The sequence below is a fragment of the Vagococcus zengguangii genome, assembly GCF_005145005.1.
Taxonomy (GTDB): domain Bacteria; phylum Bacillota; class Bacilli; order Lactobacillales; family Vagococcaceae; genus Vagococcus_A; species Vagococcus_A zengguangii.
On sequence record NZ_CP039712.1, the window covers coordinates 155,001 to 212,671 of the forward strand.

Genomic DNA, 57,671 nt, shown 5'->3' on the forward strand with positions numbered 1-57,671 from the left:
GGGGTTTCCCCCTGTGAGAGTAGGACGTCGCCACGCAAGTTAAAGCTAATTCCAATTGGAATTAGCTTTTTTTTGTTTTAATAAATTTGAACGTTTTTGGAGGACTATATAAAAATAAAGATTGTTTTTGGTCTTTTGTGGTTGAAATTGGTTGATTTTGATTGTGGACAGTGGTATATTATGAATAAGGAGTGATGGAAGTGCTTACAGAAGAAAGACATCAGTTAATTATGGATATTTTAGAAAGTCAGAATGTGGCGAAGGTTTTGGATCTTGTCACAGCAACTAATTCTTCTGAAACAACAATTCGGCGTGATTTACAGTTATTAGAGGAGGAAGGATATTTAAAACGTGTTCATGGTGGTGCGAAAATTATTAGAGAAGTAACACCTGAATTATCTTTAACAATTAAAGAAAATATCCATATGGAAGAAAAGAAACAAATTGCTAAATGGGTAGGAGAGTTAATTAAAGATAACGAAGTAATTTTTATTGATTCTGGTACGGCGACGTATCAAGTTTTACCATATTTAAAAGATAAAAAAATTAGGGCAGTGACCAATTCAGTTATTCATGCACAGTATTTAAGTTCGATTGACATTCCAACTATCGTTTTGGGTGGACAATTAAAAATGAATACGGGGGCAATTGTAGGAAATGAAACTTTGAAACAACTTGAGAAATATCATTTTAGTAAAGCTTTAGTCGGTGTTAATGCGATTCATCACCAATACGGCTTAACGACCCCCGAAGAAGAAGAAGCATTGGTTAAGCAAGCTATTATAGAACATGCTGAAGAAACGTTTATCTTAGCCGATCATAGCAAATTTGAAACAATAAATTTTGTGAAGTTTGGCGAATTAACCGATGGAAAAATTATTACGGACTATTTACCAGCTAAGTTCCATTCATTATATAAAGAAGAAATCCAAATTGTGGAGGTGACGCCTAAATGATTTATACAGTAACATTAAATCCATCGATTGATTATGTATTTAAAGTAGAACGATTTGAAGAAGGTTGTTTGAATCATATTTTTGATGAAGAAGCTTTACCAGGTGGCAAAGGTTTAAATGTTTCACGCATTATGAAAGAGTTGGGAACGACGTCTACTAATCTTGGGTTTTTAGGTGGGTTTACTGGCTCATTCATTGAAGATAAGTTAGAGGAGTATCAAATTGCTCATGATTTTGTGAGAATTGCTCATTCAACGAGAATTAATTTAAAAATGAAATCAGCTACTGAAACAGAATTAAATGGAATGGGTCCGACAATAACCTCTCAAGAACGCCAACAATTCATGGAGAATATTAATAAAATTGAAGCAGGAGATGTTGTTATATTATCAGGAAGTATTCCACACTCATTGTCAGAGAATTTCTATGAAGATATCGTTTCAATTGTTGAAGCGAAGGGTGCGTCGTTTGTAGTAGATACGAGTGGTGAAAAACTGTGGAAATTATTAGCTAAGAAGCCATTGTTAGTTAAGCCTAATCGTGACGAATTAGCTTTATTATTTAATCGTAAAATTAACTCATTAACAGAAATTATTGAATGCGGACAAGCTTTATTAACTAAAGGAGCACAACATGTCATTGTCTCGCTAGGAGGAGAGGGTTCCGTTTATATTGGACAAACAGGTATTTATAAGGCAAGACCAATAAAGGGACAGTTGGTTAATTCGGTTGGCGCAGGGGATTCTATGGTTGCAGGTTTTATTGACACCTTAATCAAAACACAGAACCCACTTGACGCTTACAGAGTAGCTGTTGCATGTGGCACGTCAACGGCCTTTACGCAAGATTTAGCTAATTTATCACAAATTAATGAAGTGCTACCGTCTGTTTCTATTAAACAAGTAAAGGAGTAGGAAAATGGGAATTAAAAATTTAATGAAAAAAGATTTAATGATTTTCTCTTTAGAAGGTAAAGAAAAAGCAGCTGTTTTAGACGAAATGGCTGCCAAGATTGTCGAATGTGGTTATGGAAGTCATCAAGCAGAAATTTTACAGGGATTATTAGACCGAGAAGCACAAATATCAACGGGAATTGGCGATGGTATAGCCATGCCTCATGTCAAGTCCATTAATATTAATGAGCCCGTAGTTTTATTTGCAAAAAGTGAAAGCGGTGTCGATTTTGCGGCCTTAGATAATCAACCAGTTCAGTTGTTTTTCTTAATTGCTGTACCAGAAACATCTGATAATACGCATTTAGAAACAATTTCTGCTTTATCTAGAGTATTGAATAATCCAGAAGTGATAAGTGAATTAAAACAAGTTAAGGCACCAGAGCAAGTCTTGAACATTTTTGATACGCAGATAGCGGCACAAAAACAATCTCAAAATGTTACGATTGCAGAAGATGCGCCTTTTATTGTCGCAGTGACAGCTTGTCCAACAGGAATAGCGCATACTTATATGGCAGAAGATGCTTTAATTAAAAAAGCAGCTGAGCTAGGGGTTGAGATTAAAGTCGAAACAAATGGTTCAAAAGGTGTGGGGAACCAATTAACAGCTGAAGATATAGAACGTGCTAAAGGTGTTATTGTGGCAGCTGATACAAATGTTGCGATGAATCGTTTTGCAGGTAAACCGTTATTGAATCGTAAAGTTACGGATGCCATTCGCCAACCTGAAACGCTAATTAAACAGATTGTTAACAATGAAGCAACGGTTTATCACGCTAAACAAACAACTGAAAATGAGGAAGTTTCGGTTTCTTCAGCAGGTTCAAATCTTTATAAGCATTTAATGAGTGGTGTCACGCATATGTTGCCATTTGTTATTGGTGGTGGAATTGCAATTGCGATTGCCTTCTTAATTGACCAAATGATTGGTGTGCCAAAAAGTGAGTTAGGTCAATTAGGTAGCTATAATCAACTAGCTGCTTACTTCAAACAAATTGGTGATGCTGCATTTGGCTTCATGTTGCCTGTACTAGCTGGGTTTATTGCACGTAGTATTGCAGACCGTCCGGGATTAGTAGCTGGTTTTGTAGCAGGAGCAATTGCCTCAACAGGTGGCGCTGGTTTCCTTGGTGCTTTGATAGGTGGTTTCCTAGCTGGCTACATTGTTAATTTCTTGAAAAAAATATTTGCGAATGTTCCACAGTCATTCAATGGAATTGTCACGATTCTATTCTACCCAGTATTAGGCGTTATTATTACAGGTGCCTTAATGTTAGTCGTTAATGTACCAATGTCAATCATTAACAATGGTTTGAATAATTTCTTAAATGGGTTATCTGGAACGAATGCTGCGTTATTAGGGGCTTTAGTTGGTGGCATGATGGCAATCGACTTGGGTGGTCCAATTAACAAAGCGGCTTATGTTTTTGGAACAGGGACACTAGCAGCGACAGTTGCAAGTGGTGGTAGTGTGGTCATGGCAGCTGTTATGGCAGGTGGGATGGTTCCGCCATTGGCTATTTTCTTTGCTACTTTATTATTCAAAAATAAATTTGTCAAAGATGAAAGAAGTGCTGGCTTAACTAACTTAGTCATGGGCTTGTCTTTTATTACAGAAGGCGCTATTCCTTTTGCAGCGGCGAATCCTTTAAAAATTTTACCAGGTTTCTTTGTCGGTTCAGCTTTGTCAGGGGCTTTAGTTAGTTTGATGGATATTAAATTAATGGCTCCACATGGTGGTATTTTCGTGATTTTCTTAGTGAATAAACCATTATTATATATTCTGTTTATTTTACTAGGTTCATTAGTTAGTGCAGTATTAGTCGGAATGTTACGCTCAAAAGTTTCTGAGTAATATCAAAGCGTCAATTAATAAAAAATCAGTGCCAGTGAGAGGTGTTATACTAAATCTCACTGGCACTTTTTTATCTATTTGTTGAATAAACTAGCCTGGGCGACAGCCAGGCGAGCAGCTGGGATCCGGTAGGCTGAGCATGACACATAGTCAATCCCGATTTGGTGGAAGAAATTAATGGAATGTGGGTCGCCACCGACTTCACCACATACACCAATCGTTAAATCTGGTTTAATAGATCGAGCCTTTTTAACTGCTAATTTAATTAATTGACCGACGCCTTCTTGATCGAGTGTTTGAAATGGATCACTCGTCATAATATGTTTTTCTTGATAGCTAGTGATAAACTTTCCGATATCATCTCGAGAAAAGCCGTAGGTCATCTGAGTCAAATCATTCGTGCCGAAGCTAAAAAAGTCCGCTTCATTTGCCAGTTGATCAGCAATTAGACATGCCCGTGGTAATTCTATCATCGTACCTAATTCATAAGGAATGGGATCAATCTGATGTGTTTCAAAAATTTGATCAATGGTTGCTGTTAGAAAAGTTTTGATTTCTAAAAGTTCCGCTTTTTCAGAAATGAGTGGTATCATGATTTCTGGTTGAATGATGATACCTTCTTGGGATAACTGTAAGACACTATTAAAAAGCGCGGTCACTTGCATTTGATAAATTAAAGGTTGCGTTATGCCTAAGCGACAACCACGATGACCTAACATCGGGTTAGTTTCCTGCAGATGCGCAATATGTTGTGCTACTTCTTCAGGGTGACGTTTTAATTGTTGTGAGAGGCTCTTAATTTCACCTGGACTGTGTGGTAAAAATTCATGCATCGGCGGATCCAAAAGACGTACAACCATCGGCTTATCTTGAATTATTTTAAACATTTGGTAAAAATCTGCTTGTTGGAATTGAAGTAAGCGACTAAGAGCCGTCTCTATCTCGTTATCATCTTGTGACAAAATAAGACGACGCATTTCTAATAAACGTTCTTCACCGAAAAACATGTGCTCAGTTCGTGCTAAACCAATGCCGGTTGCACCAAAATCAAGTGCAATGGCTAATTCTTGTGGGGTTTCAGCATTTCCCCTAACTTTCAAATGAGCAACCTCATCAGCCCAGGTTAATAATTGTTGTAAGGATTGATTATTTTCTTCAAAAACAGTTGGTAATTCGCCAACATAGAGACGCCCGCTACTACCATCCACTGATAAAATATCGCCTTCGGTTAATGTGATATCCCCACATTGTATTTCTTTGAGGTCTTCATTGACAATTAAAGCTTCGCAGCCTGCTACACAACAAGTTCCCATTCCTCTAGCAACCACCGCAGCATGAGATGTCATCCCACCGCGACTCGTCACAATCGCTTCGCTAACAATCATCCCTTCGATGTCTTCAGGTGAAGTTTCTTGGCGAACAAGAATGACGTTAATTCCTTGATTGGCTAGGCCTTTGGCTTTTTCAGCGGTAAAGACGATAGTTCCTGTAGCTGCCCCCGGACTTGCTGGTAATCCTTCTGCTAAAATTGGCGTCTCTTTTAACGCTTGTGTTTCAAAGACCGGATGAATTAGTTGTTCAATCAAACTAGGCGTAATTCGAAGAAGAGCCTCTTCTTTACTAATCATTCCTTCGCTCACTAGGTCTAAGACAATTTGAACTGCAGCTTTAGCCGTGCGCTTGCCATTTCGTGTTTGAAGAATAAAGAGCCTTCCTTGTTCAATGGTGAATTCAATATCTTGCATATCAAGATAGTACTGTTCTAGTTGTTCAGCGTATTGAACAAACGCTTGATAAGCTTCAGGTAACTGTTCAGCTAGCGCGTCAATCGGTAGTGGTGTACGAATACCTGCCACAACATCTTCCCCTTGAGCATTAAGTAAAAACTCCCCAAATAATTGTTTTTCCCCAGTAGAAGGATTGCGAGTGAAGACCACACCTGTTCCGCTTTTATCACCACTATTTCCAAAGACCATCGCCTGTATATTAACGGCAGTACCTAGGTTGTCTGGAATGTCATTAAGTTTGCGATACACATCAGCTCGTGGATTTAACCAAGACTTAAAGACAGCTTGCGTTGCTTCAAAAAGTTGCTCTATCGGATCTTGTGGGAAACTAACATGGTGATTTCTATAAATGTCTTGGTAGGATTTTATCACCTCTATGTGTTCATCTTGGTTAAAGTCTATAGCTGTTTTACTTAACTTTTTTTCTTGGGCAGTCAATTGCTGATTAAATTTATCTTTTGGAATACCATACACAACATCCCCATACATTTGCAGTAGGCGACGATAACAATCGTAGGCAAATGCTAGATTGGTGACCTTAGCAAAAACTTGAACACGTTCGTCATTGAGACCTAGATTTAGAATGGTATCCATCATCCCTGGCATTGAGAAAGCAGCCCCACTACGAACAGAGACAAGTAATAGATTGGTAGACGCCGTAAATGACTTAGCTGTTTCTTGCTCTAGTGTTTTAACCGCTTTCAAAATTTCTGTTTTTAATTCGTTTTCAAAAAATTGTTCATCAGCTAAGTAGTTCATACAACATTCAGTCGTAATTGTGAAGCCTTGGGGGACAGGTAAGTTTAAGCTAGTCATTTCAGCTAAATTTGCCCCTTTGCCACCTAATAATTCTTTGCCTTGACCTTTACCTTCTGTAAATGCATAAATCATTTTTTTCATCGTTAGCCTCCATTTTTGGTTTAAATATGTGACATATTGTGTTTAATAATCATCATATATGAGGTTTATATGTTTGTCAATTGATTAAACGTGCGAATATTATCTTGGAAAGACCCTTTAATATGTGTATAATAAAAGCGTAGACATAAATTCGAAGTGACGAAACAGTGAGTATCGTCTGTATTTTTGGAGGATAACAATGAAATTAAGTGAACGACAAGAACAAATTATTCAAGTGGTTAAAGAGCAACAACCAGTAAGTGGAGAAAAAATATCAGAATTACTAGATGTTTCTAGGGCAACGTTGCGTTCAGATTTGTCTTTTTTAACGCTAGCGGGCATTTTGGAAGCCACGCCTAAAGTCGGATACACCTATACCGGTTCAGATTTGGAGGCTTTCTTTTTTTTCAAGACATTTGAAACAACTGTGGGTGAGATTATGATTCCACCCCTGATGATTTCGCTTGAAACATCGATACGAGACGCAATTACTACTTTGTTCATGTACGATGTGGGTTCGTTGTATGTCATCGATGAAGCACAACATTTAGTTGGGGTATTATCACGCAAAGACTTATTACGTGCCTCATTAAATACGAATATTGATGTGACCCCAGTAGCTCTATGTATGACACGTACTCCTCATATCAAAACATGTACGACAGACATGGATATTCTAGAAGCAGCTAGTATTATACAAGATTTTGAAGTGGATTCTTTACCCGTTGTGGATGAACAAAATGCAAAAAAAGTCATCGGAAAAATTACCAAGTCACGTTTATTAAGTTTCATTACCCAGCAAGCTAGAGCTGCCGAAATAAATAGATAGGGGAGTAATTAAATGAAAAATAAGGTCAATGTTTACACAATCTCAGATTCATTAGGCGAAACATCACAAAAGTTATTAGCCGCCGTTAGTGCGCAATATCCTACACTAGATTTTGATAATAGTTATCGTTTTCCTTTTGTTAATCAGGAAGAAGAATTGTTAGCGATTCTAAGAGATGCACTAAAAGATGAAGCGATTGTTATTAGTACGCTAGTAAATGCTGAGCTAGCCGACAAAGCTGAAGTGTTTAGTAAAAAAACAGGCCTACAATATTTAGATTTAATGGCGCCATTTTTTGATATAATTCAACACAAGACAGGTGAACAGCCGATTGAACAACCTGGATTAGTTCATAAGTTAGATCGCACCTACTTTAACAAAATCGAGGCGATTGAGTTTGCTGTAAAATATGATGACGGTAAACACCCTCAAGGTTTAGTCGCTGCAGACGTGGTTATTTTAGGCGTTTCCCGAACTTCTAAAACACCAGTCAGCATGTACCTTGCTAACAAAGGCTATAAAGTCGCAAATTTTCCTTTAATTCCAGAAGTTCCTATCCCTCAAACGCTAGCAAAAGTTAATCCTAATCGAATCATCGGATTAGTTTCAGAAGCTGAAAACCTATCTAAAGTGAGAAGCAGTCGCTTAGACTCTTTAGGCTTGAATGGTGAAACTAGTTATACGAATTTAACTAAGATTTATGAAGAATTAGATTACTCTAAAAAAATATTCGCACAATACGGCGCACATATGATTGATATGACCAATAAATCAGTAGAGGAAACGGCCTATGAAATCGAAGCGTATTTAAAAAGTGTGGAATAACAATAAAAAATGGAAAGTCGAAATAGCTTACGTTATCACGGGGGTTCATGTGAGGTGAGTATTCGGCTTTTTTTGTTGAGTCATCAACTATCCGTTGTCATTCTTTGATTCTTTTGAAAATTACTTGTATAATAAGAATGATTTTTAGATGACATTTAATAAATGTATCGTCTATATAGATGAGAATGGAGAATAAATAGATGAGTCAAAATTTTTGGGCAGATTTACCGAAGCCTTTTTTTGTTTTAGCACCAATGGAAGATGTGACGGATGTAGTGTTTCGTCATGTGGTAAAAGAAGCTGGCGCGCCAGATGTCTTTTTTACGGAATTTACCAATTCAGATAGCTATTGTCATCCTGATGGCAAAGAAAGTGTCCGTGGGCGTTTAGTTTTTGAAGAAGATGAACAGCCAATGGTGGCGCATATTTGGGGAGATAAACCAGAATTTTTCCGTGAAATGAGTATCGGTATGGCGGAGATGGGCTTTAAAGGGATTGATATTAACATGGGATGCCCCGTGCCAAATGTTGCGGATCGTGGGAAAGGCAGCGGATTGATTTTACGTCCGGAAGTGGCAGCAGAATTAATCGAAGCGGCTAAAGCTGGAGGCTTACCTGTGAGTGTTAAAACGCGTGTGGGCTTTACCGAGTTAGATGAGATGACAGACTGGATAACACACATTCTAAAACAAGATATTGCGAATTTATCCATTCATTTACGTACACGTGAAGAGATGAGTAAAGTACCAGCGCATTGGGATTTGATTCCTGAAGTGCTAGCAATTCGTGACAAAATTGCACCCCAAACTAAGATCACGATTAATGGTGATATTTTAGATCGTCAGATGGGCTTAGAACTAGCGAAAAAATATGATGTGGATGGCATCATGATTGGCCGTGGAATTTTTAAAAATCCTTACGCCTTTGAAAAAGAACCTCGAGAGCACAGTTCAGAAGAGCTACTAGGCTTGTTGCGTTTGCAACTTGATTTGCAAGACAAATATGCTAAACAAGTACCACGTTCGATTGTTGGTTTACACCGTTTCTTCAAGATTTATGTTAAAGGTTTCCCAGGGGCAAGCGACTTGCGTGCGAAACTGATGAACACGAAGTCAACGGATGAGGTGAGAGCTTTGTTGGATGAGTTTTTTGACGGGAAGCATCGTCCGGAAGTATCACAAGAAGCTAAATTGTTATAGTTTGTTGATGATTTGTTGTTATATAGTAAAACGTCAACCCTTAAGTAACTTACTTAAAGGTTGACGTTTTTGCTTTATTTTAAGAGGTTTGTTTATTTAATAAACTTAAGGTGGCTAATATTTAAAAATTGTTGAACGGCTTTGATAGTTGCACCTTGTAATGTTGCGTTGTTTTGGAGTGGACTATTAATGATTTCAAGTTCAGAACGTTGTAAAGTATTTAAATCATTAATTAACCATTCAAGCATAGCTGGATTTTTTTGATAAACAGAGCTATTAATAACGATGACTTCTGGATCGTAAACAGAAATCAGGTTGTTAACACCGATACTTAAATAGTGACTATTGTTTTTCAGTGCTACAATCACGTCAGGATGGTGTTCTTGGTAAAGCTGTGTCACCAAATCGCTATTCATAGTCGCATTAGCTGTGGCTTGTTTGATTTCCTCATAAAGGGTTACGTGAGATGCATATTGTTCCAAGCATCCTTTGTTACCACAAGGACATGGTTTACCGTCCGGGAAAAGTACACTGTGGCCGATTTCACCAGCGCGACCATGTGGCCCTGTTTGTAGCACGCCATTTTCCACAATTCCTGCTCCGATACCGTCATGGATGCTGATACAAATTAAATTGCGAGAGTCTGAAGTGAAAGCATATTCGCCGAGTGCTGCTAAATTGGCTTCGTTCTCGATGAAGACAGGGCAATCAACTAATTCTTCTAAGATATTAGCCATGCTCCCTTGATCTAAGTCATAGTTGGGCGTATAGATAATTTCTTCGTTCAAGACGACGCCATGTATAGCGGCAGTTAAGCCTACGATACCATGATAAGTAGTAGGGACATTAAGTAGTAGTTGTTCAATACAATTGGCTAATTCAGTCTTAATTGTTTGTTGATTAATCTTGATATTTTTTTCTTCGAATGAGGTAATAGTTTCTGCGTCTAAATATGTAAGCTTCCCATTTAAATAATTGGTTCCAACATCGATACCAATTACTAGAGCTGCTTTAGGATTAAACATCAACATAATCGGTTTACGACCACCAACATTACTAGAATCACCGATACCTGTTTCTATAATTAACTCTTCTTCTATTAGTTTTTTCGTGATAGATGAAACACTTGCTTTGTTAAGTCTCGTGACAGTTGCCAATTCGGCTCGAGAAATTGGTTGATGTTCAATGATAGTTTGTAGAATCACTGCTTCATTCCGTTCACGAATAGTATATTTACTATTAATCATTTACAAAACCCCTTTTATTTTATGAAAGCGCTTGACTTTTGTTTACTTTCGCGTTATTCTTGTCTCGTAAGTTAGTTTATCATACAAACAAACTAAAAACAAATAAAACGGAGGATTTATAATGAAATATTTTGAGAATTTAGAAGCTATCAAATATGAAGGACCTACAACAGAAAATCTTTTTGCGTTCCGTCACTATAACCCAGAGGAAGTAGTAATGGGTAAAACCATGAAAGAACATTTACGTTTTGCGGTAGCATATTGGCACACAATGACTCAAGATGGAACAGATCCATTTGGCCAACCAACTAACATTAGAAATTGGAATGGCTCAACACCAATGGAAACAGCCAAAAATCGTGTCGAAGCATTCTTTGAAATTCTAGAAAAATTAGGTATTGAATACTTCTGTTTTCACGATATTGATATTGCGCCAGAAGGTGACTCATTAGAAGAGTTCTTTGCTAACATCGATGAAATTACTGATTTAATTAAAGAAAAAATGGATCAAACAGGTATTAAACTATTATGGAACACAGCGAATATGTTCTCTCAACCTCACTTTAATAATGGTGCGGCTTCATCAAACAGCGCAGAAGTGTATGCGGTTGCAGCAGCGCAAGTTAAAAAAGGTTTAGATATTTCTAAAAAATTAAACGGTCAAAACTATGTGTTCTGGGGTGGTCGAGAAGGTTACGAATCATTACTAAACACTGATATGGCATTTGAACAAGACAACATTGCTCGTCTATTCAGAATGGCAATCGCTTACGGTGAGAAAATTGGTCACAAACCACAATTCTTAATCGAACCTAAACCAAAAGAGCCTTCAAAACATCAATATGATTTTGATGCAGCAACAACTATGGCGTTCATTCAAAAATACGGCTTAGAAGGCGACTTCAAGTTAAATTTAGAAGCCAACCACGCAACGCTAGCTGGACATACATTCGAACACGAATTAAATGTGGCACGCAGCTATGACGCGCTAGGTTCAATCGATGCTAACCAAGGGGACTTATTATTAGGCTGGGATACTGATGAATTCCCAACAAACATCTACGACACAGCCTTTACAATGTATGAAATTTTAGAAAATGGTGGCATCGCTCCAGGCGGTATTAACTTTGATGCGAAAGTTCGTCGTTCATCATTTGAAATGGAAGACCTAATTTTAGCGCATATTGCTGGTATGGATACGTATGCTCGCGGATTGAAAATAGCAGCGAAATTAAAAGAAGATGGCTACTTAGATAAATTAAAAGAAGCTCGTTATGCTTCATTTAAAGGTGACTTAGGTCAACGCATCTTAGCAGACGAAGAAGATTTAGAAACATTAAGCGAATACGCATTAACACATGACACGCCAGCATTAGAATCAAGCCATTTAGAGATGGTGAAATCTAGACTTAATGATTATTTAGTTTAAGATCATGTTAGGCTAGATTAGATGGAAATCACATTTAATCTGGCCTTATTTTTTGGAGGAGGAACGTAATGTATATTCAAAATCCAGTATTAAAAGGATTTAATCCTGACCCATCAATTGTTAGAAAAGATGATACTTATTATATTGCAACATCAACATTTGAATGGTACCCAGGTGTACAAATTCATCAATCAACAGATTTAGTAAATTGGGAATTAGTTACCCATCCACTTGCTGATTTATCACGTTTGAACATGATTGGTAACCCTGATTCCGGTGGTGTTTGGGCACCAGACTTATCTTATGCAGATGGTCAATTTTGGCTAGTTTATTCGGATGTAAAAGTTGTAGAGGGAGCATTCAAAGATTGCACGAACTATTTAATTACAGCTGAAGAAATTACGGGTCCGTGGAGTGCCCCGATTAAACTTAACGGCTTAGGTTTTGATGCTTCATTGTTCCATGATACTGACGGACGTAAGTATCTATTACAAATGGAATGGGATCATCGTGAATATCATCATCAGTTTAATGGGATTAAGTGTACTGAATATTCAGTAGAGGAAGAACGGTTATTACCGGAAACGGCTAAAATCATCTGGAAAGGTACAGATGTTAAATTAGTTGAAGCACCTCATCTGTATAAATTATTTGGTCAGTATTATCTATTTTGTGCCGAAGGTGGTACAACTTATGCCCATCAAGAAGTTGTCGCACGTTCAAGTGAGCTTTATGGCGAATACGAAACACAACCAGAAACGTTCTTAACAGCTTATGATGATTCTAGTAATTACTTACAAAAATGTGGACATGGTTCATTAGTTGATACGCCAGAAGGTGAGTGGTATTTTGCTCATTTAACAGGACGTCCTTGGCAAGAGCCAAATGTTTCAACACGTGAAACAAGAGGTTGGTGTACGTTAGGTCGTGAAACAGCGATTCAAAAAGTGGAATGGACAGAAGATAAATGGCCAGTTATAGTCGGTGGTAGACAAGGTAGTCAATTTGTGGAAGTTAATCATGAAGTAATCGTTCAAGACAACTCATTAAATAACGTTCGTGATGGATTTGACGAAGAAGGATTATCGATTCATTTTAACACGTTACGCCAACCGTTTAGTTCTGCAATTGGTTATTTAGAAAATAGTCAGTTATGTCTGATTGGTAAAGGTTCCTTTGAGAATTTACATGAATGCTCGCTAGTTGCAAGAAGATGGCAACATTTTGAGTTTACAGCAACGACGAAAGTCAGCTATCATCCAGACACTTTCCAACAAATGGCAGGTCTAACAAACTATTATAATAGTAAACATTGGTCAATGATTCATATTACATGGAATGAAATCAATGGACGTGTAATTGAAATTTCGGAGAACAATGCAGGTCGTTATCAAAGTTATTTGAAAGATCAAGCAATCCCAGTTCCAGAATCAGTCGAGGATGTTTATTTTAGAACAATTGTATCAACAAATAATTATCGTTATCAATATTCATTTGATGGGATTGAATGGCATGATACAGGAATTGTGTTGGATGCTAAAGTATTAAGTGATGATTACGTGAATCAGTCTTATGGAGGCTTTTTCACAGGTGCTTTTGTCGGAATGGCGAATATTGATTATTCTGGTTATGACAAAGTGGCGAAATTTGACTTCTTCCATTATGAGGAAGGGTTGGAAAAATAAGAGGTGTCGAATATGAATGAGTTATTTGCAATGCGTGATATTCGTAAGTCTTTTGGGAAAGTTAACGTCTTAAAAGGAGTGAAACTAGAAGTTTTACCAGGTGAAATTCATGCGTTAATGGGTGAAAATGGTGCAGGAAAGTCAACTTTAATGAATATTTTAGGTGGGGTTATCCCGAAAGATAGTGGAATAATCGAATTTGAAGGAAAAGAAATAACAGAAATGACACCTGAGATTGCAAAAGAGTTAGGGATTGGCTTTGTTCATCAAGAGTTGAACTTATCTGAGCAAGTGAGTGTTGCTGAAAACATTTATATGGGTAGATTACCTTATAAAAATGAATGGCTGGGCATCGTTGACTACGATAAATTATATGAAGAGACACAAGGCTTAATTAATTTGCTAGGTGCTGATTTTAAACCAACGGATATTGTGGAACAATTATCAACTGCCAATAAACAATTAGTTGAAATTGCTAAAGCCATTAGTTTAAATGCAAAGGTAATTATTTTCGATGAACCAACAACCGCTCTATCTGATCAAGAGGTAGAAGTGTTATTTATTATCATTAAAGCCTTAAAAGATAAAGGTATTTCAAGTGTTTATATTTCGCATCGTATGAATGAAATTTATGAAATTTGTGATCGTATCACTATTTTGAGAGATGGTGAGTATATCGATACGAATATTGTAAAAGAAATGTCGCATGAAGATATTATTCATCAATTAGTTGGCCGAACATTAGATAATTTATATCCGAAAGAGCCAACAGAAATTGGTGAGACCTACTTGGAAGTCCAAGAATTGACTGATCGTAATCAAAAAGTGAAAGGCGCTAATTTTTACGCCAAAAAAGGTGAGGTGGTTGGATTCTCAGGATTAGTTGGTAGTGGTCGTACAGAGATGATGCGTTTGCTGTTTGGAGCGGACCGCGCCAAATCGGGTAAAATTTTAATTGAAGGTCAGGAAAAAACAATTAAATCACCGATTGATGCAATTAATCAGGGGATTTGTTTGTTAACCGAAGACCGTAAGCACCAAGGATTAGCGCTGAATTTATCGATTGAAGATAATATTAGTATTACTGCGCTGAATGATTTTGTTGTCGATCATCAAAAAGTATCTGACACAGCAGATAAATTAATCAAAGATTTGAACATCAAAGTTTCGAATAAGAAAAATGCTGTTTCAAGTTTATCAGGTGGTAATCAACAGAAAGTCGTACTAGCTAAATGGTTGAATACTGATAATAATGTATATATTTTCGATGAGCCAACTAAAGGAATTGATGTTGGAGCTAAGTCAGAAATATATGCCATCATCAATCAATTAGCACAACAAGGGAAAACCATTTTAATTGTTTCTTCAGAAATTCCTGAATTATTAGGGATTTGCGATCGTATCTATGTATTACGAGAAGGAGAAATTACAGGAGAACTTACTGCTAAAGAGGCAACGCAGGAAAAGATTATGACACTAGCAACTTTAAGTGCATAATTTAAGCAGCTTTAAAATTTGGAGATTTTTATAGGGAGATTTAAATTATGGAAAATCAAGTAGCGACAGAACCAAAAAAATTTAAATTTGATTTGAAATCGTTGTTTTTGAAATACTCGGTATACATTGTATTAATTGTTTTGTTCTTATATTTTTCATTTGCTAGTCCGATGTTTTTGAGTGCAGGTAATATTGGGAACTTCTTCCGTCAAATACCTGCTGTTGGGATTTTAACAATTGCCTATGCGATGGTATTAATTACAGGTTATGTAGATTTATCCATTGCGTCAATAGCTGCGTTTTCTGGAACAGCAGCGGCATATCTAGCAGCTCAAGGGATGCCGGCGCCAGTTGTGATTATTGCAGCGCTACTAATTGGTGGCGTTTTTGGGGCAATTAACGGTATCTTAATTAAAAAGTTTGATTTACCAGCTTTCATTTTAACGTTAGGAACAAATTACATCATTCGTGGTTTGATTATGTTCGTAACCAATGGTATTTATATTACGGGAACACCTGATTGGTTCGGTAAATTAGCGACAACGAAAATTTTTGGAAACGTTATCTTTAGCAACACCATTATTTTCTTTGTTTTAGTCTTAATTTTTTCTTATATTATGAAAAATACACGCTTCGGTAAATATTGCTACGCAATTGGGTCTAACCCTGAAGCAGCAAGATTATCAGGGATTAAAACAGACAAACAAGTGATTAAAGTTTTTGTGATTGAAGGAATGTTGGCAGCGATAGCTGGTATCTTATTAATGTCAAACTTAAATGTTGGGGGTCCTAACGAAGGCCAAGGGTTAGACTTATTAGCGATGGCTGCTTCAATCATGGGTGGTACACAATTTAGTGGAGGTGTCGGAACAATTGGTGGAGCAATTGTTGGAATCTTTACATTACAAATTTTCACCAATGGTTTAGCGATTATGGGTGTTAACGCCTTTATGCAACAAGCGGTTACAGGGGCGGTTATTATCTTTGCGATTATTGTCGATTACTTAAGAAGAAAAGCAGAAAAAAACAGCTAAGAAAAGGGGAAAAATGATGAACAAAATGAAAAAAATTTTATTAGGTACGGTATTGCTATCAGGGTTAGCTTTAGTGGGATGTTCTTCAAGTGAAGACGCAAAAGACAGTGGTAAAGTAGAAGATGCAAGCAAAACATTATATTTCGTACCAATTGTTGATACAGGTGCTTATTGGAATCCAATGAGACTTGGAGCAGAAGTAACAGCTGAAAAGCTAGGCTATGATTTAGTCGTTAAAACAAGTCCACCAGCTGAAGCACAAAAAAATGATAAACATATCGGCTTTATCAAAGAAGCAGTTGCTAATAAAGTAGCGGGTATTGCGGTATCACCAATTGAACAAAATATGTTTAAAAATCCAATTAAAGAAGCAATGGATGCGGATATTCCTGTTATTACATTTGATGCAGACTTAGAAAATAAAGAAGATCGCGTTGCGTATGTTGGAACGGATAATGTTTTAGCCGGAGAAGACCTAGGTCGTAATGCTGCTAAAGAGATGAAAGAAAAAGGCATCACAAGTGGTACATTAACAATTGTCTGTGTTGATAAATCTCAACCAACAATGATTGCTCGTGAAAAAGGCTTAAAACAAGGCTTTGAAGAAGAAATGGGTGCAGATGCTAAAAATTTCAAATGGTTAGAAACTATTCAAGATAACGATCAATCAGCGGTGTCTAAGCAACAATTAGAGGGACAAATTACAGCTAATAGTGATTTAGTTACGGTATTCTCTTTAGGTTCTGAAGGACCAGACGTTGGAGTTATGGAAGCATTAGCATCACAAGACAAAGCTGGAAAAATTTTACACTATGGTTTTGATTACACAGATACATGGAAAAAAGGAATTGAAGATGGCCGTATTACAGCAATCGTTGACCAAGATGCTTATGGTATCGGAGTTCAAGTTATTGAAAATTTAGTAAAAGCGGTTGAAGGTGAAGAAATCGACAACAATATTCCGATTCCAGTTAACTATGTAAAAGCGGATGAAATCGAAGCTTATGGTGTAGAGAAAAATAGTCAAACTACTACAAAAACAGAATAAAAAGGAATGAAGACTGATGTCATACGTTTTAGGAATCGATTTAGGAACTAGTTCTTTAAAAGGGCTGTTAGTTAATAAAAAAGGGGAAGTCGTTGCGACAGCAAGCAGCGACTACCCGCTTATCCACGAAAAACCAGGATACAGTGAGCAACAACCACAAGACTGGATGACCGCTTGTGAACAAGTGTTAGGACAACTAAAAGAAGAGGTTGCTGATTTCACACAAGAGCTTGAAGGTATTAGTTTTTCAGGGCAAATGCATAGCTTAGTTGTGTTAAATGACACTCATGAAGTATTACGTCCAGCGATTTTGTGGAATGATGTGCGGACAACTAAACAGTGCGAACGCATTATGTCAGAATTTGGTGAAGAGGTCTTAGCCATTACTAAAAATATTGCGCTAGAAGGCTTTACTTTACCAAAAGTTTTGTGGATTCAAGAAGAAGAACCAGGAATTTGGGCGAAAGTTCGACACATGATGTTACCTAAGGATTATTTAGGCTACTGTCTGACGGGGAATATTCACATGGATTACTCTGATGCAGCAGGGACGTTAATGCTTGATATCGAAGCACAAAAATGGTCAACGAGTATTTTGAGTAAATTTAATATTCCAACTGACTATTTACCGCAATTAATTGATGCAGCGGGCCAAATAGGCACCTTATTACCCACTATTCAAGAAAAATTTGGCTTTGAAAAAGAAGTCAAAGTGTTTGCAGGTGGCGCGGATAATGCATGTGCGGCTTTAGGTGCCGGTATTTTGGATCAAGAAACAGGTATGGCAAGTATCGGAACGTCAGGCGTCTTCTTATCATATGAAGGGCCTAATAATAAAGGCTATCAAGGGAAATTGCACTTATTTAACCATGTAATCCCAAATGCTCATTATTCAATGGGGGTAACTTTAGCAGCTGGTCATAGTTTGAACTGGTTTAAAGACACCTTTGCTTCAAACGAATCATTTGAATCACTACTCTCAGACATTGATAAAATAGCACCGGGATCAGATGGCTTGTTATTTACACCTTACATCGTCGGTGAACGTACACCACATGCGGATAGTCAAATTCGTGGAAGCTTCATTGGATTAGATACAACTCATAGCTTAAAACATTTAGCTAAAGCGATCCTAGAAGGGATTACTTTCTCCTTGAAAGACTCACAACAACTGATGGAAGTGGAATCAAATCGAAAATTTGAACGTATTGTTTCAGTCGGTGGCGGAGCTAAAAATAAAGATTGGTTGCAAATGCAAGCAGATATTTTTAATGCTGAAATCATTGGTCTTGAAACCGAACAAGGACCGGGCATGGGTGCTGCTATGTTAGCAGCTATCGGTCTAGGTTGGTTTGACGATGCGCTTGCGTGCGCGGAGCAATTTGTTAAATATAAAGGCTCAACTAAACCAATTGTGGAAAATGTTGAAAAGTATCAACAATACTATGAACTTTATCAACAAGTCTATCCGGCAACAAAAACACTATCTCACGCGCTACAAGCGTTGAAATAATTTTTATCCCCTAAAAATAGTAAAGACATAGACAAGCGGAAGTTTCCGCTAGCTATGTCTTTTTGTTGTGATCAATCACTAGCTCCCTTAATATAGGCTCTTCGTCAAATAGTGTTGATGGACTCAAATTTTATAAAATTAAGTGACTAGGTGAAGTGTAAAAGCTTCACCTTTTTTGCGTAATATTTTGGAAAATTAATCCTTGAGAAATATAAATTCTATCACGTAAGTTTCTAAAGTTACGATAGCCGTAGGAAACCCGTTTAATTAATTTGATTTTGTTGTTGATACCTTCGGTAATACCATTCGAATAAGGCAGCATCAACGCGTTATAGATACCTTGGTCGTGTTGGTTAAAGAAGGTTAATTTCTTTCTAAACCAGTTAGGAAGCTCTTTAGATAGGTCATTTATTATATGAAAGAAGTTCTCTACATCTGCTTTTTTACGATAGTGATGTAGGAGCTGGATAGTATCGTATGCTAGTCTTAGACGCTCATCATAAGTTAATAATTCGTCAATAATCTCCTGTTGGAAAAGTTCACGTTTAAACAGATAGTGATAGTGTGAATGCGTATTATCTAAAGAATCGGCATCTTTTAAAAGGAGCTTCCAGTAACGTTTTAATCTGCGATATTTCTTCATATCTTCTGATTGATGATTTCGGAAAGTATTCATGATATTGATACGTAACTGATTAAAGCTACGGTTAATGTGTTGGACAATATGAAAACAATCCGTGACAATTTCAGCACAAGGAAAGACTTTTTTGATTAATTGGGCATAACTACCATTCATATCCATGACTAAGTATTTAACGGATTTGCGTGCTTTAAGCGAAAACTTCATGAAATAACTAGCTAACTTTTTGTCCTCTAAGAGGACAAAAAGTTCATTTCTAACGCCGTCAACACAAATAAAGCTCATAGAGCCTACACATGATTTCATTGATTTAAATTCATCAATACATAGAATCCTTGGTAAATGATTGTAGTTAATGGTCCGTTGTTTAGCTAACTCTTTTTGTATACGTAATATAGTTACATCAGAAACAAAGTAACGATCCGCAATGTCTTTACGAGATGATACACGCTTTAAGTCCATCATAATTTGGTATTTTAGTTCACGAGAAATATGATGATTGCGTTCAACGATAGGAGTTGAGGCGATAAATGTAGCCCCACAGGTATAACAACGAAATCTTGAGCGTTTAAGCTGTAGATACGTCAGTCTATTTCTAAAGGGCGGTAATTGTGTTTTGGTCGTTCTATGTCCATTTTTAACGATTTTTGAGCTATCTAGTTCACCACATTTTTCACAGCAAGCAGGACGATAGGTTAATACACCTTCAATAATATAAGCCAGAACACCTTTTTTCTTTTCTTCTTTTAACCAATCTTCGTCAAAATATATGTTTTTATCTTCCAATCCAAGTAATTTTCTAGTATGCTTATCCATAAGAGACCCCTCCGATATATTTTTGGTTTTAGTCGACTTTAATTTTATCAGATTGAGGTCTCTTTTTTTGTCTAAAAATCAAAAAAAGTGTTAACAGAAAACCCTAATGGGATTTTCCATCAACACCCAATATTATACAGCCTTAATGGATAGTAAGTTTTTCAATGATTACTTAGGCATGCCGGTTGAATTTGTGGATATGACTGAGATTTTAAGAAGAATGACCTTAGAAATTTATGATCCAGAAGAATATGAAAAAGCCTTAACTTGGATTAAAAAGTATTGTAAAGAAGGCGTCGATATCAATGAAGGTAAAGACTACCCTGAAGTGATTACGAAATCTAAAGTTATCGCAGCTGATAAAGATTGGGAGTTTATCGCTAAACAAGCTTTAATTATTCGCGATATTATGTTTGGTAATGAGAAATTAGCTGACTTAGGTTGGCACGAAGAAGCACGTGGCCGTGATGCCATTGCTGGTGGTTTCCAAGGCCAACGTCAGTGGACAGACTGGTTACCAAATGGCGACTTCACCGAAGCTATCATGGCGTCCACCTTTGACTGGAATGGTGCACGACCTGTAACAGCCTTTGCTACAGAAAATGATACTTTAAACGGCGCGTCGATGTTGTTTGGGACACTTTTAACAAATAAAGCCCCTATTTTCTCAGATGTTCGTACGTATTGGAGCCCTAAAGCGGTGGAAGAAGTAACAGGTAAGAAATTAACAGGAAAGGCGTCAGAAGGGATTATTCATTTAATTAATTCAGGTGCTTCCGCTCTAGATGGTACGGCGGCTGCAAAAGATGAACACGGCAATGGCACGATGAAAGAATTCTGGAATATGACACAGGCTGATATTGAAAATTGTTTAGAAAAAACAGATTGGTGTCGCGCAAACTATGAATATTTCCGTGGCGGTGGTTTTTCTTCTCACTTTAGAACAGAAGCAGAGATGCCGGTAACCATCATTCGAATCAATATGGTGGATGGTGTGGGACCAACGTTACAAATTGCGGAAGGCTATACGTGTCTATTAGAAGAAGAGGTCCATCGCACATTGGATGAACGAACAGATAAGACATGGCCAACAACCTGGTTTGCACCAAACTTAGGCGAACCTGGTTTTGAATCTGTATACGAAGTAATGAATCAGTGGGGATCAAATCACTGTGGAGCATGTCGGTCACGATATTATTACAATGGCTAGCATGTTAAGAATTCCAGTAGCGTTACATAACGTACCACGTGAACGAATTTTCCGACCACATGCATTTAGCGGGTTTGGTACAAAAGATTTAGAAGGTGCCGATTTCAAAGCATGTCAGTACTTTGGACCGTTGTATAAATAGAAAAGATATAAGTTGAAAAGTTAATAATCTAAGGAGAGGTTAATAGCTAGTTAGTTTTCTGAAAAATTATCGTGATTGTTAAGAGAAGACAGTAAAATAACTAGCTAAAAAATCTCTTCTATTTATTTTGTCATATTGTCCGTCCGACAATGTCATAAAATAAATAGAAGAGATTCATTTGAATGATGTTATGTTTTCTTTTGAAGAAAAAATCAAGTAGATAGGAATTGACGAAGCTAAATAATATTCCAATAATAACCGCTTTTATACCATAAGTTATTAGTCCTAAACCAAGTACAATAAAATTAATATAACGAAGAGCAGTTGCGATGGCTATTTTAGGTTGTTTTTTATTAATAATCAGCGCAATTACATCCATGCCAACAGTGGAAGCATTAGCGGATAGACAAAGATAATAGCCACGCGCGATAAAAAGACTCGCAGCTATAAAATCAATGCCCAAATTAACTTGTGTATTAAAAGACGAAACATAAAAAAGTGTAAAAAAGACGTTATAGCAAATACTGCTTAAAATGGATTGAAAGAAATTTTCTTTTCCAAGAAAGAGCCAACAGATTAGTAATAAAACGAGTGAAGACAGTCGTTAGATAAAAAATTGGGATACCGGTTATTTTTTCAAAAATCATACTAATGCTGGTGACACCGCCATTAATAATCCCATCAGGTTTCATCCATTTTGCATAGGCAAATCCTAATAATAAATTACCCAAAATTATTTTGCTGACATTTCGAAGTTCGCGTATGCCAAAATGAGTCGTCAACAATATGTTGCCCTCCTTAATACTGTTGAATAGTTGTTTCAACGTTCTCACTATTGATTAAAATTTGACGATAGCCGCGTGGTAAAACGCCGTAAGTATTGTAGCCAGAAACATTTCCGAAAATACAGCGAATGCCTAAGAAAAGACCTTCAAAATTATTATCATGGTCATGACCACAAAAAATCGCGTTAACATGCTGATTATAGTAAAGAGAGGCAAATAATCCTGTATTTAGTTTTGGTGAACAAATCCGAGGTGCACCTTCCCAAAATTTTCCATCAACAATATGCTCAGCTGCTAAATGATATTCAGGTAGTGGAATATGTAAAAAGACTAAATCGTTTTTCAGTGTATGCTGAGCCGAGTAGTGTTTAAATGTTTCTTGATACCAATTAATTTGTTCAAGTGAGATTCAATCATAGCCATCTAAGCTATTTGTTGGGTAGTCGCCTGAATCGAAAATATAGAGGACGTTTGATAATTGATCATGATGATAAATTTCAACGGCATAAGATTCTTTATTATACGAATCGATAAAGGCATGCTTTTTCTCAACGAGATGGTTAATGTTTTTTTCAATTTCACGCAAATCAGTTCTTGTAACGGATTCTTCAGAATCATGATTACCATAAGTAACAACGACAGGAATATCGTATTTGTTTAAAATATTAATCAGTGCGTGATACGTTTTTTCGGGATTTTTGACCCCATGTGTCCACATTAAATCGCCGGTAATACATAGCAAGTCAGCGGCAGTAGACGCCAGCAACTGATCAATTTTCTCTAATGTCAATAAATCTTCGTCGTTAAAAGGCATTTGCCCTAGGTGAATGTCAGTTAATTGGATAATTTCAAAAGATTCTTTCGTATAAGATAACATAAAAACACTCCTTATTTATGATGGGTGATGATACATATACGATAAAGCGCTAACAAATTAAAGTCAACACAAGTCTGTAGATTATTATAAGATTCTTTTTTGGCCCTAGTGTTTATTAAGTAAGAAGATCAAGGAGATAAGCTACCTTAAAAATATGAAAAATCCCCCTATGGAGTTTTTTCCAAGGGGGATTTTTTTATTTTAAATTAGTTACCTGCAAGACTACTCTCCGCCTAAATCCTCACCGTTTGTGGCGATGACTTGTTTATACCAGTAGAATGAGTCTTTTTTCAGGCGTTTCATACTGCCATTTCCTTCGTTATCACGATCAACATAAATCATGCCGTAACGTTTTTTCATTTCACCTGTTGTAAATGAAACTAGGTCGATGATGCCCCAAGGAGTGTATCCCAATAAGTCAACACCGTCATGGTTAACTGCAAGTTCTAGTTGTTCGATATGTTTTCTTAAATAATCAATACGTGCTGCATCATGGATGCTATCATCAGCTTCGACTTCGTCAATAGCCCCAAATCCGTTTTCAACGATGAATAAAGGTAATTGATAGCGGTCGTAGAAACGGTTCAAGGTAATTCTCAAACCAACGGGATCAATTGCCCAACCCCAGTCACTTGCTGAGATATAAGGGTTTTCGACACCATTAGCTAATCCACCGTTGACTACATCACCAGTATTATCGTTGTGAACATCTGATTTAACAGTCGTAGACATATAATAGCTAAAGCCAATGTAATCAACTGTTCCGTTTCTTAAAATTTCTTTATCTTCTTCTGTAATATTAATGTTATACCCTTCGCGCTCAAATTCTTTTAGTGCGTAAGTAGGATATTCTCCACGACAGTGAACATCAGCAAAGAAATAACGTTGGCGTAATGCTTCTTCTGAAGCCATGATGTCATCTGGATTACATGAGAATGGATAAATTGGCACATGCGATACCATACAACCAATTTGCAAGTCAGGGTTAATTTTCTTACCAATAGCGACTGCTTTGGCACTTGCTAAAAGTTCATGGTGAGCCACCGTGTACATCACTTCTTTAGGATTTTCGCCTTCTTCTACAGTTACACCTGAGTTAGTCCACAAGAAAATTGGGTTATTTGTGTCCATTTGATTATTAATTTCATTAAAGGTCATCCAATATTTCACTTTATCTTGATAACGAGTGAAGCAGACTTCAGCAAATTTTTCGAATAAATCAACGAGACGACGATCTCTAAAACCACCAAATTCTTGTGCTAAGTATAAAGGAATCTCAAAGTGAGATAGGGTAATAACAGGTTCAATCCCGTGTTTTAATAACTCATCAAATACGTCGTCGTAAAATTTTAAGCCTTCTTCATTAGGCTCTTCTTCTATACCTCTTGGAAAAATACGTGTCCAAGCGATTGACGTACGCAAGCATTTTAAGCCCATTTCTGCAAACATCGCAATATCATCTTTGTAACGGTGATAAAAATCAATCGCATCATGGTTTGGATAAAACTTGCCTTCTTCAATTGTTTTTGTGATTTCGCGAGGCACACCATGCGCGCCGGCTGTCATGACGTCAATCACGCTAGGACCTTTACCGCCTTGGTCCCAACCGCCTTCAAATTGATGAGCGGCTAAAGCGCCACCCCATAAAAAATCTTTAGATAATGTCATATTGACCTCCATAATAAGTTTATTTAGTTATTAAACTGTTTTCTTTTTTTCGTAGCCAGTTAATTGCATAATCACGATTGGTAAAATTAAAGCAATCGCACAACCAATCATTAAACCTGTAAATGATGATGGGTTATCTTTGCTGATTCCGTTGACGGTTGTTAATAAACCAGGTAACCCAGCGTAGACATAGTACACACTATTGAAGAAACTTACAACTAACCCACCGATTGCTCCTGAAATACAACCGATAATAAATGGTTTTTTCAAACGTAAGGTAACACCGTAAATTGATGGTTCCGTAATTCCGAAGAAACCAGTGATGGCTGCTGATAACGAGATATTTTTAAGTGATTTATCTCTTGTTTTAAAGAATACCCCTAGCGTAGCACCAACTTGTGCGACGACCGCAATTGTTTGGAATGCTTGGAATGAATCTTGTCCGTATTGTTCAAAGTTAGCGATACACATGGGTGTGACACCCCAATGAATTCCGAAAATCACGACTACTTGCCATAATCCACCGATTAACATGCCGGCAACAGCAGGTGCAACTTCGACTAGTTTGTTGTAACCATCTGCGATTAAAATGGCACCACCATTTGATAAAGGACCCACTACTAATAATGTTAAAGGAACCATAATAACCATTGATAAGAATGGAATTAATAAGGCACGTGTTACTTCTGGTAAATATTTGTTTAGAGCTTTTTCTAAGTATGACAATAACCAAACTAATAAGATTGGTGGTAACACAGTTGAACCGTAAGTTGTCTTAGAAAGAGCAATACCTAGGAATGTTAAGTTTTCGCCACCTGCAATACGTGCTGCCATTTCAGCCCAAGTAGGATTAATTAGGGCCGCACAACAAGCGACTGCAATATATGTGTTTGTTTTGAAATGCTTAGACGCTGTAATCGCTATTAAAATTGGTAAGAAAGTAAAGGGTGTCCATGAAATAAGTTCTAATACTTGGAAAGTTCCAGTCGTACTAATGCTTTCATTAAAATATTTAGCAATAATTAAACAACCTTGTAAAATACCACCCGCTGCTAAAATATATACAAAAGGTGCGAAAACAGCTGACATTGTTGCAATAATGCGATTTAAGATGCTTCCTTTTTCAACAGTTACGTCATTTTCTTCAACGTTTGCTAGTTGAGAAAACTCATTGAAAACTTCTCCAACGTGTGAGCCGATAACAACTTGGAATTGCCCACTATTTTCAACTACGGTAATAACACCTGCCAATTGTGAAACTTGATCAACCATTTCAGGCGTTGTGTTTTGTAGTACGATTCTTAAACGTGTCGCACAGCGAGTAACGTTGACAATATTGTCGTTACCACCGACGATATCAAAAATATCTTTTGCTAATTTACTGTAATCTCTTACTTTATTCTTGCTCATGTGTATCCTCCTAAAAATATTATACCGGTATAATTTAAGTCTTTGTAAACGCTATATTACATTATACCGGTATAGTTTGTCAATAGGTGTATAATTATTTTATCTTTGTTTTTTTTATGTTAAAATGGTGATGTTTAGGAGGAGTGCACGTGTTAAAGTATGAAGAAATCGCTCATAATATTGAACGTTATATTAGAGAGCATAATTTAAGACAAAATGATAAATTACCTAGTACAGAAGAGATGATGAACGAATATCAAGTGAGTAAAAGTACCATTGTTAAGGCGTTATCTTACTTGCAGCAAAAAGGGATGATTTATCAATTGCGTGGTAGTGGCATTTTTGTACGTCGAACGAATCGTAAAGGTTATATTAACTTATTTGAAAATCAAGGTTTTACGTCGCTATTTGATTATTCAAATGTCTCAGCTAAAGTGTTAGCTATTGAAGAACTTGGGGCAAATGAAGAAGTGGCAGAGTCGTTAAATATTGCAGTCGGGGAGCCTGTGCTATACGTGAAACGTTTACGTTATATTGAGGAACAGATTTTTTGTGTTGAGGAGTCTTATTTTAATAAGATGACAGTTCCGTATGTTAATAAGGAAATTGCTGAACAGTCTCTTTATCAATATTTAACCAATGTTTTGAAGGTTAAAATTGGTTACTCAGACAAGTTTTTACATGTTATTAAATTATCGGAGCAAGTTGCTCAATTGTTGGAGCTAGAGAAAGATGATCCAGCATTATTAACGGAAGAAATCTTCCATAAAGGTAATGGAGAGCCATTTAACTTCTCGAAAATCACTTATCATTATGTGAATTCGCAATTTTATATGGCATCAGTGGAGATGAAATAGCGGAAGCGACATAATTTTTGTGATCAAAATCAAATAGAAAAAATGAAAACCCAGCTAGGACAATTATTTGTCTCAGCTGGGTTTGGCATTTATTTAGTCAAGAAATTAAACAACGAAATCTCCACTGGTTCTTCTAATTGTAATAGCATCTTGACCAATGATTTTGTTTCGCCTTCTGAGGTGGCGCGGGTGACTTGTTCCATTGAGTTAACATCAGGCTTAACTTTCCCTAGATAATAGAAGTCAGAACCATGATCATCAGCTTTTTTGATAAAGAAGTGGATATTAGCTGTTTGTCCATGTTCTTGTAAATAACGAACTTCAGGACTATTTATGGTTCGTGGTGCTTTGGTAAACCATTGGATGGTCTGGCTATCAACGAATCCATCTTCATAGGCGACTAGTGAACCTCGGAAATCTTCGCCCTTTTCAAGTGTCACAAAAATGATGAAATCGGCGTCGTTATATATATAACCACCAATATTTTGGTTAACCATTTGCTCTTGCCAATTTAGTAGACGCAATGTATCACGGCGACGATATTTTTGATATAAGGTAAAAGGTAGCTGTTTAATATGCTCACGATATTTTGCTATTCCTACTCGAATTAAATCACGCAAATGAGTAACAAAATAGTCATTTTTCATCACGTGAAGGAATGACGGAGTAACATTTCCTTCTAAATCAATAAAAGTCGCTTGCTTAAATCTTTTTTTATCGCCACCGGTATAGAAATTCATAGATAATACATTTAAAGTAGAAGCAATTGTTTGTTCGTCATGTTGAATTTCACATGACATAAACAACTGATGTAGTGCGTCATAAGAGTAAGTTGTTTTTTTAGTATCAAGTATGTCATTAATCAAGACTAATTCATTAAGTCGTAAGCCTACTAATAATTCATCTGAGACAAAATTCAAATAAGTCTCCTCTAGTTCAGACAGCACCGGAATATCCTCTTTCATACTCTTTAAAAATCGATAGTAATTTTTTTGTTTTGTTGCGATTACAACGGGATCGACAATTTTTTGAGTATAAAAGTCCCATAGCTTTGGGATTCGGTTTAACCGATTTTTTAATTCTTGATAAGGTTTACGAAGCATCGTCATACTATCAATTTTTACTTGGTCAATTGATGAGGAAATCCGTTCCTTAGCAATCTGCTCAAAGTTGATAGCAGAGAGACCTGAAATGTAATGGGTATCGTAAGTATCTTTTCTTAGGTTATTTTTGTTGAGTGACATATCCCCAGACAGGGCCATCGGAATTAAGTAGTTATTTTGATAATTCCCGATAAAATCGATAATGGTAACGTAGTCTTTGTCAGGGTGTTTTCTTAGACCGCGTCCTAATTGTTGAATGAAAATAATACTAGATTGTGTATTCCTAAGCATCACTACTTGATTTACGATTGGGATGTCGATGCCTTCGTTAAAAATATCAACGGTAAAAATATAATGGAGATTACCAGCTTCTAATTCTGAAATCACGGCTTCACGTTCGCTAATAGAATGTTGCCCAGATAAAAATTTTGAAGGAACTCCTCGTTCGTCAAATCGTCTCGATAATTCCTCTGCTTCGTCAATAGAAGAACAGAAAACTAATCCTTTAGGTTGGTTATTACTACAGCTGTAGTAGTTGATTTTTTCTAATAAAAAATCAACACGTTCATCCGCGATAAGATAGTTAAAATCAATTTTCTCATGGATGGTCATGCCATCTTTTTCGTAATCTGTTACACCAAAATAGTGAAAAGGGCACAGCATATTTTCTTTGAGCGCATCCTGCAGGCGGATTTCATAAGCGATATTGTAATCAAATAATTCAAAAATATTAAAATTATCTGTTCTTTCAGGTGTAGCTGTCATCCCTAATAAAAAGTTGGGCTTAAAATAGTTAAGCGTGCGTAAGTATGATTCAGCACCGGCTTTATGAACTTCATCAATTAGCACGTAGTCAAAATAATCCTCAGTGAACAACTGGTAGTTTTCAGGTTTTGAAATGGTTTGAATGGTCGCAAAAAGATAGTTTGCGTCAATTTCACGCGTGTTTCCTGAAAGTATTCCATAGTCACTATCAGAGCCGCCTATTATTTGTTGAAAGGATTCTTTTGCTTTAGTTAAAATCTGTTCTCGGTGAACAATGAACAGCATTTTCTTTGGTTTGTAATTTAGAACATCAAAGGCAGCCAAATAAGTTTTCCCCGTTCCTGTCGCGGAAATGATTAAGCCTTTTTGTTGACCTTCTGCACGCAATTGTTCCAAACTATCCAGTGCTTGCCGTTGCATTTTATTAGGTACAACGTAAGCTGGTTTTTCTTCAGTTAGTTCGATGGGGTGATAGTCTGATTTAAAAACTGGCTGTTCGTAATTCATCTGATACTGCTTAATCCATTCGGTAGATAAGGGAGACGCTTCATTCCACTCTTTTTCCATATGATGTGTAACTTGATGAATGATTTCCCCATGTTCGTAGGATGTTAGTTTGACGTTCCATTCGTAATTTAATTTTAAGGCACTAAGCGTTAAATTAGAGCTTCCGACAATTAACGAATGATGGGTTGTTTGTGAGAATAAGTAACCTTTAGCATGAAAACCAGCTTTATTTGAGATTCTCACATCTAAGTTAGGAATATTTAACAAATCTTCAAAGACTTTCGGCTGATTAAAAGATAAATAAGTCGATGTCAGCAAACGGCCTCCTAATCCTCGTCGATGTAAATCTGCCAGTTGCGCTTTAATGGAAGCTAATCCATCTTTTGTTATAAAAGCGATGGAGAAAAAGAAATCTTGGCAATTATCTAGTTCATTTTGAAGCGTGTTTAAAAGAAAGGTTTTATCGACGGGCTGATTGATAATTACTTCTGGGTCATAGGCAGAACCAGGAACAGTTTTGTCGATGAAAGCTTTTTTAAGTGAGCGTTCTAAAATTTCCATATAACACGTCCTTTTTACCTTATTTTGTGCTTAATTTTTCTACTGCTGGAATATCAGCGGGCGCCCAAGTTAACGTTTGAAGTTCGTTAGGATATAACCATTTAATCGCTGCATGTTCGGTTAATTGTGGTGTGCCACTGATTAAGTGACAAATAAAAGTTGTTAATGTTACAACGCCAAAGTCATATTCGTACGTAGTGGTTTCAAAAATATCTTCAGCAACATTGACGTCAATCAATAATTCTTCATTTAATTCTCTTTTTAGTGCAGCTTGTGGTGTTTCACCAGGTTCTATTTTTCCGCCAGGGAATTCCCACATTAGGCTAAGGGACATATGTTCACTGCGTTGGGCACATAATATTTTGCCCTCATTCATCAAAATTGCGCCTACTACATTGATTTGTTTCTTCATTGTATCTCGTCCTTTTTCAATTAATATAATAATTGTAACAGATCTATTCGCGTAACAAATACTTTAATTAAATAAAAAGATTTATATAGTTAGCTATTTAACAATCTCTTCATCTAATAAAGCTCTTTTCCTTTATTCCTACTTTCAAAATCTGTATAATATATATAAGGTCAAATATAGTCAAGAAGTTGGTGAGGAAAATGGATAATCAAAACATGTCCGATTTGATCGAACAGTATTTAAAAAGAATTCTGCAAGAAGAAGAGGTTGTTGAGATTCGTCGTATTGAGATGGCATCCCAATTTAGTTGTGTGCCATCGCAGATTAATTATGTTATTAAAACCCGATTCACACTGGCACAAGGCTACATGGTTGAAAGTAAACGAGGTGGCGGTGGCTATATTCGCATCCAAAGAGTACAATTAGGTCATAACGAAGATTATTTAAGTTATTTAAGTGATTTAATAACGGACCGTTTGACATATAGCGAAGCACAGGCTGTTATTGAACAGTTATACCAACAAAAATTATTAACCAAAAATGAAAGTCAATTACTACTATCCGTCGTCCATTACGATGTGATTGGTAAACAAAATGATCGAGAAGAATACGTTAGAAGTAATATTATCAAAGCAGTAATCGATCGTTTACGCTATGAAGAAAAGAGGTAATGAGGATGTTAGAATTAACAGGAAAAGCACGCCAAGTCTTAATGATTGCACAACAAGAAGCGAAACGTTTTCGTCATCAATCAGTCGGTTCAGAACATTTGCTATTGGGGCTGGTAATGGAAGAAGAAGGTGTTGCAGGTTCTATTTTAAGAAGTTACGATATTCAAGTTGAGGATATCCAACGTGAAATTAACTCACTAACGGGGTTCAATACGAACCGTTATAGTAAGGCAGTAGATTACTTGCCGTATTCACCAAGAACGAGTCAAATTATTACGTTTGCGCAAGATGAAGCCGTGCGCTTGCGTTCCCCAAAAGTCGGAACAGAGCATATTTTGTTAGGTATTTTACGTGATGATGAAATTTTAGCATCACGCATTTTACGCAACTTTGGCTTAGATTTATCAAAAGCGCGTCAAACAGTATTGAAAAAAATTGGTGCTATGGAAACTAAAGGATTTAAAGGCAAACGTTCTGCAGGTAGCAGCGAGCAAACTCTTGATTCTAAGACACCAACTCTTGATGCTTTAGCGCGTGATCTTACCAATTTAGCACGTGAAGGCGGACTAGATCCGGTCTTAGGTCGTGAAAAAGAAGTCAAACGTTTGATTCAAATTTTGAGTCGTCGTACAAAAAATAATCCAGTCTTAGTCGGGGAACCAGGTGTGGGTAAGACGGCTATCGCCGAAGGATTAGCGCAAAAAATCGTTAACGGTCAAGTGCCGGAAGATATGTTTGAAAAACGTTTGATGATGCTAGATATGGGCGCAGTGGTAGCTGGTACTAAATACCGTGGCGAATTTGAAGAACGCATGAAACAGTTAGTGTCTGAAATTTATGTGGATGGTAATGTGATTTTATTCATTGATGAATTACATACATTAATTGGTGCTGGGGGCGCAGAAGGAGCGATTGATGCGTCAAACATCTTGAAGCCAGCTTTAGCGCGTGGTGAAATCCAAACAATTGGTGCGACTACGTTAGAAGAGTATCAAAAATATATCGAAAAAGATTCTGCCTTTGAGCGTCGTTTTGCTAAAATTCAAGTTGATGAACCAACACCTGAAGAAGCGCTAGAAATCTTGAAAGGTATTCGTCCAAAATACGAAGAACATCACAAAGTAGCTATCACAGATGAGGCCCTATCTGAAGCAGTTAACTTATCTGTTCGCTACATTAGTGGCCGTCAATTGCCAGATAAAGCGATTGATTTAATTGACGAAAGTGCGGCTAAAGTTCGTTTGAGTCACACAACGAAGGTGACGCCGTTAATGCGCGCTAAAAATAAATTAGCTGAGATTCGTGAAGCGAAAGAACTGGCGATTTTAGAACAAAATTTTGAAGAGGCATCAAAATTACGTAAGCAAGAAAAACGTCAAGAAGAAAAAATTGTGAAGCTAGAGGCAGAACAATTAAGCGACACGCCTAACTATCAAAAATCAGTCACAGATTTAGATATCGGTGAAGTGATTTCTCTATGGACCGGTATTCCGTTACAACAATTGGAGAAAAAAGAAAGCGAACGTCTATTAGAACTTGAAAAAGAGCTGCACAAACGTGTAGTAGGCCAAGACGAAGCGGTTGTAGCAGTTTCTAAAGCAATTCGTCGTGCACGTAGTGGATTGAAAGATCCAAAACGTCCGATCGGTTCATTCATGTTCTTAGGCCCAACCGGTGTGGGGAAAACGGAATTAGCCAAAGCGTTAGCTGAAGCGGTATTTGGAGCCGAAGATGCTTTAATTCGTGTCGATATGTCAGAATTTATGGAAAAACATTCGACTAGCCGTTTAATTGGTTCACCTCCAGGCTATGTTGGGTATGATGAAGGCGGACAGTTAACGGAAAAAATTCGTCAAAAACCTTATTCAGTCATTTTGTTTGATGAAGTTGAAAAAGCACATCCAGATATTTTCAATGTCTTACTTCAAGTGTTGGACGATGGCCACTTAACGGATACCAAAGGGCGTAAAGTTGATTTCCGTAATACGATTATCATTATGACCTCTAATATCGGGGCGACGGCGCTAAAAGAAGAAAAATTTGTCGGATTTAACGCCACAGACTTGAGCGCTGATCATAAAGCCATGTCTAGTCGTATGATGGAAGAATTGAAGAAGGCTTTCCGACCAGAATTCATCAACCGTATTGATGAAACCATCGTCTTCCGTTCATTAAACAAAAAAGAATTACGTGAAATTGTGAAGATTATGTCGCAATCGTTAGTGACACGTTTAGCCGAGCAAGACATCAAATTAAAATTAACGGCAACAGCGTTAGATTTAGTTGGTGAAGCAGGATTCGATCCGGAATACGGAGCCCGACCATTAAAACGTGCGTTACAAACGAAAGTGGAAGATCGTTTGAGTGAAGAATTACTAGCCGGTAAGATTACGGTAGGTAGTCAAGTGACAATTGGTGCAAGTAAAGGTGAAATCACGATTAACGTTAAGGATAAAGGTACTGAAAAGACAAAGGTTAAAACTAAATAATTTTATTTCACAAACAATAACTGTGTTATAACAGAAAACGCTACAGGCGAAACTTGTAGCGTTTTTTTGTATGTGAAAAAAGCAACTATATTTATTGGTTAGTATGTGATAATATTATCATGATTGCAAACAAAGGAGTGTTATTATGGAAATCCATTTAACGGCAACTGTTGAGTCATTAGAACAAGCCAAACAATTGCTTGAAGCAGGCGTAGATACGCTGTATTTCGGCGGTGGCACGTATGGTTTACGTTTACCACATAATTTTTCGTTAGAAGAACAACGTCAATTAGTTGAATTAGCCCACACATATGGGAAACGTGCAGTTGTCGCGGTTAACGCGATTATGCACCCAGAAAAAATGTTAGAAATTAAAGACTATTTAGATTTTTTACAAGAGATTAAAGTCGACGCAATTACCGTAGGAGACACGGGTGTGATTCATGTGTTGCGTCGTGATGGGTATAACTTACCGTTTATTTATGACGGCCACACAATGGTGACAAGTGCACGTCAAATGAACTTTTGGGCGAAACGTGGGGCGATTGGTTCAGTGGTCGCTCGTGAAGTTCCGTACTTAGAGTTATGTGAAATGAAAGACAAATTAATCGGTTTTGGTGAGATCTTGGTTTACGGTGCATCATGCATCCATCAATCAAAACGTCCGCTAGTGGAGAACTATTTGAATTTTGTTGAAACACCTGAACAAGATAAGTCTAAAGAAAGCAATTTATTCTTATCGGAGCCACGTAAAGGGGGCACCCATTATTCAATTTACGAAGATGAGCATGGCACGCATATTTTTGCGAATAACGATGTCAATTTAATGGTACAGTTAGACGCATTAGCGGCGATTGATTTCCATGAATGGAAATTAGAAGGTATTTACACACCAGGTGAAACGTTTGTCGAGATTGCGAAGTTATTCATTGAGGCGCGTGACTTATTGGTTAGCGGTCAGTGGACCGTTGAAAAAGGCTTGGAATTAAATGAAAAAGTAAAGGTACTACATCCTGAAGAGCGTGATTTAGATAGCGGGTTCTTCTTGATGAGTCCTGAAGAGGTGAAATAGAAAGATGACAACAAAAAAAGTATTAAAACGTCCTGAGGTGTTAGCGCCAGCTGGAACTTTAGAAAAATTAAAAGTGGCGATTCATTACGGTGCGGATGCAGTGTATATTGGTGGGAATGCTTACGGATTGCGTAGTCGTGCCGGAAACTTCACCTATGAAGAGATGCAAGAAGGTGTGGCGTTTGCGAAAGAACACGGTGCAAAAGTTTATGTGGCGGCGAACATGGTAACGCATGAACATGACGAAGAAGGCGCGGGCGAGTTTTTCCGTGAATTACGTGATGTCGGAATTAGTGCGGTCATCGTATCAGATCCAGCATTAATCGAGATTTGTGCGACCGAAGCACCAGGATTGCCGATTCACTTATCAACGCAAGCGTCAGCGACAAATTTCGAAACGTTAGAATTCTGGAAAGAAGAAGGACTTGAGCGTGTGGTGTTAGCACGTGAAGTCTCAATGGAAGAAGTTAAAGCAATTCGTGAAAATACGGATGTCGAAATTGAAGCCTTTATCCACGGTGCAATGTGTATTTCTTATTCAGGTCGTTGCACGTTATCAAATCACATGTCCAAACGTGACGCGAACCGTGGTGGCTGTTGTCAGTCTTGTCGTTGGAAATACGACTTGTATGAGATGCCATTTGCTAACCAAAAACGTTCATTAGTCGCGCGCACGAAATCAGAAGAGCCGTTTTCAATGAGTGCGGTGGATATGTCGATGATTGAGCATATTCCTGAATTAATTCAAAACGGTGTTGATAGTTTCAAAATCGAAGGTCGTATGAAGTCGATTCACTATGTTTCAACAGTTGCCAATGTTTATAAGACAGCGGTCAATAGCTACATGGAAGATCCAGAAAATTATGTATGTAAGCAAGAATGGATCGATGAATTATGGAAAGTTGCACAACGTGAATTAGCAACGGGCTTCTACTACAAAACACCAGGTGAAGATGAGCAATTATTTGGTGCGCGTCGTAAAATTCCCGCGTATAGCTTTATCGGCGAAGTCATGGCGTATGATGAAGAAACAAAAATGGCGACCGTTCGTCAACGTAATGTCTTTAGTGTTGGAGATGAAGTCGAGTTTTATGGACCTGGTTTCCATCATTTCGAACAAACGATTGATGTCATGTGGGATGAAGAAGGAAACGAAATTGATCGTGCACCTAACCCAATGGATTTATTGACGATTCCAGTTTCTCAACCCGTCAACGTGGGTGATATGATGCGCAAAAAGAAATAAATGAGAATTTTTTTTAGATTAGAATCATTATTAATTAGAATCCACTCATTTATAGAGCGTTTTCAATACGATTTGTTTCCATTATGATGTTTTTATTTGTATAATGTAGAGATGATAGGATGGAGGGATTACGTTTGGATAATTACGATTACATTGTCATCGGTGGCGGTAGTGGCGGTATTGCTTCAGCAAATCGCGCAGCTATGCACGGTGCCAAAGTGTTGTTGATCGAAGGGAATCGTTTAGGTGGAACATGTGTGAACGTTGGATGTGTCCCTAAAAAGGTCATGTGGCAAGCGAGTGTCATGCGTGAGAATATGTTACAAGATAGTCAAGGGTATGGTTTTGATGTTGAAACAAGTTTTGATTTTAAAACATTAGTAGCCAATCGTGATGCGTATATCAAACGTTTGAATGGGTTGTATGCCCAAGGTTTAGCGAGCAACCAAGTCGATGTCGTGACAGGTTATGCTAAATTTATTTCTAAACATACGGTTGAAGTGAATGGAGCAACGTATGAAGCGCCACATATCCTCATTGCAACAGGTGGCAAGTCAGTTTTTCCTGATATGCCTGGTGCTGAATATGGAGACGATTCAGATAGTTTCTTCACATGGGAGACCTTACCGGAGAAAGTTGCGTTGGTTGGTGCAGGTTATATTGCGCTTGAAATAGCTGGCGTGTTAAATGGTTTAGGGGTTGAGACGCATTTGATTTATCGTTATGAGCGTCCACTACGTCAATTTGATACGGATATCGTTGACGAATTGCTTAGCATTTACGAAGCAGAAGGGATTCATTTGCATCCTGAAAGTCATATTCAACACATTGAAAAAACAGCGACCGGTTCATTAGTACTAACGACTCAAAAAGAAACGTTAGAAGTTGAACGTCTAATTTGGGGCATTGGTCGTACGCCAAATGTCGATTCGTTAGGTTTGGAAAATACTGATGTGAAGCTCGATGAACAAGGCTTTATTCAAGTTGATCGTTATCAAAATACTACTGCAGAAGGGATTTATGCTGTAGGAGATGTGATTGGAAAAATCGATCTAACACCCGTTGCGATTGCATCAGGTCGTCGTTTGTCAGAACGTTTATTCAACGGTCAAACGGCGTTATATCTAGACTACGAAAATGTTCCAACTGTTATTTTTACCCATCCACCGATTGCGACAATCGGTTTATCAGAACAAGAAGCGCTTGAACAGTATGGTGAAGATCAAGTGAAAATTTATCGTAGCCAGTTTAATCCGATGTTGTACGCGTTACAAGATCGCAAGGTTAAATCAACGATGAAATTAATTTGTGTCGGACCAGAAGAAAAAATTGTCGGCTTACACGGCATAGGTGTTGGAGTCGATGAGATGTTACAAGGCTTTGCGGTTGCCATTAAAATGGGGGCAACTAAAGCGGATTTTGATAACACTGTTGCGATTCATCCAACTGGTGCAGAAGAATTCGTTACCATGCGTTAACCAATTGAATTTTCTCGAGAGCTATCGGTTGAGAGCAAATTCAAGTTAAAAACTAAATAATTTTTTAGAGGAGGTATTTTGATGGATATTTTGACATTAGCAAGAATCCAGTTCGGAATGACCACTGTATTCCACTTTTTATTTGTGCCATTATCAATTGGTCTAGGTCTGGCAGTTGCTATTATGGAAACACTATATGTTATCAAAAAAGACGAAATTTACAAAGACATGACCAAATTCTGGGGTAAGATTTTCTTACTAAGTTTTGCAGTCGGTGTCGTAACAGGTATTATCCAAGAATTCCAATTTGGGATGAACTGGTCTGAATACTCACGATTCATGGGAGATATCTTCGGTGCACCACTTGCCGTTGAAGCGTTATTAGCGTTCTTCTTAGAATCAACTTTTATTGGTTTATGGGCGTTTACTTGGGATAAAGTAAAACCAAGAACCCATGCAATTTTCATGTGGTTAGTAGCGATTGGTTCTGCGCTTTCGGCGTTATGGATTTTAGCAGCTAACTCATTCATGCAACATCCAGTAAGTTACACCATCAATCCAGAAACAAACCGTGCGGAAATGGATAGCTTCTTCGGATTATTACAAAATCCACAATTATGGTTAGAATTCCCACACGTTATCTTAGGTGCTTTCACAACAGGTGCATTTGTTATCGTCGGAATTTCAGCGATGAACTTACGTAAAAAACGTAACATTGAATTTAACCGTAAATCAATGAAGTTGGGTGCTATCTTAGGAACAATCTTCGCAATTGCAACAATGGGTGTTGGTCACCAACAAATGATCGCTTTAGCAACCGATCAACCAATGAAATTTGCTGCAATGGAAGCAATGTATGATGATTTAGAAGATGGTTCTTGGACAGCAGTTGCTTTCCCAGATACTGAAAATAAAGATGCCGGTTTTGAAATTAAAGTGCCTAAATTAATGAGTTTATTAATGGGTGACGACGGCAACACAACGTATAAAGGGATGAATACCCTTGATAAAGAATTAGTGGAAAAATATAAAGGTGAACACGATATTGCAAGTTTCTACGTGCCAGTTAAGACCTTATTCTGGAGCTTCCGCTTCATGGCAGGTTTTGGTTCTGTGATGGCGATTGTTGGTTTACTAGTTTTATTCTTCTTACGTAATGATAAAATCATGAATATGGGTTGGGCGCTATTCGGTACAAGCTTGATGGCATTGGCACCATTTATCGCTAATACTTCAGGTTGGTTAATTACTGAATTAGGTCGTTTCCCATGGACTGTTTATGGTTTATTCACTATCGCTGATAGCGTATCTCCAAACGTGACAGCTAACCAATTATTATTCAGTAACATTGTTTACTTCTTATTATTTGCATTAATGGGAACAGTTTTAGTTAAAATGATCTTACGTGAAAACAAAAAAGGTCCTTACTATGTGGATCCAGATGCAGCAAATAACGAAATCGATCCTTTAGCAAAGGAGGAATTCTAAGATGATAGCAGGTTTAGAACCGTTACACTTTATCTGGTTTTTATTAATTTGTGTGTTATTCGTAGGCTTCTTCTTCTTAGAAGGCTTCGACTTTGGTGTTGGGCTAGCAACGCGTTTGTTAGCTAAAGATGAAAAAGAACGTGATACAGTTGTTCAAACAATTGGACCTGTTTGGGATTCCAATGAGGTTTGGTTAATTACGGCAGGTGGGGCGATGTTCGCTTCATTCCCACACTGGTATGCAACATTATTTAGTGGTTACTATATTCCATTATTCTTGATTTTAGTTGGTTTGATCGTACGTGGCGTGTCATTTGAATTCGCTGCTCATTCAGAAACTAAAAAAGAGAAAAACTTCTGGCAATGGATGTTATTTGTAGGTAGTTTAATTGTGCCATTCATGTTTGGTATGATCTTTACAAGTATGATTCAAGGGATGCCAATTGATGAAAACTTTAACATCTTCGCTAAATTTGGTGACTATGTTAACTTAATGTCAATCGTTGGTGGTGTGGCTGTAACATTAATTTGTTTCATCCATGGCTTAAACTATATCCGTCTTAAAGTTGAAGGCGACTTACGCGTGCGTGCTGAAAAATTATCTCAAAAATTATACCCAGTATTATTTGTGGGATTAGTAGTTTTTGCCGTCTTAGTTTATAGAAATACGGACTTCATTGAGCGTCGTCCTGTTTCAACGATTGCTATTTTAGCCGTTATCGTAGCAGCTGCTGTGGCCGCATACTATGGTGCGTTAAAAGGTAAAGAAACATTATCGTTTCTTTCAACAGGTGCTGTCTTAGCAGGTATCGTCGTGTTAATCTTCAATGGAATTTTCCCATATGTGATGATTGGCGATGTCGCAGCTAACAGCATCAAAATCAGTGAAGCAGCGAGCACATTATATACATTGAAAACAATGACGATTGTGACAGCATGTATCTTGCCATTTGTGTTAGCGTATCTTTCATGGTCATACTATATCTTCCGCAAACGTATTAAAGTTGGCGAAGGTAATGAGCATTATTAAAAAAGTTAGAGGGTAAAAAACGAATGATAGATAAGAATATTTTCAAATTTGAAAAGATTCGACCTGTGTTCGTAGGGCTTGCAGCGTATAGTATACTGCAAGCTCTTTTAATTATCGGCCAGGCGTATTTTTTATCGAAAAGTATTACTAATGTGTGGTCTGGTGAAACCGTCCGCGCACAGTTCGTTAATATTGGGATTTTCTTTGGTTGTTTCATGATGCGTCAACTAATCAACTTTATTAAAGACAAAGTTTTAGATAAGTATGCGTATGAGCAATCAAGAAAAGTTCGTCAACAATTAATGAAAAAAGTTTTCTCACTTGGACCAAATTTTGTCCAACGTGAAGGGTCAGGGAATATGGTCACAATGGCAATTGAAGGGATTAGTCAAATTGAGAATTATTTGACGATTATTTTACCTAAAATCACCAACATGATGATTGTTCCTTGGATTATTGCGTTATTTGTCTTTTTCCAAAATAAACGCTCAGCGATTATTTTAGTCCTAGTCTTCCCGGTGATTATCATTTTCATGATTGTCTTGGGATACGCGGCGAGAAGTAAGGCTGACAAGCAATATGAAGGGTTCCAACGTTTAAGTAATCACTATTTAGATACCTTACGTGGTTTAGAAACATTGAACTTGTTAGGTCTTGGTAAACGTTATGCTAAGAATGTGTTCAAAGTAAGCGAAGATTATCGTAAAGCAACGATGAGTACGTTAAAAATTGCGATTCTTTCAACGTTTGCGTTAGATTTCTTCTCAACTCTATCCATCGCTTTAATTGCGCTGTTATTGGGAATTGATTTGATTGAACAACGTATCGTGTTATTACCAGCTTTAACGACGTTAATTTTAGCACCAGATTTCTTCTTGCCAGTCCGAGATTTTGCTAATGACTATCACGCAACACTTGATGGTGGGAATACTTTAAAACAAATTTTTGGTATTTTAAATGAGGAAGAAGAAGGTATTACAGACAACTTATCGTTGACAGACTGGAATGCCTCATCTAACTTAACATTACAAAATGTTAACGTGAAATATGCTAGCACTAAAGATAAAAACACGTTAGCTGATATTAACTTTGAGTGGCAAGGTTATGGGAAAATTGGGGTGGTAGGTTTATCTGGTTCAGGAAAATCAACGCTAATCAAACTATTAGGTGGTTTCTTACAACCGGCTGACTATGACAAAATTGCGGTCAATGAGCATGAAATGAAAGGTTTCCGTGAAGTGTCATGGCAACGTCAATTGTTCTATATTCCGCAAGATCCGTATATTTTCCATGCAAGTTTAGCAGAGAATATTAAATTCTATGTGCCTGAAGCAAGCGAAGCAGAAGTTGCTTTAGCGATTGAGCAAGCGGGTCTTAAAGAAGTTGCGGCAGAATTGCCCAACGGATTAGCCACAATCATTGGTGAAGGTGGCCACGTCTTAAGTGGTGGGCAAATGCAACGTGTCGCTTTAGCACGCGCCTTTCTAGACAAAAACCGTCACATTTTACTGTTTGATGAGCCTACTGCACATTTAGATATTGAAACAGAAGCAGAATTAAAAGAAACAATTCTACCAATGTTTGACAATAAATTAGTCTTTTTTGCAACGCACCGTCTACACTGGATGCGTGAAATGGATTATATTTTAGTCATGGATAAAGGTCAAATTGTTGAAAGTGGCACGTACGAGGAGTTAATTGCCAAAGATGGCGCTTATAAACAATTCGTCAACGAAGTAACAGGAGGTGGCGAACATGTCTAAAACGACACCAAAACGTTTACTTTTATCAAAAGAAGATACATGGATTCGTCCGTATTTTAAAAAGTATAAAAAATTATTAGCATTAGTGTTGTTCTTAGGTTTACTAACGTTTTTCTCAGCGAGTGCCTTGATGTTTACGTCAGGTTTCTTGATTAGTCGTTCGGCAGCTATTGGGGTGTTTAACGCAACTTTACCCGCTAAACCTGAGAATATTATGAAAGTTTATGTGGCCTCTGTTTTGACGCGTTTGTTCGGGATTAGTCGTCCGGCTTTCCGTTATTTTGAACGTTTAGGCAGTCATAACTGGGTCTTAAAAATGACCTCTGATATTCGTTTACGTTTATATAACTCATTAGAAACGCGTGCGGCTAAAGCTAAACAAAATTATCAAACTGGGGATATTATGGGGATTTTAGCTGAAGATATTGAGCATATTCAAAATCTTTACTTGCGAACAATTTTCCCTACTTTAATTGGTTTAGCCATGTATGTCTTAGTGATTATTGCGTTAGGTTTGTTCTCAGTGCCATTTGCGTTATTTGCGGCGTTGATGTTTGGGGTGATTACGATTTTAATTCCGTTAGTGTCTGTGGCGGTTAACCAAGCACGTATTTACCGTCGTAAAGCGAAACGTCATGAATTGTATACAGAATTAACAGATTCTATTTTAGGTGTCGGAGACTGGCAATATAGCGGTCGCCAGGCTGAGTTTCTAGAACGTTATAATCAGAGTGAAGCAAGTGTACGTGAAGAAGAAGCGGCGCTAAATAAACATACCCGTTTGCGCAATGTTTTGATTCAATTTATTTATGGTGTTTTGATCATTGGTTTATTTATTTGGGCAGGGACTTATTTTGCACCTGATCAATTAAACTGGGTAGGAGCATTTGTATTGGCGGCGTTCCCGTTAATGGATGCCTTTAATCCGATTGCTAACGGTGTAACGGAGATGCCACTTTACGAAGATTCAGCGCAACGTCTACATCAATTACCAAATCCTGATGAAGAAGCGTTGAAAGAAAAGCATGTCTTGGAACAGCTACCTACAACAGGAGCGCTATCGTTTAAAGATGTCGTATTCCATTATCCAGATAGTAACAAACTCGTTGTGAATCACTTTGACTTAGAAGTACCATCTGGTGAAGTATTAGCGGTTCTTGGTAAGAGTGGAACGGGAAAAACAACGTTATCAAAAATTCTACGTGGCGACTTATTAGCAACGTCGGGTGAGATTACGATTGATGGTGTTGACGTGAGCTTAATCGGGGACGATATGTCCAAAGTTATCGGTGTCTTGAACCAAGCGCCTCACATTTTTGACACAACGATCTTTAATAATGTTCGAATGGGGAATATGGCGGCGAGTGATGAAGAAGTCATTCAGGCGATTTACCAAGCAGGCTTAGGTCCGGTGGTAGATGAGTTGCCAAATGGTGTCCATACGTTCGTAGAAGAGGGCGGTAAACGTTTCTCAGGTGGCGAACGTCAACGTATTGCGTTAGCACGTATCTTGTTACAAAATGTGCCCGTTGTTATCATTGACGAGCCAACGATTGGTTTAGACCCTATTACTGAGCGTGCCTTATTAGAAACTGTGTTTGAGGTCTTAAAAGGCAAAACAGTTTTTTGGATTACGCACCATTTAGTGTCTATTCAACACGCTGACCGTGTTATCTTTATGGAAGATGGTCAAGTCAAAATGGACGGTACTCCGCAAGAATTAAAAGCTACCAACGAGCACTTTAAGTACTTATTAAGTCTAGATGACGCTTAATAAAATAATTAAATTTGTTCATCTTGCTTAAGAAGGTACCCCAATAAAAAAACTCTCGGATTTCCGAGAGTTTTTTTATTGCTAATTACCAAAAGGAATACTAATCAAAATTAATGGACAGGGGTTAGCCTAAAGTAAGTTTGAAGCAAAAGTAATTACTAAGTACGCCAAGAAATTATTGATAAAATGCAAAGCCATCGACACTTCGATACGTTTTGATTTGACATATATATATCCCATGATAAAGCCCATAATAGTATAGGCGAAGAATGCCGGAATAGAGTCCGGTGTATGTGGTAAACAAAATAGGACAGAGCTGATAATCAAGCCAAACCAAACTTTTTTGGTATCATCGGGGTTCATGATGTCACCAAATAAACGAATAATACCAAAGCGGAAAATTAACTCTTCGCCAATAGGTGCTAAAACACATAGAATGAAAAATAACGTACCCGGATTGATTTGTGTAGCTAAATCATAAATGGCTTCGTTATTGCTAGTAGTATCATTTTCCATTAGAGGAAGAATCAGCAAGTTAGAAAGATAAATAGCGATATAGCCACCAATAATGTAGAATAAATGTTTCTTTTGAAATAATTTTGGGAAAAATTGATGCTTTGTTTTTGTTAAATAAAAACCGATAAAAGCTAATAAAACTAAAAAGACACTAATAATACCGATTTTTTCATAGCCTAACATAATAAGAGAGCTGGGTAATGAGTAGACAATGAAAAAAATAATTAATAGCCCAAATTGCCATAATTTGGAGATGATGTTCTTCATATCGTAACCTCCTAGAATTTATAAATAAAAGGGACTGTGACTAGTGGTCGCAGTCCTTTTTTATTATGATTGAGTTAAGGTGCTAGGTGCAAGTTTTCTGCATAAATCATCAGACTAAATGCTTCCTGAAGCATCTGGGTAAACGGGCTTTCGTGGGCTACTTTTTTTCAATATGTTGTAACTCTCAAAAATTGTTGTACAATTTTCGTCGTCCCACGCATATTGCGCAAAAGCAAAACACCCACTCAAGCACCTTGGTAAACGGGCTTTCGGACGCAACTTCCTCGGTAATATGTCACGACTCCTAAAAATTGCTACGCAATTTTTGTCCTCGTACGCATATTACTCGAAAGTTAAACGCGTCCTCAAGCACCTCTAATAATCTCGTTGTAGTAGTTGTTGGGTCATTTCTTGTAAGACGGTTTTGGCTGGGATGTTTGGTAGTTTGCTGATTTCTTTTAGGGCACTGTCCGTATAGCGTTTGGCCATTGATTGTGCTTCAGTAATCCCGTTATAACGTTTAATGTTTTCTAATATTTCTTTGACATCTTCTTCTGATAAATCTTGTTTAGTTCTTAAAATATCGAATGCTTGTCGGTTATTTTTCATCGCTAAGATTAAAGGTAACGTATAATTACCATTCTGGATATCCTCGAGCACTGGTTTTTGTAAGACGTCTTCATCAGCGGTGAAATCTAAAATGTCGTCTAAAATTTGAAATGCCATCCCGATATCGTGGCCAATACGATAAGCACGTAGTTGTGTCATTTTTGAGCAACCAGCAAAGCGAGCACCTTCTGCACAGCTTAGTTGGAATAGTTGTGCGGTCTTACCTTTGACATGACGCAAATACTCTTTAACAGTAATCTCAGGATTGTGACGCAAATGCATTTGATCTAATTCACCAATTAAAATATGGCGCATATTTTTTGCATTGAAATCCAAGACTTTATAGTCACGCGTTGCCTGTGTTACTAATTGGAAATAAACGGTAAATAAGAAATCACCAGTATAAACTGCGATATCTTTACCGTAAAGAGATTGAATGGTTTCCATGTTACGACGAATAGGCGCTTCGTCGATAATATCATCATGGACTAAGGTTGCTGCATGTAAAATTTCAATAGCTGCAGCATATTGGTATTTTCTCTTATTAGAAGGGACTTCTCCAAATTTTGTGAACAGTAAGAAAAAGGCTGGTCGTAAAAGCTTTCCACCATTGGCAAAGAAAGATTGCAAGGCACGAGAGATTTCCTTATTTCGAATCGTCACTTCTTGATTCATGATTTTTTGTGTTTCTAATAATTCTTGTTGTAGTTCTGGAAATTTTTCCCATATGGAGTGAATTGCCATGCGAACCTCCTAGTGAAATAATATTGATAATGTTCTCATTTTAACATAATTTTAGCAAATTTAAGAATAAATAGATTGTTTAATCCAACTAGTCTTTGAAACTTCTAAACTTATAGGCCCAACCCAATTTGTTTTTTGCTAAAAGTGGGGTAGATTCCTTATGACGGTTTAATTGCCAGTAATCTAAAAGGGAGGCAATACAGATACAAACCGGCGCCAACTCATCCTGTGAGATATCTAAATCATAAAAATTTCCTCTAGCTAAATAGCTCTTGCTCATTTTCATAATCGGTTGTTTGAATTGATAAATGCCATATTGAAATTTTGGAATATCCCCCATCGCCAACCAATTTAATTGACTGATAAAATAATAGTCTTTTTTTAAGGATACAAGATGGTGGAATGTCCCAATTTTTTCATTTTGAAAATATAGCGTAAATTTATTGGCGTGCTTATATTGAGATGTTTCTTGTCGCACATAGGCGATGCGCTCATTGTGAACCGAAAAAAGAGATAGGACATCTCCTTGATTTCCCCATTTCCCCACGATTAAGTAACATAATTTCCCTGATTCATCTTTGACAACGCTCGGTTGCTTCGTTACTAACATGTTTTCTTGGATATAGTAATGTCCCATCTTGCTCACCTCAAGCTATAGATTCTCGTCGATTGCACGTTTAATGGCTTTACCTACGCCGCCTTCAGTATTCAAATCAGTGATATATTTTGCAGTTTCTTTGACGTCTTGCTCGGCATTTCCCATCGCAAAACTTACCCCTGCGATGGCTAACATACTTAAATCATTAAAGTTATCACCAATCGTCATGACTTGTTCTAATGGAATATTTAATTGATCCGCTAGTTGTTTAACTGCGATACCTTTTTGAGCATTATGATGATTGATTTCAATATTATTTGGATAAGATGAAGTTACGACCACATCATCTAGGGTTTCAATCACTTGTCGAATAGGTCCTAAGACTTCGGCTTCATCGTGAGAAAAAGCGATGAATTTTAATATTTTATGCTCAGGATTATTGATTAATTCATCATAGCTCGCAATCGGCGTAACAGGTAATTCATCAAGTTGTGCTGAAGCCATTGCAACTGCCATTTTAAATGTTAAATGGGGAATTTGATGGGCGACATGAATCGCCATATTTTCTACACGTTGGGCCATGCTATTAGTATAAACACTGTTTTGTGTACAAATTTCATAATAGACGCGGTCGTGATTAAGCGCGTTCATTATTTGTTTGGCTATTTCTTTATCAATTTCGATTGTAAATAACTCGTTGCCTGCTTCATCAAAGGCTTGTGCACCATTTGCTGAAATAATCGGGCATTCAATCCCTGCTTCTTTTAGTGGCGTAATCGCTTCGGCGTAATTACGGCCAGTAGCAATTACAAATTTTACACCTTTTTCTTTAGCGTAATGGATAGCGTCAATATTTTCGGCATGAACCTCCATTTTTTTTCCTAAAAGTGTTCCGTCCATGTCTGATGCGATTAATTGAATCATCTGTTGCCCTCCTAATAGTTCTTCTTATCGTTATTTTACCACAAAAGGGACTGATGTACGAAAAAACGCACAATTAATTATGAGGTGCTAAGAGCGACTTTGGTTTGCAAGTTGTGTAAGGATTTTGTATGCTTGAGGGGAAAGGGAGTGTGTCTCTTGGAACTTAATTTAGATAAAAATTGGCAAACAGTATTAGCTGAGGAGTTATCACAAAGTTATTTTAAGGACTTGTGGCAATTTGTTGAAACCTCTTATGAAACACAAACTGTTTATCCACCAAAAACAGAAATTTTTAGTGCGTTTAACTTGGTACCATTTGATAAAGTGCGCGTCGTGATTTTAGGGCAGGATCCTTATCACGGTGAAAATCAAGCTCATGGGTTGAGTTTTTCAGTTAAAGATGGCGTGACACCGCCACCTTCATTAAGAAATATGTTTAAAGAATTAGAAGATGATTTATCGATATTATTAATGGGGGATAATGGGAATTTAACTACTTGGGTTGAACAAGGCGTGTTCTTGTTAAATACAGTGTTAACGGTTGAAGCAGGCAAAGCCAATTCGCATAGTGGCCATGGTTGGGAAACATTTACTGATGCCGTGATTAAGCGTCTAGGCGAACGTGAAGAGCCTATCATTTTTGTGTTATGGGGTAAACAAGCGCAAGCGAAAGAGCGTTTGATTCAAAACAACTATCATGTCATTTTAAAAGCACCACATCCGAGTCCGTTATCTTCGTACCGTGGATTTTTTGGCTCAAAACCTTATTCAACCATCAATGCCCAATTGGAGCAGTGGGGGCAATCCCCCATAAATTGGGAAATATAGCTGTTATAGTTTTTTAGAAAAACTGTCTTAAAATTATCGAAAATAAAATGAGTCAGAATTGAGAAAATGGGGAAAATTTCGTATCAAAATCTGTCTTTTTTCACAAATAAGTTGTATTATAAAATAGATAATACTGAATGGAGGAAATTTAATTGGATATTTTAATTAATTTAACAGCAAAAGTTAAAGGTAAAGATGTAAAAATCGTTTTTCCAGAAGCAACAGATGTACGTGTTTTAGGTGCAGCTATTCGTTTAAAAAATGATGAGGTAGTAGAGCCTGTTTTAGTTGGTTCTCCTGAAGAAATCAATGCAGTTGCAGCTGAAAAAGGTTGGGATGCATCTAAATTAACTATTATTGACCCAACAAACTACTACAAATTTGAAGAAATGGTGGCTGCTTTTGTTGAACGTCGTAACGGTAAAGCAACTGAAGATCAAGCACGCACAACGTTATTAGATCCTAACTATTTCGGAACAATGTTAGTTTACATGGGTGTGACTGATGGAATGGTAAGTGGTGCGATTCACTCAACAGGTGATACAGTACGTCCTGCTTTACAAATCATCAAAACAAAACCAGGCGTTAGCCGTACAAGTGGTGCTTTCTTAATGATTCGTGGCGAAGAAAAATATGTCTTCTCTGACTGCGCTATCAACATTAACCCTGATTCACAAGCATTAGCTGAAATCGCGGTTGAAAGTGCTCGTACAGCTGAAATGTTCGACATTGACCCACGCGTTGCTATGTTAAGCTTCTCAACTAAAGGTTCAGCAGCCTCAGAAGAAGTAACAAAAGTTGCTGAAGCGACTAAAATTGCGCAAGAATTAGCACCTCAATACCAAATTGATGGTGAATTACAATTTGATGCTGCGTTTGTAGAATCAGTTGGTGCTCAAAAAGCACCTGGATCAGCAGTTGCGGGTAAAGCAACAGTCTTTGTATTCCCAGAAATTCAATCAGGTAACATTGGTTACAAAATTGCTCAACGCTTCGGTGGTTTTGAAGCAGTAGGACCAATCTTACAAGGTTTAAACAAACCTATCTCTGATTTATCTCGTGGCTGTAACGAAGAAGATGTTTACAAATTAGCTATCATCACAGCTGCTCAATATTTAATGGATAAATAAACTTTTAAACACTAAAACAGGTCTTGGAACTTCAAGACCTGTTTTTTTGATGATTAATGAATTAATAGCCCGCTAATTTTAGCCAATCAGCTAATTATTCCGCTGTAAATAGTTGGTCCACTGTTGTCTCTAAGACCTCTGCCAATTTAAATGCGAGTTGTAAAGTGGGATCATACTTGTTATTTTCAATCGCATTAATCGTTTGGCGACTGACCTCACAGGTTTTCGCTAATTCATCTTGCGATAGTTTCTTGGCTTTACGTAGTTCTTTAATGATATTTTTCATTTTAACTGTACTTTCTTTTGTTTAAATATAAATTAACAGTGAACAGTAGCGAACTAATTAAGAGCCAATTGAAAGGCGAACTGTGCTTGATCAACGCGCCATCTGTTGTAAAAATTTTAATAAATTCTTCAATTATTTTAATTAGAAAGACACCGGTTATAATGGCAAAAGAATCTGCCGCCGATTTTTGAATAATCATTTTACGTCGCTCATCACCAACAACTGCTAGCGATTTAAACATATAACTAATCATCACGAAACTCGCTAACATAAATAACCCGAAGAAAATTAAAAATAAATCATCCATTGATAACACCTCTTTTTGTCAAATGTTTTTTACATTTCTATCTTAACTTCCTTAATTTGAAATGTCAAATTCTTTTTACAAAAAAATCCTGAACCGATGATTAGTTCAGGATTTTTTCTTGAAATAAATATTCGGATAGTTTTTCGTAATGCGACGCAAAGTGTGTTGTTGCCAATGGTAATGTCTGTTCAAATGGTATAACAGTTTTTGGCGTGTTGGATGTTCGCGTCGATTTTTGAAAAGTTGGGCTAAGCGGTACTCTTTGAAGACCGCGTTTTCAGTGTCCGTCTGATCAATCACTTTCGCAACTTCGGCTTTGGTTGTGTAAGTGAAAGTGAGAGTGGAAAGTAAATCTAAGATAAAGACACTCGCCATCACGATAACGCCCCAGTTTGCGGTTGCGTTTAAAAAGCTCGTCGTTAGTTCGTGAATCACAGGTTGGATGACTTTAATTAGAAAGACACAGCCAATGCCCCAAAACATAGACACCGGAACGGCTACCCGTCCTTCGATGTTAAGTGGTACTTCTTTATAATTCCATAATTGCATGTTGAATAATTTTTCTAAGAGCCAGCTTGTCACGTATTCAATTAAAGTCACAATGACAACCGTGTTGAAATACAGATTAAGTAGCGTGCCGTAATTTTTAGGTACTAGCAGTGGCACGGAGACAACCGCAAAGCCGTAAACTGGGCAATATGGGCCGAGTAAAAAGCCACGATAGACAAAGTGGCGTGCCTTAAAAGAACAATAAACGGTCTCCCAAAGCCAGCCGATAAACGCATAAATAATAAAGGTAATAAATAATTGTGCGATAGTTTTCACCTTCTTTTTTTAAAGGTGCTTTTATTTTAAGGGGTAATGATAATTTAAGCAATTGAAACCCGTGATGGCTAGGCTTCATTTTGGTGTATTAGAGAGGTGTTTTTTTACGTTAATTAAGGTACAATGAGGGAGACTCTTAAATAAGGACAGGGAATATTATGGAAAAGTATTTAAAAAATGAAGAAGAGATGTTGGCGGTTGGTCAGATAATCGGAGAACACTTGCAGGCAGGCGATGTACTGGTCTTAACGGGTGAGTTAGGTGCCGGCAAAACAACGATGACTAAAGGAATTGCGTTAGGTCTTGAGATTACCCAAATGATTAAAAGTCCGACGTATACGATTGTCCGTGAGTATCCTAAAGGTCGTTTGCCACTTTATCATATGGATGTGTATCGTTTGGCTGAAGGTGAAGGCGAAAGTTTTGGACTTGAAGAATACTTTGAGCGAGAAGGTGTGGTCATTATGGAGTGGGGCAATAATTTGCTAGATGAATTGCCAGAAGATTATATTGAAATCTTCTTAAACTATCATGAAACAGAAGGACGTACGTTACGAATAGAAGGGCAAGGAATAACTGGTAAGGAACGTGCACAAGTATTAAACGAATTAATGCGATAATAAAGAGGCTGTGACAAAAGTTAGTGTTATTAGTCTAAAATAAAAAATCCGAAACGGACAAAAAGTGTTATTTTTCGTTTGTTTCGGATTTTTTCTATTTTCTATGTCTTTCTGCGTCTCCCAAGACGCTAATTTCATCATATTTAGCGCCAAGGAAACAATACCGGTTTCCTTGAGAACTTTTCCAAGTCCTCTCACAGAGAAACGAGTGAAGCCCAAAGAAGCCTTCATCCGTCCGAAAACTGGTTCCACATCAATCTTACGTTTAGCGTAAATTTTTCCAGTTTCTTTCGTTGAAAGAAAATCTCGTTGCTTCGCTTTATAATATTCCCATGAAGGATTAATCATTATTTTTCTTATGTGGCCTTTGGCTGTTAACGCAGCAGGAATTTCTTCACGATTTTCGTCATATTTTTCTGCCACATATTCCTTGAAATCACGTGAAAAACCGTCTGTGTCTGTGCGTTTTCGATACTTATTAAAATTAAAACGGACTCCTTTTGGGTCAATATAATAGTCTTCTTTTTCTTCGTAAAACCAATTCATTACCTTTTTATCATCTGACTGCCATTTCTTACTATTTTCTTTCAACATTGTCCCGTACGGGATTAATGAGGTATGTTGAGATAATTTGTCTTCTAGATATTGATAGTTACTTTCTGAACCATAACCTGCATCTGCTACTATATACATGGCATCCTTTTCTGCTAAATTCATTTTTTCTAAGAAAGGGATTAACGTTTTAGTATCTGTTGGATTTTGGTAAACATCATAGCCTACGATAAATTGCTTGCTCGTAGCAATTTGCAGATTATAAGCTGGCTTAAGCTGACCATTTTTCATGTGATCTTCTTTTACTCTCATGAAAGTGGCATCGTGATCAGTTTTTGAAAAGCTGTTTCGTTTCCCGAAAGTCTTAAATTGCTTTTGATGTTCTAGCATTTTAGCTCGACGTGCAGCTAATTTTCTTTTAGTTGATTTTAAAGAACGTCGTTCTTGTTTAGCAGGGTTGGGAGAAAGCTTAGGTGTTGTTTCAATTTGTTTTTCTAATTCTTCTAATCTGAATTCTAAACGAGTTAGAACTTCATCAACCATATCTAAAGACAGATTAGAACCATCTGGTATATGAGACGACGAATAAGCCTCTTTTAATTCATTCATTAAAGAGACGGTTGCTTCTCGATTCATCGCATCGAAACGAATCGTGCTTTTCTTCCAAACAAAACTAAATTTATTGGCATCAGCTAAAATTTTAGTTCCATCAATAAAAATGGCATCATCAATCATGTTTTGTTGACGTAAATAAGCGGTTAGCTGCTCCAAGCCTTGATTAATAAGACCTTCTAATTCATCAGATATTCTAAAGCGTGCAATCGTTCGATAAGAAGGCATCATTTCTTGTGTTAACCAACGAGCCGGTAGGCTCTCTTCAGCCAATTGAGCAATTTTACGACTACTAAAAACACTGCGTGTGTACGCAAATAAGACCAGCTTTAACATAGCAGATAAATTATATTGACGTGGTCTTCCGAATAAATAAGATTCTTTGATTTTTAATGTTTCAACTAGCTCGTTAATAAACCAAGCCGTATTATTTTTTTCTGGAATATATGAAGTTGTAATATCCAAACTTAACTGATTCATGTTATAATTAGAATACATTTTTTGGTCCTTTCTAGGATTCTTTGAAGCATGGGTCGGACCGTGCTTCTTTTTTATTTTATTATACCAAAACCCCTGATAAATTTGGCTTTATTGCCAAATTTATCAGGGGTTTTTTTAGAGACTTATGTCACAGCCTCTTGCTCATGTTAGAAAATTTTTCTCACAGTTGTTTTAATCGTCTTCACTTATTATTTTAAAGAAATCTTGGTAACTAGTTGCGTAGCTAAGCTGTTCTTGCTTAGGAAGATTATCAAGCAAATCAGAAACCCAATCCATAAATTGTTGTAATAGGTTGTTGTCTTTAGGAGAAATTAGCATCAAAAAGATAATTTTGACACTATTTTGACTATCCCATTTAATCGCGTGATCAGTAATTAAGGTCAAAAGTTGTGACTCTTTGATTTTTTCATCAATAATATGAGGAATTGCAACAAATGGACTAATATTGGTAGGGTTAGTGTCTTCTCTTTCGAGAATATTTTTCGTGAAATAAGAAACTTCTTCCGAATTAAGGTTATATTGTTCGATTAAAAAATGGATGGCTTCAAGTTTCGTATAGGAACGTCTTGTATGAAAGAAAAGGGACGGGTGGAATAAATGGGAGAGTAGTTGCTGATGTTTGTTTTGTTCTTCAAGTTGTTCGGTCAATAAGGTGATACTCTTATTGACGTGTAATAAATCAAAATAAAAAACAGGAATATTTGAACGTTTGATGGGCATCGTTGAAATAATTAAGTCAATGTTATCGGGCGGTTTAGCTTTATATTCTGCATAAGATAGAAGGTTAATAATGTTGATAGACTCATAAAAATGCTGTTTGATTTTGGCTTCAATTAAACGGCTAGTTGAAAAACCTTGGCTACATAAAATGACAACTTTTGTCAAACGTGGTTGAGAATTTTTACGACGTTCCAAAGCTGCAGCAATATGTAACGCTATATAACCAATGTCATGTTCACTTAATTTAAAGGGTTTAAAAATAGGTAGCTGTTTAACCGCGTGACGACATATTTTATAAGCATAGGCGTATTTATTTTTAATGCCCTTCATCAAAGGGTTGATTTTCTCTGGATTATTCGCTTTGACAGGTAAGTAAGTAGCAAGGTGGTTATTCAAATCATTGATAAGCGTTTGATCATTAGAGAAGTCTAGTTGAGCATCATGTTTAATTTGCTCGATAAAAGCTGTGACTAATGCAGCAAAAGGGGCACTACCCGGATGATAATCACGATCGGTCATTAGGTTAGGCCATATTTTAGATAACAGCCATTTTTTATTATTGGTACTAATATTGATATGATAAATATTTTCAAGTTTAGCTAACATCTTGTTGAGGGATTGATTAGCAAATGTAGCGGTAGATTTGTCATTTATTAGTTTGTCAGAAGGATGCTGTTGAATAAGACGATTTAACATAATAGCCGTTTGAATAATAAAATTTTTTCGGGAATAGTCATTAAATGGATAAGTAGCAGGTGGGAAGTACGTTAAGCTAATATTGTAGAGATTCTCCAAGTCGACATGATTAAACAGGGTCATTTCATAAGGCGAAAAAATGGTCATGTAATTGGGGGCGTTTTTATCAATTAAGTAGTCAAAAATGTAACGACGAAAATCTTGTTCGGAACCAGTTATTTTATAACCAAGATTATTTTTGGATAATAACGTTAAATGATAGCGTTCCAAATTTTCTTTGATTGTGCGTAGATAGCTGGTCATCGTGGAAGGACTAACGTAAACAACGCGGCATAATTCTGCCATGGAACAGTAATCTGTTTGACTCAGTAAGTAGTTAATAACTAAAAAAATGCGATTTTCAAGTGAGTCAACGGACAGATGGTGTTGCTCGTGTTGACTGATATCATGATACAGAGCATCCAACCTTTTTTTAGACTCAATGGTATAACCTTTTTTTCTTAGCAATACAATTTTTGCACCATACTTTTCTAAATAAGCATTTAATTCTTTAATATCGTTGCGAATGGTACGATCAGAAATGTTGAACTGGCTCATAATGTCAGCAAGAGGGACAACATCGTTTTCATAAATCATCATCAATATCTTATTCATACGTTCTTGTAATAAATATTTCATAAAGATACCCTCCTCATTATAATAATCATATCATAAGGATTGTGTATATTAAAAAATGATATATTTCCAGTTGAATTGGCAATAGTTCGTTATTTTAGTTTGCATTAAATAACTATGGTTTCGGATGGTGACAACCAACTAACTTCACTAAAAAAAGCCGTACAACGAGTTATCGTTGTATGGCTAAGAGTTTGCTCGTTATAAAGTAACTAAATATCTTCCAACCATCGTACCATCCAATAATTGTGTAAACGTTGCTGGTAGTTTTTCCAATGATACTTCATCTTTCACAAAGGTCTCTAATGTATCGGGCTTCATCTTATTGGCCAGCATCTCCCACATGTGCTCACGTTTTTCAGGCGTAATATTGACAGAGTCTATCCCAATCATGGAGATACCACGTAGGATGAATGGTAAGACAGTCGTATTTAATTTAATTCCTGCTGCATTCCCGCATAGTGTGATACAACCGCCATAAGCCAGTTGAGGTAGTAGAATGATGAGTTGCTCACCACCTACCGCATCTAAAATAAAATCGAATTGTTGTTTCATTAAAGGACGGACTTTTTCAGGTGTTAGTTCTTCAAGTGTAACAATGTGATGTGCACCGATCCGTAATAAGTAATCATCGGCAGTGCCTTTTTTACGAGACAGAGCACTAATATTGCGATAGCCCATGTGGTTTAGGATAGAAATTGCTAAACTTCCGACGCCACCAGTAGCACCCGTTACCAAAAGACGGGCATCGAAATTTTCTGCTAAACCATTTTTTAATAAAGCTTCAATAGAAAGCGCGGCAGTAATTCCCGCTGTACCGTAAATCATTGCTTCTTTAGTTGTTAAGTTACTTGGTAGTTTGGTCACCCAATCAGCAGGGACTTGTGCAATTTCACTGTAGCCACCTGGATGGGAAACCCCAAGACCATAACCGGTAACAACGACTCGATCCCCTACTTTGAAACGCTCATCTTTTGAGTTAATAATTTCCCCACTTAAATCAATTCCTCCAACTAATGGATAGTGGGCAATAACACCATTTTTTACATGATCAGAGGCTAAGGCATCCTTATAATTGACACTAGAATAGTGGACCTTAATTTGTACCTCCTCTTCTTGTGTAGCGCTTACATCTTTCTTCGTTAAAACAGGGATCACTTTTCCAGAAAGTTCGTCTTTTTGAAATTCTAAACATTGATAAGTCATTATTATTCTCCTTTTTTATTTTATAACAATAGTATATTAGAAAAAAATGGAAAAAGCGAACGGATTTCATCAAATTTTATTTGAAAAATCGTTGATTGCCTTGTATAATCATTTTATTGTAAACATGAAGTTTAGTATTATAAAACTTTTGTGAGTTGAAGTTTAGGAATACTTAACTTTTGGGAATGGAGGACTACTTATCATAGATATTGGCCAGAAAATAAAAAATCTGCGTGTTCAGAAAGGTTTGACTCAAGAAGAGTTGGGTGAACGGACAGATTTAACAAAAGGTTATATTAGTCAATTAGAACGCGATTTAAGTTCACCTTCAATGGAAACGTTCTTTACATTGTTAGAAGTATTGGGCTCAACACCGCAAGCTTTTTTTAATGAAGAGCAACGTGAACAAACAGTCGTCTACAAGGAAGAAGATCGTACGTCGTTTGTTGATGAAGAAAAGAAATATCAAATTGAGTGGTTGGTGCCGGAATCAAATGAAAATGATATGGAGCCGATTTTTCTAACGTTGGAAGAGCAGGGTGAGTACAAAGAATTTGATCCGTCTCTTTCAGATACGTTTGCTTACGTAATGGAAGGCGAAGTATGTATTGAAATTGGTTTGCGTCGTTATTATGCACGTGCTGGCGAAACAATCTATTATCAAGCAACAGAAAAGCATCAAATAAAAAATAACTATCAAGGAACTAGTCGTTTACTATTGGTGGCGACAGAATCCTATTTATAAGAAAAGAGGTCGGGGAAACGTGTCAAATAACATTATTACTTTTCGTGATGTCCGCAAAGAATACGACGGGCAAGTGGTATTAAAAGATGTGAGTTTCGATATTGAACAAGGAAAATTTTATACTTTATTAGGTCCTTCAGGTTGTGGTAAAACAACGATTTTACGTCTGATTGCCGGATTTATTGAGGCTGACAAAGGAGATATTCGTTTAGAAGGTAAGCGTGTCAATGATATTCCCGCTAACAAACGTAAAGTAAACACAGTTTTCCAAGATTATGCGTTATTTCCGCATTTAAATGTGTTTGATAACATTGCTTTTGGCTTAAACTTAAAGAAAATGCCGAAGAAAGATATTGAGGCGAAAGTAACTGAAGTTCTAAAAATGGTACAGTTAACCGGTTTTGAAAACCGTGAAATTAGCGAAATGTCAGGTGGACAACGTCAGCGTGTTGCTATCGCGCGTGCTTTAGCAAACGAACCAGAAGTATTGTTGCTTGATGAGCCATTATCAGCACTTGACTTGAAACTACGTACAGACATGCAATATGAATTACGTGAATTACAAAAACGTTTAGGGATTACGTTTATTTTCGTTACGCATGACCAAGAAGAAGCGTTGGCGATGAGCGATGAGATTTTTGTAATGAATAAAGGTGAAATCGTTCAAAGTGGCACGCCTGTTGATATTTACGATGAACCAATTAACCGTTACGTAGCTGACTTTATTGGTGAAAGTAATATTGTTGAAGCGATTATGAAAGATGATAACTTAGTAGAATTCGTTGGGAA

Annotated in this window: 47 protein-coding genes, 1 rRNA gene and 1 pseudogene (2 of these 49 cut by a window edge); 30 read left to right on the forward strand and 19 right to left on the reverse strand. The window is 37.1% G+C overall.

The features are described 5' to 3' along the window. The 4 genes from rrf to FA707_RS00820 all read left to right on the forward strand — a co-directional run. A 5S ribosomal RNA gene (gene rrf / locus FA707_RS00805) occupies positions 1–36 on the forward strand (it extends 80 nt beyond the left edge of the window). A gap of 164 nt (positions 37–200) precedes the next feature. Further along, positions 201–956: a DeoR/GlpR family DNA-binding transcription regulator gene (locus FA707_RS00810; RefSeq protein ID WP_168177322.1), complete on the forward strand. Its 756-nt coding sequence runs from the start codon at positions 201–203 to the stop codon at positions 954–956. Continuing rightward, a complete protein-coding gene (gene pfkB / locus FA707_RS00815) occupies positions 953–1,870 on the forward strand; it encodes a 1-phosphofructokinase (RefSeq protein WP_136952442.1) in 918 nt (305 codons plus the stop codon). Before FA707_RS00810 ends, pfkB begins: the two co-directional genes overlap by 4 nt. 4 nt (positions 1,871–1,874) lie before the next feature. Continuing rightward, positions 1,875–3,764, forward strand: coding sequence for a PTS fructose transporter subunit IIABC (locus tag FA707_RS00820; RefSeq protein ID WP_136952443.1), 1,890 nt, complete (start codon positions 1,875–1,877; stop codon positions 3,762–3,764). Between the two features lie 74 nt (positions 3,765–3,838). On the opposite strand, the gene ppdK is transcribed toward FA707_RS00820, so the two are convergent. Further along, positions 3,839–6,451 (reverse strand): pyruvate, phosphate dikinase, encoded by a 2,613-nt coding sequence (ppdK, locus tag FA707_RS00825; protein ID WP_136952444.1) that lies wholly within the window; start codon positions 6,449–6,451, stop codon positions 3,839–3,841. A gap of 199 nt (positions 6,452–6,650) precedes the next feature. Here ppdK and FA707_RS00830 point away from each other — a divergent pair, with 199 nt between their 5' ends. From FA707_RS00830 to FA707_RS00840, 3 genes are all read left to right on the forward strand, one after another. After that, entirely contained in the window at positions 6,651–7,280 is a 630-nt protein-coding gene (locus FA707_RS00830; protein WP_136952445.1) for a helix-turn-helix transcriptional regulator, read from the forward strand. A 12-nt stretch (positions 7,281–7,292) separates the two neighbouring features. Continuing rightward, on the forward strand, positions 7,293–8,105 hold the full coding sequence (locus FA707_RS00835) for a pyruvate, water dikinase regulatory protein (protein WP_136952446.1): 813 nt from the start codon (positions 7,293–7,295) through the stop codon (positions 8,103–8,105). Between the two features lie 200 nt (positions 8,106–8,305). Further along, a complete protein-coding gene (locus FA707_RS00840; protein WP_136952447.1) occupies positions 8,306–9,304 on the forward strand; it encodes a tRNA dihydrouridine synthase in 999 nt (332 codons plus the stop codon). 92 nt (positions 9,305–9,396) lie between these two features. On the opposite strand, the gene FA707_RS00845 is transcribed toward FA707_RS00840, so the two are convergent. Beyond that, entirely contained in the window at positions 9,397–10,551 is a 1,155-nt protein-coding gene (locus FA707_RS00845; protein WP_136952448.1) for an ROK family transcriptional regulator, read from the reverse strand. A gap of 121 nt (positions 10,552–10,672) precedes the next feature. Between FA707_RS00845 and xylA the strand changes: the two genes are divergently transcribed. The 6 genes from xylA (at position 10,673) to xylB (ending at position 18,757) form a co-directional block, all read left to right on the forward strand. Further along, on the forward strand, positions 10,673–11,980 hold the full coding sequence (gene xylA, locus FA707_RS00850) for a xylose isomerase (RefSeq protein ID WP_136952449.1): 1,308 nt from the start codon (positions 10,673–10,675) through the stop codon (positions 11,978–11,980). 68 nt (positions 11,981–12,048) lie between these two features. Continuing rightward, positions 12,049–13,665 carry a glycoside hydrolase family 43 protein gene (locus tag FA707_RS00855; RefSeq protein WP_136952450.1) on the forward strand — a complete coding sequence of 539 codons (1,617 nt, stop codon included), beginning with the start codon at positions 12,049–12,051 and terminating at the stop codon, positions 13,663–13,665. A gap of 12 nt (positions 13,666–13,677) precedes the next feature. Continuing rightward, positions 13,678–15,162, forward strand: a complete 1,485-nt coding sequence (locus FA707_RS00860; protein WP_136952451.1) for a sugar ABC transporter ATP-binding protein — start codon at positions 13,678–13,680, stop codon at positions 15,160–15,162. Between the two features lie 47 nt (positions 15,163–15,209). Beyond that, positions 15,210–16,196, forward strand: a complete 987-nt coding sequence (locus tag FA707_RS00865; protein ID WP_136952452.1) for an ABC transporter permease — start codon at positions 15,210–15,212, stop codon at positions 16,194–16,196. A gap of 13 nt (positions 16,197–16,209) precedes the next feature. Beyond that, positions 16,210–17,244 (forward strand): sugar ABC transporter substrate-binding protein, encoded by a 1,035-nt coding sequence (locus FA707_RS00870; RefSeq protein WP_136952453.1) that lies wholly within the window; start codon positions 16,210–16,212, stop codon positions 17,242–17,244. 16 nt (positions 17,245–17,260) lie between these two features. After that, complete coding sequence (gene xylB / locus FA707_RS00875; protein ID WP_136952454.1) at positions 17,261–18,757, forward strand: xylulokinase; 1,497 nt, start codon at positions 17,261–17,263, stop codon at positions 18,755–18,757. 166 nt (positions 18,758–18,923) lie between these two features. Here xylB and FA707_RS00880 read toward each other — a convergent pair whose 3' ends face one another. After that, positions 18,924–20,213, reverse strand: coding sequence for an ISL3 family transposase (locus tag FA707_RS00880; protein ID WP_136952455.1), 1,290 nt, complete (start codon positions 20,211–20,213; stop codon positions 18,924–18,926). Positions 20,214–20,319: 106 nt separating this feature from the next. Between FA707_RS00880 and FA707_RS00885 the strand changes: the two genes are divergently transcribed. Together FA707_RS00885 and FA707_RS10520 are read left to right on the forward strand one after the other, a co-directional pair. Next, on the forward strand, positions 20,320–21,423 hold the full coding sequence (locus FA707_RS00885) for a hypothetical protein (protein ID WP_246032327.1): 1,104 nt from the start codon (positions 20,320–20,322) through the stop codon (positions 21,421–21,423). Then, positions 21,416–21,565 carry a hypothetical protein gene (locus FA707_RS10520; protein ID WP_246032328.1) on the forward strand — a complete coding sequence of 50 codons (150 nt, stop codon included), beginning with the start codon at positions 21,416–21,418 and terminating at the stop codon, positions 21,563–21,565. Before FA707_RS00885 ends, FA707_RS10520 begins: the two co-directional genes overlap by 8 nt. 130 nt (positions 21,566–21,695) lie before the next feature. Here FA707_RS10520 and FA707_RS10525 read toward each other — a convergent pair. The 4 genes and pseudogenes from FA707_RS10525 to FA707_RS00905 form a co-directional block, all read right to left on the reverse strand. Beyond that, positions 21,696–22,257 (reverse strand): annotated as a pseudogene (locus FA707_RS10525) (YitT family protein). Positions 22,258–22,759: 502 nt separating this feature from the next. Further along, the gene (locus FA707_RS00895) at positions 22,760–23,227 is read right to left on the reverse strand and encodes a metallophosphoesterase (RefSeq protein ID WP_136952456.1); all 468 of its coding nucleotides are present in this window, start codon (positions 23,225–23,227) and stop codon (positions 22,760–22,762) included. Between the two features lie 222 nt (positions 23,228–23,449). After that, positions 23,450–24,895, reverse strand: coding sequence for a 6-phospho-beta-glucosidase (locus FA707_RS00900; RefSeq protein WP_136952457.1), 1,446 nt, complete (start codon positions 24,893–24,895; stop codon positions 23,450–23,452). A 30-nt stretch (positions 24,896–24,925) separates the two neighbouring features. Beyond that, positions 24,926–26,305, reverse strand: a complete 1,380-nt coding sequence (locus tag FA707_RS00905; protein WP_136952458.1) for a PTS transporter subunit EIIC — start codon at positions 26,303–26,305, stop codon at positions 24,926–24,928. Between the two features lie 149 nt (positions 26,306–26,454). On the opposite strand from FA707_RS00905, the gene FA707_RS00910 reads away from it, so the two are divergent. Next, the gene (locus FA707_RS00910) at positions 26,455–27,162 is read left to right on the forward strand and encodes a GntR family transcriptional regulator (RefSeq protein ID WP_136952459.1); all 708 of its coding nucleotides are present in this window, start codon (positions 26,455–26,457) and stop codon (positions 27,160–27,162) included. Between the two features lie 89 nt (positions 27,163–27,251). On the opposite strand, the gene FA707_RS00915 is transcribed toward FA707_RS00910, so the two are convergent. After that, positions 27,252–30,098: a DEAD/DEAH box helicase gene (locus FA707_RS00915; RefSeq protein ID WP_136952460.1), complete on the reverse strand. Its 2,847-nt coding sequence runs from the start codon at positions 30,096–30,098 to the stop codon at positions 27,252–27,254. A gap of 19 nt (positions 30,099–30,117) precedes the next feature. Then, on the reverse strand, positions 30,118–30,510 hold the full coding sequence (locus tag FA707_RS00920; RefSeq protein WP_136952461.1) for a (deoxy)nucleoside triphosphate pyrophosphohydrolase: 393 nt from the start codon (positions 30,508–30,510) through the stop codon (positions 30,118–30,120). 200 nt (positions 30,511–30,710) lie between these two features. On the opposite strand from FA707_RS00920, the gene FA707_RS00925 reads away from it, so the two are divergent. The 9 genes from FA707_RS00925 (at position 30,711) to cydC (ending at position 43,521) form a co-directional block, all read left to right on the forward strand. Next, positions 30,711–31,181 (forward strand): CtsR family transcriptional regulator, encoded by a 471-nt coding sequence (locus tag FA707_RS00925; protein WP_136952462.1) that lies wholly within the window; start codon positions 30,711–30,713, stop codon positions 31,179–31,181. Positions 31,182–31,186: 5 nt separating this feature from the next. After that, positions 31,187–33,670 carry an ATP-dependent Clp protease ATP-binding subunit gene (locus FA707_RS00930; protein WP_136952463.1) on the forward strand — a complete coding sequence of 828 codons (2,484 nt, stop codon included), beginning with the start codon at positions 31,187–31,189 and terminating at the stop codon, positions 33,668–33,670. A 145-nt stretch (positions 33,671–33,815) separates the two neighbouring features. Beyond that, positions 33,816–34,742 carry a peptidase U32 family protein gene (locus FA707_RS00935; protein ID WP_136952464.1) on the forward strand — a complete coding sequence of 309 codons (927 nt, stop codon included), beginning with the start codon at positions 33,816–33,818 and terminating at the stop codon, positions 34,740–34,742. A gap of 4 nt (positions 34,743–34,746) precedes the next feature. Next, entirely contained in the window at positions 34,747–35,988 is a 1,242-nt protein-coding gene (locus FA707_RS00940; protein WP_136952465.1) for a peptidase U32 family protein, read from the forward strand. Positions 35,989–36,122: 134 nt separating this feature from the next. Continuing rightward, a complete protein-coding gene (gene gor, locus FA707_RS00945) occupies positions 36,123–37,466 on the forward strand; it encodes a glutathione-disulfide reductase (protein ID WP_136952466.1) in 1,344 nt (447 codons plus the stop codon). A gap of 81 nt (positions 37,467–37,547) precedes the next feature. Next, positions 37,548–38,954: a cytochrome ubiquinol oxidase subunit I gene (locus FA707_RS00950; protein WP_136952467.1), complete on the forward strand. Its 1,407-nt coding sequence runs from the start codon at positions 37,548–37,550 to the stop codon at positions 38,952–38,954. 1 nt (position 38,955) lies between these two features. Then, a complete protein-coding gene (gene cydB, locus FA707_RS00955) occupies positions 38,956–39,984 on the forward strand; it encodes a cytochrome d ubiquinol oxidase subunit II (RefSeq protein ID WP_136952468.1) in 1,029 nt (342 codons plus the stop codon). A 23-nt stretch (positions 39,985–40,007) separates the two neighbouring features. Beyond that, positions 40,008–41,747 (forward strand): thiol reductant ABC exporter subunit CydD, encoded by a 1,740-nt coding sequence (gene cydD, locus FA707_RS00960; RefSeq protein ID WP_136952469.1) that lies wholly within the window; start codon positions 40,008–40,010, stop codon positions 41,745–41,747. Next, positions 41,740–43,521 carry a thiol reductant ABC exporter subunit CydC gene (gene cydC / locus FA707_RS00965; RefSeq protein WP_136952470.1) on the forward strand — a complete coding sequence of 594 codons (1,782 nt, stop codon included), beginning with the start codon at positions 41,740–41,742 and terminating at the stop codon, positions 43,519–43,521. Before cydD ends, cydC begins: the two co-directional genes overlap by 8 nt. Positions 43,522–43,650: 129 nt before the next feature. Here the strand turns inward: cydC and FA707_RS00970 are convergent, their stop codons facing one another. The 4 genes from FA707_RS00970 to FA707_RS00985 all read right to left on the reverse strand — a co-directional run bounded on the left by FA707_RS00970 (position 43,651) and on the right by FA707_RS00985 (position 47,179). Further along, on the reverse strand, positions 43,651–44,304 hold the full coding sequence (locus tag FA707_RS00970) for a CPBP family intramembrane glutamic endopeptidase (protein WP_136952471.1): 654 nt from the start codon (positions 44,302–44,304) through the stop codon (positions 43,651–43,653). Positions 44,305–44,679: 375 nt separating this feature from the next. Further along, positions 44,680–45,657, reverse strand: coding sequence for a polyprenyl synthetase family protein (locus FA707_RS00975; RefSeq protein WP_136952472.1), 978 nt, complete (start codon positions 45,655–45,657; stop codon positions 44,680–44,682). Between the two features lie 88 nt (positions 45,658–45,745). After that, a complete protein-coding gene (locus tag FA707_RS00980) occupies positions 45,746–46,294 on the reverse strand; it encodes an LURP-one-related/scramblase family protein (RefSeq protein ID WP_136952473.1) in 549 nt (182 codons plus the stop codon). A 15-nt stretch (positions 46,295–46,309) separates the two neighbouring features. Next, complete coding sequence (locus tag FA707_RS00985) at positions 46,310–47,179, reverse strand: Cof-type HAD-IIB family hydrolase (RefSeq protein WP_136952474.1); 870 nt, start codon at positions 47,177–47,179, stop codon at positions 46,310–46,312. 156 nt (positions 47,180–47,335) lie between these two features. On the opposite strand from FA707_RS00985, the gene FA707_RS00990 reads away from it, so the two are divergent. Both FA707_RS00990 and pta read left to right on the forward strand, forming a co-directional pair. Beyond that, the gene (locus tag FA707_RS00990; protein WP_136952475.1) at positions 47,336–48,007 is read left to right on the forward strand and encodes a uracil-DNA glycosylase; all 672 of its coding nucleotides are present in this window, start codon (positions 47,336–47,338) and stop codon (positions 48,005–48,007) included. 152 nt (positions 48,008–48,159) lie between these two features. Next, on the forward strand, positions 48,160–49,137 hold the full coding sequence (gene pta, locus FA707_RS00995; RefSeq protein WP_136952476.1) for a phosphate acetyltransferase: 978 nt from the start codon (positions 48,160–48,162) through the stop codon (positions 49,135–49,137). Between the two features lie 94 nt (positions 49,138–49,231). Here the strand turns inward: pta and relB are convergent, their stop codons facing one another. From relB to FA707_RS01010, 3 genes are all read right to left on the reverse strand, one after another. After that, positions 49,232–49,423, reverse strand: a complete 192-nt coding sequence (relB, locus tag FA707_RS01000) for a type II toxin-antitoxin system RelB family anti-toxin (protein WP_136952477.1) — start codon at positions 49,421–49,423, stop codon at positions 49,232–49,234. A 1-nt stretch (position 49,424) separates the two neighbouring features. Then, positions 49,425–49,730: a hypothetical protein gene (locus tag FA707_RS01005; protein ID WP_136952478.1), complete on the reverse strand. Its 306-nt coding sequence runs from the start codon at positions 49,728–49,730 to the stop codon at positions 49,425–49,427. Positions 49,731–49,835: 105 nt separating this feature from the next. After that, the gene (locus FA707_RS01010; protein WP_136954135.1) at positions 49,836–50,546 is read right to left on the reverse strand and encodes a putative ABC transporter permease; all 711 of its coding nucleotides are present in this window, start codon (positions 50,544–50,546) and stop codon (positions 49,836–49,838) included. A gap of 167 nt (positions 50,547–50,713) precedes the next feature. Here FA707_RS01010 and tsaE point away from each other — a divergent pair, with 167 nt between their 5' ends. Next, positions 50,714–51,175, forward strand: a complete 462-nt coding sequence (tsaE, locus tag FA707_RS01015; RefSeq protein ID WP_136952479.1) for a tRNA (adenosine(37)-N6)-threonylcarbamoyltransferase complex ATPase subunit type 1 TsaE — start codon at positions 50,714–50,716, stop codon at positions 51,173–51,175. Here tsaE and FA707_RS01020 read toward each other — a convergent pair. From FA707_RS01020 to FA707_RS01030, 3 genes are all read right to left on the reverse strand, one after another. Beyond that, positions 51,164–52,837, reverse strand: coding sequence for an IS1182 family transposase (locus FA707_RS01020; RefSeq protein WP_136952480.1), 1,674 nt, complete (start codon positions 52,835–52,837; stop codon positions 51,164–51,166). The genes tsaE and FA707_RS01020 overlap by 12 nt on opposite strands. Before the next feature lie 174 nt (positions 52,838–53,011). Continuing rightward, positions 53,012–54,934: a BglG family transcription antiterminator gene (locus FA707_RS01025; RefSeq protein WP_136952481.1), complete on the reverse strand. Its 1,923-nt coding sequence runs from the start codon at positions 54,932–54,934 to the stop codon at positions 53,012–53,014. A 198-nt stretch (positions 54,935–55,132) separates the two neighbouring features. Next, positions 55,133–56,137 (reverse strand): YhdH/YhfP family quinone oxidoreductase, encoded by a 1,005-nt coding sequence (locus FA707_RS01030; RefSeq protein WP_136952482.1) that lies wholly within the window; start codon positions 56,135–56,137, stop codon positions 55,133–55,135. A gap of 202 nt (positions 56,138–56,339) precedes the next feature. Here FA707_RS01030 and FA707_RS01035 point away from each other — a divergent pair, with 202 nt between their 5' ends. Both FA707_RS01035 and FA707_RS01040 read left to right on the forward strand, forming a co-directional pair. Beyond that, positions 56,340–56,882 carry a helix-turn-helix domain-containing protein gene (locus FA707_RS01035; protein ID WP_136952483.1) on the forward strand — a complete coding sequence of 181 codons (543 nt, stop codon included), beginning with the start codon at positions 56,340–56,342 and terminating at the stop codon, positions 56,880–56,882. A 19-nt stretch (positions 56,883–56,901) separates the two neighbouring features. Continuing rightward, a protein-coding gene (locus FA707_RS01040) for an ABC transporter ATP-binding protein (protein ID WP_136952484.1) crosses the window boundary here: on the forward strand, positions 56,902–57,671 show its 5' portion. 328 nt of this gene lie beyond the right edge of the window; 770 of the gene's 1,098 nt are visible here — the first part of the coding sequence; it begins with the start codon at positions 56,902–56,904; its stop codon lies off the right edge, out of view.

Excerpts from the sequence above, each read along its gene's own strand:
- FA707_RS00930 (WP_136952463.1), top strand. The coding sequence starts at position 31,187 with ATGTTAGAATTAACAGGAAAAGCACGCCAAGTCTTAATGATTGCACAA.
- FA707_RS01020 (WP_136952480.1), bottom strand. The coding sequence starts at position 52,837 with ATGTATTCTAATTATAACATGAATCAGTTAAGTTTGGATATTACAACT.
- FA707_RS00900 (WP_136952457.1), bottom strand. The coding sequence starts at position 24,895 with ATGACATTATCTAAAGATTTTTTATGGGGTGGCGCTTTAGCCGCTCAT.
- FA707_RS00855 (WP_136952450.1), top strand. The coding sequence starts at position 12,049 with ATGTATATTCAAAATCCAGTATTAAAAGGATTTAATCCTGACCCATCA.
- FA707_RS00935 (WP_136952464.1), top strand. The coding sequence starts at position 33,816 with ATGGAAATCCATTTAACGGCAACTGTTGAGTCATTAGAACAAGCCAAA.
- xylB (WP_136952454.1), top strand. The coding sequence starts at position 17,261 with ATGTCATACGTTTTAGGAATCGATTTAGGAACTAGTTCTTTAAAAGGG.
- FA707_RS00950 (WP_136952467.1), top strand. The coding sequence starts at position 37,548 with ATGGATATTTTGACATTAGCAAGAATCCAGTTCGGAATGACCACTGTA.
- FA707_RS00980 (WP_136952473.1), bottom strand. The coding sequence starts at position 46,294 with ATGGGACATTACTATATCCAAGAAAACATGTTAGTAACGAAGCAACCG.
- FA707_RS00830 (WP_136952445.1), top strand. The coding sequence starts at position 6,651 with ATGAAATTAAGTGAACGACAAGAACAAATTATTCAAGTGGTTAAAGAG.
- FA707_RS00895 (WP_136952456.1), bottom strand. The coding sequence starts at position 23,227 with ATGTTATCTTATACGAAAGAATCTTTTGAAATTATCCAATTAACTGAC.
- FA707_RS00985 (WP_136952474.1), bottom strand. The coding sequence starts at position 47,179 with ATGATTCAATTAATCGCATCAGACATGGACGGAACACTTTTAGGAAAA.
- cydD (WP_136952469.1), top strand. The coding sequence starts at position 40,008 with ATGATAGATAAGAATATTTTCAAATTTGAAAAGATTCGACCTGTGTTC.
- FA707_RS01025 (WP_136952481.1), bottom strand. The coding sequence starts at position 54,934 with ATGAAATATTTATTACAAGAACGTATGAATAAGATATTGATGATGATT.
- FA707_RS00905 (WP_136952458.1), bottom strand. The coding sequence starts at position 26,305 with ATGAGCAAGAATAAAGTAAGAGATTACAGTAAATTAGCAAAAGATATT.
- ppdK (WP_136952444.1), bottom strand. The coding sequence starts at position 6,451 with ATGAAAAAAATGATTTATGCATTTACAGAAGGTAAAGGTCAAGGCAAA.
- FA707_RS00870 (WP_136952453.1), top strand. The coding sequence starts at position 16,210 with ATGATGAACAAAATGAAAAAAATTTTATTAGGTACGGTATTGCTATCA.
- FA707_RS10520 (WP_246032328.1), top strand. The coding sequence starts at position 21,416 with ATGGCTAGCATGTTAAGAATTCCAGTAGCGTTACATAACGTACCACGT.
- FA707_RS00820 (WP_136952443.1), top strand. The coding sequence starts at position 1,875 with ATGGGAATTAAAAATTTAATGAAAAAAGATTTAATGATTTTCTCTTTA.
- pfkB (WP_136952442.1), top strand. The coding sequence starts at position 953 with ATGATTTATACAGTAACATTAAATCCATCGATTGATTATGTATTTAAA.
- FA707_RS00915 (WP_136952460.1), bottom strand. The coding sequence starts at position 30,098 with ATGGAAATTTTAGAACGCTCACTTAAAAAAGCTTTCATCGACAAAACT.
- FA707_RS00970 (WP_136952471.1), bottom strand. The coding sequence starts at position 44,304 with ATGAAGAACATCATCTCCAAATTATGGCAATTTGGGCTATTAATTATT.
- FA707_RS01005 (WP_136952478.1), bottom strand. The coding sequence starts at position 49,730 with ATGGATGATTTATTTTTAATTTTCTTCGGGTTATTTATGTTAGCGAGT.
- FA707_RS00885 (WP_246032327.1), top strand. The coding sequence starts at position 20,320 with ATGGGATTTTCCATCAACACCCAATATTATACAGCCTTAATGGATAGT.
- FA707_RS00865 (WP_136952452.1), top strand. The coding sequence starts at position 15,210 with ATGGAAAATCAAGTAGCGACAGAACCAAAAAAATTTAAATTTGATTTG.
- FA707_RS00925 (WP_136952462.1), top strand. The coding sequence starts at position 30,711 with ATGGATAATCAAAACATGTCCGATTTGATCGAACAGTATTTAAAAAGA.
- FA707_RS01030 (WP_136952482.1), bottom strand. The coding sequence starts at position 56,137 with ATGACTTATCAATGTTTAGAATTTCAAAAAGACGAACTTTCTGGAAAA.
- FA707_RS00835 (WP_136952446.1), top strand. The coding sequence starts at position 7,293 with ATGAAAAATAAGGTCAATGTTTACACAATCTCAGATTCATTAGGCGAA.
- FA707_RS00880 (WP_136952455.1), bottom strand. The coding sequence starts at position 20,213 with ATGGATAAGCATACTAGAAAATTACTTGGATTGGAAGATAAAAACATA.
- FA707_RS00920 (WP_136952461.1), bottom strand. The coding sequence starts at position 30,510 with ATGAAGAAACAAATCAATGTAGTAGGCGCAATTTTGATGAATGAGGGC.
- relB (WP_136952477.1), bottom strand. The coding sequence starts at position 49,423 with ATGAAAAATATCATTAAAGAACTACGTAAAGCCAAGAAACTATCGCAA.
- FA707_RS00840 (WP_136952447.1), top strand. The coding sequence starts at position 8,306 with ATGAGTCAAAATTTTTGGGCAGATTTACCGAAGCCTTTTTTTGTTTTA.
- FA707_RS00860 (WP_136952451.1), top strand. The coding sequence starts at position 13,678 with ATGAATGAGTTATTTGCAATGCGTGATATTCGTAAGTCTTTTGGGAAA.
- FA707_RS00940 (WP_136952465.1), top strand. The coding sequence starts at position 34,747 with ATGACAACAAAAAAAGTATTAAAACGTCCTGAGGTGTTAGCGCCAGCT.
- cydC (WP_136952470.1), top strand. The coding sequence starts at position 41,740 with ATGTCTAAAACGACACCAAAACGTTTACTTTTATCAAAAGAAGATACA.
- tsaE (WP_136952479.1), top strand. The coding sequence starts at position 50,714 with ATGGAAAAGTATTTAAAAAATGAAGAAGAGATGTTGGCGGTTGGTCAG.
- FA707_RS00975 (WP_136952472.1), bottom strand. The coding sequence starts at position 45,657 with ATGGCAATTCACTCCATATGGGAAAAATTTCCAGAACTACAACAAGAA.
- cydB (WP_136952468.1), top strand. The coding sequence starts at position 38,956 with ATGATAGCAGGTTTAGAACCGTTACACTTTATCTGGTTTTTATTAATT.
- xylA (WP_136952449.1), top strand. The coding sequence starts at position 10,673 with ATGAAATATTTTGAGAATTTAGAAGCTATCAAATATGAAGGACCTACA.
- FA707_RS00845 (WP_136952448.1), bottom strand. The coding sequence starts at position 10,551 with ATGATTAATAGTAAATATACTATTCGTGAACGGAATGAAGCAGTGATT.